Source organism: Nostoc sp. NMS2 (assembly GCF_017115105.1).
GTDB lineage: Bacteria > Cyanobacteriota > Cyanobacteriia > Cyanobacteriales > Nostocaceae > Nostoc.
This window is the reverse complement of the sequence record NZ_JABXKH010000181.1, coordinates 1-51250: the sequence shown is the minus strand read 5'-3', so window position 1 is coordinate 51250 and position 51250 is coordinate 1. Positions and strand designations below refer to the sequence as shown.

At 42.2% G+C, this 51250-nt stretch carries 38 protein-coding genes and 1 riboswitch; of the genes, 12 read left to right on the top strand and 26 right to left on the bottom strand.

Going from position 1 to position 51250, the window contains the following annotated elements; translation table 11 throughout:
* On the bottom strand, positions 1-182 hold a 182-nt coding region (locus HWQ36_RS34095; protein ID WP_292711562.1), incomplete at its 3' end, for a hypothetical protein.
* On the opposite strand from HWQ36_RS34095, the gene HWQ36_RS34090 reads away from it, so the two are divergent.
* Positions 181-2043, top strand: coding sequence for a serine/threonine-protein kinase (locus HWQ36_RS34090; RefSeq protein WP_292711560.1), 1863 nt, complete (start codon positions 181-183; stop codon positions 2041-2043). The two genes, HWQ36_RS34095 and HWQ36_RS34090, sit on opposite strands and share 2 nt — an antisense overlap.
* Before the next feature lie 346 nt (positions 2044-2389).
* On the opposite strand, the gene HWQ36_RS34085 is transcribed toward HWQ36_RS34090, so the two are convergent.
* From HWQ36_RS34085 to HWQ36_RS34065, 5 genes are all read right to left on the bottom strand, one after another.
* The gene (locus HWQ36_RS34085) at positions 2390-3178 is read right to left on the bottom strand and encodes an ABC-2 family transporter protein (RefSeq protein WP_292711557.1); all 789 of its coding nucleotides are present in this window, start codon (positions 3176-3178) and stop codon (positions 2390-2392) included.
* A gap of 46 nt (positions 3179-3224) precedes the next feature.
* Entirely contained in the window at positions 3225-4205 is a 981-nt protein-coding gene (locus HWQ36_RS34080; RefSeq protein ID WP_292711555.1) for an ATP-binding cassette domain-containing protein, read from the bottom strand.
* A gap of 680 nt (positions 4206-4885) precedes the next feature.
* The gene (locus HWQ36_RS34075) at positions 4886-6532 is read right to left on the bottom strand and encodes an AarF/ABC1/UbiB kinase family protein (RefSeq protein WP_292711552.1); all 1647 of its coding nucleotides are present in this window, start codon (positions 6530-6532) and stop codon (positions 4886-4888) included.
* Positions 6533-6562: 30 nt separating this feature from the next.
* Positions 6563-6850: a membrane protein insertion efficiency factor YidD gene (yidD, locus tag HWQ36_RS34070; RefSeq protein WP_292711548.1), complete on the bottom strand. Its 288-nt coding sequence runs from the start codon at positions 6848-6850 to the stop codon at positions 6563-6565.
* Positions 6851-6928: 78 nt separating this feature from the next.
* Positions 6929-7993, bottom strand: coding sequence for a mannose-1-phosphate guanylyltransferase (locus HWQ36_RS34065; protein WP_292711545.1), 1065 nt, complete (start codon positions 7991-7993; stop codon positions 6929-6931).
* A 115-nt stretch (positions 7994-8108) separates the two neighbouring features.
* Here HWQ36_RS34065 and HWQ36_RS34060 point away from each other — a divergent pair, with 115 nt between their 5' ends.
* Both HWQ36_RS34060 and HWQ36_RS34055 read left to right on the top strand, forming a co-directional pair.
* Positions 8109-9629 carry an LCP family protein gene (locus HWQ36_RS34060; RefSeq protein WP_292711542.1) on the top strand — a complete coding sequence of 507 codons (1521 nt, stop codon included), beginning with the start codon at positions 8109-8111 and terminating at the stop codon, positions 9627-9629.
* 126 nt (positions 9630-9755) lie between these two features.
* Positions 9756-10262, top strand: coding sequence for a pentapeptide repeat-containing protein (locus HWQ36_RS34055; RefSeq protein ID WP_292711539.1), 507 nt, complete (start codon positions 9756-9758; stop codon positions 10260-10262).
* A 262-nt stretch (positions 10263-10524) separates the two neighbouring features.
* Here HWQ36_RS34055 and HWQ36_RS34050 read toward each other — a convergent pair whose 3' ends face one another.
* Together HWQ36_RS34050 and HWQ36_RS34045 are read right to left on the bottom strand one after the other, a co-directional pair.
* Positions 10525-11739 carry a DUF790 family protein gene (locus tag HWQ36_RS34050; RefSeq protein WP_292711537.1) on the bottom strand — a complete coding sequence of 405 codons (1215 nt, stop codon included), beginning with the start codon at positions 11737-11739 and terminating at the stop codon, positions 10525-10527.
* Positions 11669-13267, bottom strand: a complete 1599-nt coding sequence (locus tag HWQ36_RS34045) for a DEAD/DEAH box helicase family protein (protein ID WP_292711534.1) — start codon at positions 13265-13267, stop codon at positions 11669-11671. The genes HWQ36_RS34050 and HWQ36_RS34045 overlap by 71 nt, the downstream gene beginning before the upstream one ends.
* 172 nt (positions 13268-13439) lie before the next feature.
* On the opposite strand from HWQ36_RS34045, the gene HWQ36_RS34040 reads away from it, so the two are divergent.
* The 3 genes from HWQ36_RS34040 to HWQ36_RS34030 all read left to right on the top strand — a co-directional run bounded on the left by HWQ36_RS34040 (position 13440) and on the right by HWQ36_RS34030 (position 19466).
* Positions 13440-14741, top strand: a complete 1302-nt coding sequence (locus HWQ36_RS34040; RefSeq protein ID WP_292711532.1) for an adenylate/guanylate cyclase domain-containing protein — start codon at positions 13440-13442, stop codon at positions 14739-14741.
* 234 nt (positions 14742-14975) lie between these two features.
* Positions 14976-17459 carry an ATP-binding protein gene (locus tag HWQ36_RS34035; protein ID WP_292711565.1) on the top strand — a complete coding sequence of 828 codons (2484 nt, stop codon included), beginning with the start codon at positions 14976-14978 and terminating at the stop codon, positions 17457-17459.
* A gap of 162 nt (positions 17460-17621) precedes the next feature.
* A complete protein-coding gene (locus HWQ36_RS34030; RefSeq protein WP_292711530.1) occupies positions 17622-19466 on the top strand; it encodes a tetratricopeptide repeat protein in 1845 nt (614 codons plus the stop codon).
* Between the two features lie 371 nt (positions 19467-19837).
* Here the strand turns inward: HWQ36_RS34030 and HWQ36_RS34025 are convergent, their stop codons facing one another.
* The 8 genes from HWQ36_RS34025 to HWQ36_RS33990 form a co-directional block, all read right to left on the bottom strand.
* Complete coding sequence (locus HWQ36_RS34025) at positions 19838-20701, bottom strand: CHAT domain-containing protein (protein WP_292711527.1); 864 nt, start codon at positions 20699-20701, stop codon at positions 19838-19840.
* 40 nt (positions 20702-20741) lie between these two features.
* Positions 20742-21449, bottom strand: coding sequence for a hypothetical protein (locus HWQ36_RS34020; RefSeq protein ID WP_292711525.1), 708 nt, complete (start codon positions 21447-21449; stop codon positions 20742-20744).
* Between the two features lie 252 nt (positions 21450-21701).
* Positions 21702-23345, bottom strand: coding sequence for a formylglycine-generating enzyme family protein (locus HWQ36_RS34015; RefSeq protein ID WP_292711522.1), 1644 nt, complete (start codon positions 23343-23345; stop codon positions 21702-21704).
* A 1-nt stretch (position 23346) separates the two neighbouring features.
* On the bottom strand, positions 23347-25032 hold the full coding sequence (locus tag HWQ36_RS34010; RefSeq protein WP_292711520.1) for a hypothetical protein: 1686 nt from the start codon (positions 25030-25032) through the stop codon (positions 23347-23349).
* Complete coding sequence (locus tag HWQ36_RS34005) at positions 25025-25978, bottom strand: MoxR family ATPase (RefSeq protein ID WP_292711517.1); 954 nt, start codon at positions 25976-25978, stop codon at positions 25025-25027. Before HWQ36_RS34005 ends, HWQ36_RS34010 begins: the two co-directional genes overlap by 8 nt.
* A complete protein-coding gene (locus HWQ36_RS34000; RefSeq protein ID WP_292711514.1) occupies positions 25963-26988 on the bottom strand; it encodes a hypothetical protein in 1026 nt (341 codons plus the stop codon). The genes HWQ36_RS34005 and HWQ36_RS34000 overlap by 16 nt, the downstream gene beginning before the upstream one ends.
* A 155-nt stretch (positions 26989-27143) precedes the next feature.
* Positions 27144-28232 (bottom strand): TIR domain-containing protein, encoded by a 1089-nt coding sequence (locus HWQ36_RS33995; protein ID WP_292711512.1) that lies wholly within the window; start codon positions 28230-28232, stop codon positions 27144-27146.
* 357 nt (positions 28233-28589) lie between these two features.
* Entirely contained in the window at positions 28590-29942 is a 1353-nt protein-coding gene (locus tag HWQ36_RS33990; protein ID WP_292711509.1) for an N-acetylmuramoyl-L-alanine amidase, read from the bottom strand.
* 284 nt (positions 29943-30226) lie between these two features.
* On the opposite strand from HWQ36_RS33990, the gene dnaG reads away from it, so the two are divergent.
* Positions 30227-32197: a DNA primase gene (gene dnaG / locus HWQ36_RS33985; protein WP_292711505.1), complete on the top strand. Its 1971-nt coding sequence runs from the start codon at positions 30227-30229 to the stop codon at positions 32195-32197.
* 187 nt (positions 32198-32384) lie between these two features.
* Here dnaG and HWQ36_RS33980 read toward each other — a convergent pair whose 3' ends face one another.
* On the bottom strand, positions 32385-33782 hold the full coding sequence (locus HWQ36_RS33980) for an AAA-like domain-containing protein (protein ID WP_292711502.1): 1398 nt from the start codon (positions 33780-33782) through the stop codon (positions 32385-32387).
* 488 nt (positions 33783-34270) lie between these two features.
* On the opposite strand from HWQ36_RS33980, the gene HWQ36_RS33975 reads away from it, so the two are divergent.
* Complete coding sequence (locus HWQ36_RS33975) at positions 34271-35797, top strand: PAS domain-containing protein (RefSeq protein WP_292711499.1); 1527 nt, start codon at positions 34271-34273, stop codon at positions 35795-35797.
* Positions 35798-36155: 358 nt separating this feature from the next.
* Here the strand turns inward: HWQ36_RS33975 and HWQ36_RS33970 are convergent, their stop codons facing one another.
* From HWQ36_RS33970 to HWQ36_RS33960, 3 genes are read right to left on the bottom strand one after another with little or no spacing between them, the layout of a single operon-like run.
* Positions 36156-36854, bottom strand: a complete 699-nt coding sequence (locus tag HWQ36_RS33970; protein WP_292711496.1) for a DUF6745 domain-containing protein — start codon at positions 36852-36854, stop codon at positions 36156-36158.
* Complete coding sequence (locus HWQ36_RS33965; protein WP_292711493.1) at positions 36854-37186, bottom strand: hypothetical protein; 333 nt, start codon at positions 37184-37186, stop codon at positions 36854-36856. Before HWQ36_RS33965 ends, HWQ36_RS33970 begins: the two co-directional genes overlap by 1 nt.
* A gap of 54 nt (positions 37187-37240) precedes the next feature.
* A complete protein-coding gene (locus HWQ36_RS33960; protein ID WP_292711491.1) occupies positions 37241-37804 on the bottom strand; it encodes a hypothetical protein in 564 nt (187 codons plus the stop codon).
* A 738-nt stretch (positions 37805-38542) separates the two neighbouring features.
* On the opposite strand from HWQ36_RS33960, the gene HWQ36_RS33955 reads away from it, so the two are divergent.
* Positions 38543-40531 (top strand): S8 family serine peptidase, encoded by a 1989-nt coding sequence (locus tag HWQ36_RS33955; protein WP_292711488.1) that lies wholly within the window; start codon positions 38543-38545, stop codon positions 40529-40531.
* A gap of 156 nt (positions 40532-40687) precedes the next feature.
* Here HWQ36_RS33955 and thiC read toward each other — a convergent pair whose 3' ends face one another.
* The 4 genes from thiC to HWQ36_RS33935 form a co-directional block, all read right to left on the bottom strand.
* Positions 40688-42061, bottom strand: coding sequence for a phosphomethylpyrimidine synthase (gene thiC / locus HWQ36_RS33950; RefSeq protein ID WP_292711485.1), 1374 nt, complete (start codon positions 42059-42061; stop codon positions 40688-40690).
* A gap of 7 nt (positions 42062-42068) precedes the next feature.
* Positions 42069-42165: riboswitch (TPP riboswitch) on the bottom strand.
* Between the two features lie 371 nt (positions 42166-42536).
* Positions 42537-44342: a calcium-binding protein gene (locus HWQ36_RS33945; protein ID WP_292711482.1), complete on the bottom strand. Its 1806-nt coding sequence runs from the start codon at positions 44340-44342 to the stop codon at positions 42537-42539.
* 425 nt (positions 44343-44767) lie between these two features.
* Positions 44768-46033: a calcium-binding protein gene (locus tag HWQ36_RS33940; RefSeq protein WP_292711479.1), complete on the bottom strand. Its 1266-nt coding sequence runs from the start codon at positions 46031-46033 to the stop codon at positions 44768-44770.
* 464 nt (positions 46034-46497) lie between these two features.
* Positions 46498-46938 carry a KTSC domain-containing protein gene (locus HWQ36_RS33935; RefSeq protein ID WP_292711476.1) on the bottom strand — a complete coding sequence of 147 codons (441 nt, stop codon included), beginning with the start codon at positions 46936-46938 and terminating at the stop codon, positions 46498-46500.
* Positions 46939-47135: 197 nt separating this feature from the next.
* On the opposite strand from HWQ36_RS33935, the gene HWQ36_RS33930 reads away from it, so the two are divergent.
* A complete protein-coding gene (locus HWQ36_RS33930) occupies positions 47136-47474 on the top strand; it encodes a cupin domain-containing protein (RefSeq protein ID WP_292711474.1) in 339 nt (112 codons plus the stop codon).
* Here HWQ36_RS33930 and HWQ36_RS33925 read toward each other — a convergent pair.
* Positions 47471-47752, bottom strand: a complete 282-nt coding sequence (locus HWQ36_RS33925; protein ID WP_292711470.1) for a hypothetical protein — start codon at positions 47750-47752, stop codon at positions 47471-47473. The two genes, HWQ36_RS33930 and HWQ36_RS33925, sit on opposite strands and share 4 nt — an antisense overlap.
* Before the next feature lie 179 nt (positions 47753-47931).
* On the bottom strand, positions 47932-49554 hold the full coding sequence (locus tag HWQ36_RS33920) for a 2-isopropylmalate synthase (RefSeq protein WP_292711467.1): 1623 nt from the start codon (positions 49552-49554) through the stop codon (positions 47932-47934).
* A gap of 88 nt (positions 49555-49642) precedes the next feature.
* Here HWQ36_RS33920 and HWQ36_RS33915 point away from each other — a divergent pair, with 88 nt between their 5' ends.
* A complete protein-coding gene (locus HWQ36_RS33915; protein ID WP_292711465.1) occupies positions 49643-50323 on the top strand; it encodes a GntR family transcriptional regulator in 681 nt (226 codons plus the stop codon).
* A 178-nt stretch (positions 50324-50501) separates the two neighbouring features.
* The gene (locus tag HWQ36_RS33910; RefSeq protein WP_292711462.1) at positions 50502-50927 is read left to right on the top strand and encodes a (2Fe-2S) ferredoxin domain-containing protein; all 426 of its coding nucleotides are present in this window, start codon (positions 50502-50504) and stop codon (positions 50925-50927) included.
* The last annotated feature ends 323 nt before the right edge of the window (positions 50928-51250 follow it).

Genomic DNA, 51250 nt, shown 5'->3' with positions numbered 1-51250 from the left:
ATGGGGCATGGAAAAGAGGCAGAGGGGCGGGGGGCAGGGGGAAAACTCTTCTCCCTTGCTCCCTGCTCCTCATCTCCCTCATCTCCCTCATCTCCCTCATCTCCCTCATCTCCCTCATCTCCCCCATCTCCCCCATCTCCCCCATCTCCCCCATCTCCCTCATCTCCCCATTCCCCACTCATGAGCCTTTGTATCAATCCCGTTTGCCCTACACCAAATCACCCAAATAATAATGAACAAAACCGCTTTTGTCAAAGTTGTGGTTCCCATTTGGAATTGCTAGGGCGTTATCGGGTGACGTGCCTGTTGAGTGACAAAACAGGGTTTAGTAAAGTTTATGAAGCATGCGAACAAGATACCCCTAAAATCCTCAAAATACTCAAAGAGGATTTATCAGGCAACACCAAAGCAGTAAAACTATTTCAGCACGAAGTAACTGTGTTGGAACAACTCAAGCATCCCGGCATTCCCAAAGAAGATAGTTACTTTCAGTATCAAACCCGAAATGGTTTAGTGTTACATTGCATTGCAATGGAAAAAATCGATGGGTACAACTTAGTACAGTGGCTACAGCAGAATCGCCCCATTTCCGAAGAACAAGCTGTAACTTGGTTAAAACAATTAGTGGAAATTTTGGATTTAGTGCATGGTAAACAATACCTACATCGGGATATTAAGCCATCTAATATCATGATTAGATCCCCCCTTGGGAAGGATTGGGGAGATTTGGTACTGATTGATTTTGGCACAGCCACTGAAATTGACAGAACCGAACCAGACCAACTTAGCAATGGTGACGGGATGACAGCACTTATGTCATCTGGCTACAGCGCTCCAGAACAAATGAATGGTCAAGCAGTACCGCAATCAGATTTTTTTGCCTTGGGACGCACCTTTATATTTTTGCTAACGGGACACCATCCCTTAGATATGTATGATGTTCAACAAAATGTATTGCACTGGCAAAATCATGCCATCGATATCTCACCCTTACTATTGAATTTAATTGATTGGCTGACAGCAGCAGATATAAAAAAGCGTCCTGCTAATGCCCAAGAAATTTTGCAGCGCCTAGAACAAATTGAAGAAGGCAAAAAGTTCTGCTCAGATGACGATTCAACCCCACCTAAACCTCTGCCACTTGCAGAAGTGGAGGATTCAGAGCCAAGCGTTTTGTGGTCGGAGCAGGAACCAGAAAATAGTATTCCTCCTGCCTCTGTTGTTGAAACCCAGCTAACAGAACCTAATCCTGAAAATATTAATTTAGTAATCGATTTGAACACAGAGCAGTTGTCCCCGCCAATTCCTAAAACTTTATCATCCCCACAGAAAGAGCCAGAAGAAGTACCACTACTGAAATTTTTTGCAGGGTTACTAGTGATATTAGGATTACTTAGTATAGTGGCTTTAGCAACGCGAAACTCAAAATTTACTGTGAAGTCAAATTATGGGCAATCTCCCGAAAAAAAAGGTAATATCGATTATTTTTCTTATCAAGAAGGTAGAGATAGCCAGGGGAGGAGAGCCGAATTTAATATAGCTGTTTTATCACTAGAATATAAATGGCTTTTAGGTAGCAATTTTCAACTTAAATATAATGATGAAATTATTAGTATAGACCTTTTAAAGTTGAACTTAGAACAAGAAGGGATACAAAAGATAATGGATGAACCCAGTGAAATTATCTCTGTAGGTACAGCTTCTTGTAAGGGTAATATAGCAGTTCAACAGCGAATTGCTTTAGAACGTTCTAAACAAATTCAATTTTTAGTAAAAAAAATATTTATTAATACACCAACCGTCAAAGGTTATAGAATATTAAATTTGGGACAATTTCAACGGAGTGATTGTCAGACAATTCAGGATTTAACTAAATATCAGACAAGTATTATAATTATTGGTGTTAAAAAGAAATCCGCAGGTGTAATTCTCGATGAAGCGCTACGGGATAGGTTAGAAAAGAAACCTTTTGCTGATTTTAAGTTAGAAGATTATTCTTTAGGTACGGCAGAAAAGTTTAAGACGATACCAAGTAATTTATAAAGTATATGAATGTATAGGTTTAGCCCATCATATATATCGCCACTTTAGCCATAAACTAAAACTATGGTCATCTACATCCCCTATGGCTAAAGCATATTAAAATTTTCTCAATATCTTGTGGGGTGGGCAACATGAGCGCCCTGGTTATGCAACTCGAATGCTCATTAGCTTATTCAAACTTCCTCAACTTAGTAGATGATTTTATAAATTCGTAGCGAAAAAATTGCCACACATAAAACCTTTGCGTACTCTCTGCGCTCCATCATCCTCAATTCTGCACGGTTTGACGCAAAGCTGTACTTAGCCAAATCATTGGATGGGATTTTTTTCTTGAATGTTAGCTTATTTAAGCTCCCATCCCAGAATACCTCTTCAAACCCGCACGCCAAAGAAAGCGATTCGCACCCAAAAACACTAATATCCAACCAGACATTGACCAAAATCCTCGCCCTATATCCACAGGTAGCCCTACCAAAAGACTTGCAGGAAAATCAATTAAATAGGGAAAAGGCGTAAACATCACTATTTTCCGCACAGGTTCTGGAAAAATCTCTAAAGGTGCTATCAAACCAGATAAAAATAGATAAAACAACAACCAAAAATTTTCTAAAGCACTAGCCCGTTCTGTCCAAAAGGCGAACATAGCAAAGGTGTACTGAATCGTAAACCGCAAAACAAAAGCTAGCGCCACTGCCAATGTAAACAGCAAAAATCTACTCAAACTTGGTACCCAAAAAGCTTGGGAATAAAGAAGAAAAAATAATGCTACTAATAAAAAAGCAAACGTTAGCCGAGCAAATCTTTCAGAAATATGCCCTGCAACATGATGCCATACTGGGTCAAGTGGTTGTAGTAACTTGGGCGAAAGCTTGCCTTCTACAACCTCTTTTTCAAAGTCCCAAATTACCCAAACAACCGTGAATTGTCTAACGATGAAAACCGTAATAAAGTAACGGGCAAAATCCACAGGTGATAGCCCAAACTGCCCGCCTTGTGCTGCCTGTATCCAGATACCCATGAGGATAATCGGCAAAGATCCAGCCAAAACCCATAAGATTAGTTCTGCTCGATACTCAACCATATAGGCGTAGTATACTGACAGCAAAGTTATGGCTTTTCTAATCATCTTTTTCATTTATAGTGCATTCTCCCCTTGGCAACTCTATTTCTGGCAGCGATCGCTACACAACACCTGCCTGAAAAACTCGGCCAATTACTTCTTCTACAGGCGGTTCAGTGACAGTTAAATCAATTACCTCTAAATCAGTCAAAATTTTCGATACTGTACGGGTGAGCGCCTCTCTAGATACCATAAAATGAACCGATCGCCCTTCTAAGAGTTGCACATCTCCATAAGTCATAAGTTTTTCTATCGGTAGGGGTTGGGCTAACTCTATGTGGACTTCCCGGTAAGGAGCAAAACGTTCTAGTAGTCCATCTAAACTACCGTCATACATCAGGCTTCCTTGGTGAATCACCAACACTCGTTGACACAAAGCTGTAATATCAGCCATGTAATGACTCGTTAACAGCACTGTAGCTTGATAACGCTGATTGTAGTCGCGCAAAAAATCGCGTACCGCCACTTGAGCATTTACATCTAGTCCCAGAGTCGGTTCATCTAAGAATAATACGTGGGGACGGTGCAAAAGTGCTGCTAGCAGTTCTGCTTTCATCCGTTCACCCAAAGATAGCTTTCGTACTGGCTGGTTAAGTTTGCCTTCTAGAGAAAGCATCTCTGTTAATTCTCCTACCCGTCGTTGGAACTCTTTATCAGAGATGTTGTATACAGCAGCATTAATTCTCAAAGAATCCAGCGCTGGTAAGTCCCAAATTAGCTGCTGCTTTTGCCCCATCACCAAGGTAATTTTTTGCAAAAATGCTTCTTGACGATGAAACGGAATTTGTCCAGCAACTTTGACTGTACCGCTAGAAGGATGAATCAACCCCGTGAGCATTTTTAGTGTGGTGGTTTTGCCTGCACCATTTGGGCCTAAAAACCCCACTACTTCACCAGGGGCAATTTCAAAGGAAACATCCTGAACTGCTTTTATTGAGCGGTAGGTGCGGCGGAAAAGGTGGGTGATTGTACCTTTAATACCCGGACTTTTAACCGCCACTGGATAAGATTTACTCAGATTTTCAGCAACGATGATTGACATATTTTCTATATTAGAAACACAGTTATAGAATTCCTATTTGATTACTGAACTTACTTGCGTAGGGAGGGAATAGGGAATAGGGAATAGGGAACAGGAAAGAAGGGAATAGATATGTACTGAGTTTTTTCAAAAATCAAATACGAGTCCTATATATAGCGTTTCCTAGTCTGCTGAGGTACAAATCTCTGCGTACCTTTGCGCTTTACTTTGCGTCCCTTTGCGTTTCAAAATATTATCTGTACCTCACTTAACTGGGAATTGCTATAACGCTCTTCTATCACTCTTGGAGAAAGAAATTGCTGCAAGGCTTACGAGACTTCACTTTCCAGGTTTCGGCTACATTTTTGAATTTATATTAGAAAATAAAGCCTCAAATCTTGATTTAGTCATAGTTTCAGTTTTCTGCTTCGATTATTGTTTTCTGAGAGTGATGAAAGAGCGATAAGTAAGTGGGCAAGAATAAATAAAACTATTTTACGTAATATTAAATCAACTAAATAGCTTCCTGTAAGGGCTGAAGCCTTTACTACAAACCTTTAATTATTTACACCCACTTACTTACACAGGTAAACACACACAAATCATTTGTGTTTGGCGCTGTTTATAGCAGAAGTCATTCAATTTTAGATTTGAGATTTTTCCTTCAATCCAAAATCCAAAATTCAAAATCTAAAATGGTTTTACCGCAAACGTCCCGATCGCAGTGTACTGATAATTAACCACAAACCCAATAAACTAGCAACGGCAAACAGGATGGTGCTTAAAAAAGATAGCTGACTTGTCTGCGCTCTCGTGGAAATAATTGCTGCACCCATAATCAGCGAACCCACCAGTATACTAAAAGAGAGTCGGTTAGCGGCATCGTCCATTGTGCGCCGCACGCCATCTAAACCTCGCAGCGATAGATTCCACTGTAAGGTTTCTGAGGTAACTCGGTCTAAGAGCAGTTCTATTTGGCGAGGAGATTGCAGAGAGAGACTTTTAATATCTAAGGCTGTTCGTAATAGCGATCGCACTGGATTATCGCCCAATAGTTGCCGCCGAAACAAGTCTGTAATTAATGGTTTAACTTCATCGAAAAAATTAAGCTCTGGGTTGAATGTCCGCGCCACACCCTCTAAATTCGCTAGGGTTTTGGCATACAATCCCATATTGCTAGGTAATCTAATTTTATTGTTACGCGCAACTTGTAAAACTTCATAAATTATCTGACTGAAGTTTATTTGCGTTAAGCTGACATTGTGATACTTTCGCAACATGCGATCGTAATCATTTTCTAACCGTGATAAAATAACTGGTTGAGCAGAATCTGATAACTGTAAAGTTAATTGGGCGCATCTTTGAGCATCTAAATCAACGATCGCTAACAACATTTCTGTTAATATCTGCTGTGTACGGGGATCGAGTCTTCCCACCATGCCACAGTCTAACAGAGCAACCCGCCCATCTTTGAGATAAAACAAGTTTCCTGGATGGGGATCGGCGTGAAAAAAGCCATCAATATATAGTTGCTGAAAAAATACCCGAAATAACAAAGTAGTTATTTCTTTACGCTCTACAGTAGGGTCTTTCCCATTATTATTGTTGTCCAAATCCGCCGCCAGGAATGGTACTCCATCTAACCATTCCATCACCAGTAATTTTTCTGTGGTCAATTCCCAGTTAATCTCCGCAACCACTATTTGCGTAGGATCAAACCAGCGACTTTTAGATAAGTTGCGCCGCAGTTGGTCTGTAAAACCCGCTTCCCGTGTAAAATCCAACTCGGCTTCTAAGGCTTTGGTAAATTCTTCAGCGATGGATTTGATTTCGTAGGTTTGCCCAAACTCAGTCCGCGCCACTAAATCGGCAATACCTTGAATTAAAGCAATATCTTGGGCAATAGTCAGATCAATTCCCGGACGTTGCACTTTTAGAGCAACTTCTCGACCGTCCGCTAATGTAGCACGATGTGTCTGGGCAATTGATCCCGCCGCTACTGGGATCGGGTTAACTGTGCTAAAGGTTTCTGCTAGTGGACGTTTTAATTCTTTGCGAAGGATTATTTCTATCTCTGACCAAGGGACTGGCGGTACTTCATCTTGTAAAGTTGATAGTTCCTCAATGTAGGAGGCGCTGAGTAAATCTGGACGGGTAGAAAGTAGCTGCCCGAGTTTAACATAAACTGGCCCCAAATCTACTAGGATATTTTTTAAAACCGCAGGTGTAGGTAGCTGGGGTTCATCAGCTTTGCCACCAGTAAGCAACCTTCGCATATAGTCCCAGCCATTGCGAAGGAATACTTCCAGAATTTCTCGTTGACGGGGAACAGTTTGAGTGAGGAACATTTTTGTAAATAACTGCAAAGACGCAGGGAGTTAAAGAGGTAAGCAGCAGGGAATGACAATACAACCGAGGTTGGCTCTAGCTTTTAAAGTTTTGCTAGCTGCGCCACAGTCTTGGAATCTTTTTATGGATGATTGTACGGCTTCGTGGAGTTTCTGTTCACTCAGCATTTGTTTGACGTAATTAGAGCAGGAATCCCCACCGTGTAATAAGCGATGGGAACAACTAAATCCTTTGGAAGGAGAAATATATTTTTGATAGGCTGTAATAGACTTGATGGCCATTGTCTTGGCGAGAGGATCAAAGCTAATAATGTCCATAGCTGTCAGATAAAAGAACAGACAGTCAAGTTATAATGGGAAAATAGACTTTTTAGCCTCTGCCAAGGGTTCTAACTTTTATAGCAGGTCAGTAAATCGGGAATCGCTTTGGAGAATTTTAAGGATCTGCTTAATTTCCTGGGTACGTTCTTTCTTGACAACGAGAGTGACATTGCGATCGCGCACAATCACCACATCCTCTAAACCAATTGTAACAACTACATCCTCTGGATTTGAGGCATAAATAATCGCCCCCTGCGTATCTAGCCCTACGTGGGTAGCGAGTTCTACATTGGGATTCTCTTCTGTTTTGAGTAACCGCTCGATCGCATTCCAATCTCCTAAATCATCCCAACCAAAATCAACTGGCAAAACGTATGCTAGAGTTGTCTTTTCCATTAAGGCATAGTCTATACTCTTCTTAGGCAACTGGGGATAGATATCAGGACCATGTTGTTCTAAAGGTTCGATAATTTCTGGAGCATGGGTATGTAGTTCCTTGAGAACAACCCCCGCCCGAAAAACGAACATTCCACTATTCCAGCTAAAACGTCCCGTAGATAAAAAAGTCTCTGCCGTTTCGCGGTCGGGCTTTTCAGTAAAGCGGTTGACGTGATAAGCTGGCAACTCATTGAAGCTACCTATCTTTTCACCTTGTTCAATGTAGCCGTAACCGGTTGATGGAAAAGTAGGCTTGATCCCCAGTGTAACGATCGCTGCTGTGCTTGCTGCCAGTTGCGTAGCCGCGCTTAATGTGTGGGCAAACGCTTCTTCGTCAGCAATCCAGTGGTCAGCAGGGAAAAAGCCAATAACAGCGTCTTCTCCATAGCGCTGTTTGATTTCTAAACTTGTCCAAGCAACGGCTGCGGCAGTGTCTCTGCCTTCCGATTCAATCAGCAAGTTTTCAACTGGTAAATCGGGTAGTTGTTGTCTTACGCCTTCAGCTATCTGACTAGAAGTGATAACCCACAAGGAATCCCACCCGCCACCGAGTTCAATCAATCGATCGGCGGTTGCTTGTAATAGACTTCTAGAGCTACCATCAAGACTTAAAAATTGCTTAGGTCGGTCTTTGCGGCTTAGGGGCCAAAAACGTTCACCTTTACCACCTGCCAGAATTACGGGGAACAATAAAGTATTCATGTTGTCATACACGCCTACCGAAGAACATTATAAGTTTACAGTGAGCCTTTCCACTGGCAATATCTGTAGCTTGGATTAACATACTTTTAGGGAGTGGTTGAGTGGGGAGATAATTGTGATAAAACAAGTCGAATGGTCGGAAAATCCGGTTACATCTCAGCAAGTAGTAGAATTTGAAACTGAGGTGCGATCGCAGCAAATTCAACGCACGGAAAATCAGGTAACGCCTGCACCAGTAGCCGACTCAGAGGAGGAGGATGTCGAACTAAACCAGCCAGCAAATCCGAACCGTAGCGTCGTCGAATCTGTGGGCGCGATTCCCAATCAGCTTTACGAGAGACTGGGCTTAACCATGCCTCGTTGGTTGCTGTGGATCATGACGGTTGTCATCGGCATCATCTTATCTGGGCTGCTAGTTTCGACGTTAGCACTGTGGACTCCTTTGTGGAGCAACCTCGATCGAACAGATGAAGATTTAGGAACTAATGCTAAAGACGAGTTAAAAATACCGCTACCAGGGGAGTTGTGGAGCAAACTTTCCCAGTATCAGCTTTCACGACCCATGAATATCTTAATTATGGGGATTGAACCAGTTAACGGTACTGTTGATGGTTCACCAGAAAGCTTTGCTGGCAAAAGCGACTCCATGCTGTTAGTAAGGCTTAACCCTAGTGAAAAATCTGTACGGGTGCTTTCCATTCCTAAAGATACGATGATTGCCATCCCAGAAAAGGGAGAAAAGGGATTAACTAAGGTATCTGATGCCAATGCCAAAGGCGGCCCAGTCTTGGCAGCACGGGTAGTTAGCCGTACCTTAAACAACGCCCCAATCGATCGCTATATTCGTATTTCTACTAGCGGCTTACGGCAGTTAGTCGATCAGTTAGGCGGGGTAGAGGTTTTTGTTCCCCAATCAATGACGTATAAAGACTCCAGCAGTCGGCTGTCAATTAATTTAGTCAGTGGCTGGCAAACCCTCAACGGCGAACAAGCAGAACAGTTTATCCGGTTCCGCGAACCAGGTTTGGGAGATTTGCCGAGAGTGCAGCGTCAGCAAGCACTAACAGCAGCATTGCTGCAACGCTTAAATAGTCCTACCATCTTACCTCGGTTGCCTCAATTAACTCGCTTAATGCGAAAATATTTTGATACCAACCTGAAGATGGAAGAAATGATGGCGTTGGTGAACTTTGGCCTCAACCTAGATCGAGATAATTTCCAAATGACGGTGCTGCCTGGTACGTTTAGCCGTTTTAGCAAAGACCCTGATAGCTATTGGCTAAATATGACTGGACAACAGAGCCTCTTGAATGATTATGTTGGGGTAAATGTACCTGGTCTGAAACCAGATATGCGTCAGGTTCCTAACCTCAAAATTGCTATTCAAAATGCCTCAAATCAACCTCAGCTAACTGAAAAAGTTATTGCTTATCTGAAACAGAAAGGCTTTACTAATATTTACAAAGTGCCTGATTGGCCAGATACCCAACGTCAAACTCAGATTATTGTCCAAAAAGGCAATCGGCGAGTTGGTGTTGATTTGCAAAAAGTCTTAGGCTTGGGTCAAATTGAGGTGTCAGCGATTGGTGATTTAGAATCTGACCTCACAATTCGGATTGGTAAAGATTGGAAATAGTCATTGGTCATTAGTCATTAGTCATTAGTCATTAGTCATTAGTCATTAGTCATTAGTCATTGTTAACTAACAGAGGACAAAGGACAAAGGACTAATGACAAAGGACGAAGGATAAATAATAAAGTTATGAAAAAGATTTTACTGCGATTTTTAGGTTTGATTGTAATTCTGATACTAGCATTCTGCTGGATAATACTTAATCCCAAACCGGCTTTTGCTCAACTAAACACAATTAACTACAACAATATAAATTTAGAAAATCGTGATTTCTCTAATGCTGATTTAGCAGGTGTGACTTTTGTCGCAGCAGAAATGCGGGGGACAAATTTCCAAGGAGCGAATTTAACCAACGCAATTCTTACTAAAGGAGTTTTGTTAAAAGCAAATTTGGAAGACGCGAACTTAAGCGGCGCTTTAGTCGATCGCGCCACTATGGATGGTGCTAACCTGAAAAATGCCATCTTTACTGAAGCAACTTTAACCCGCAGCCGCTTTTTTGATGCTGATGTCACTGGTGCTGATTTTACCGATGCTTTGATTGACCGTTATCAAGTGTCGCTGCTGTGTGAAAGGGCAGATGGGGTAAATCCGGTTACGGGTATGTCAACACGAGATAGTTTGGGGTGTAAGTAAATAATCTCACAACCCATCAAAATTAATGCGATAGACCACTAGCTTTTCTATGCTTAATTTTCAATATCCGATCCCTAAGGGAGCATCCACTTTTGGAAGAAACACCGGGCGATTGGAAATCGCGGCTACACAAACGAAGTCCGCCTTCGCGGACTCTCTGAAACCCGCGAAGGCGGGTTTGGTTTGTATAGCCCCAGACTTCTAGTCTGAGGGCAATCCGCCAAAAGTGGATGCTCCCATCCCTAATCCCCACTCCCCTTAATTAATCCATCACAGATAACACAGCTTTCGGCAATAACTTATCTTTAAACCAAACAATTCTGGCGGGGACATCATTTAATTTTACTCCCGCCTTTTCTAAATTAAGTCGCTCAGAAATTGCCAAAATCAAATCATCACGTTCAGCTCGTCGCACCTGAGAAAACTTTTTTTGTAAATATTCTGGTCGCCAATAACCAACAATTTCTAATAAGAAAGTGCGTCCATCAGAATGCACCAAGCGAAAATCGGGAATCATCACACTACCAGGAATTGGTATTAAATCAACTTCTCGTTCTAACGCCCAACCACTTTTCAACGCATCCCATTTATCAGCAAAAGATGCTTCTAACATACTATCGTAGGGCTTCCCTGGTGGATAGTGGGATACCAAACCACATTCAGAATTGAGGGTGAAACGTCCAGTTTTCCAAGTATTTGTATAAGCATCGCGGGTTTGGAGAATGGACGAAAGACTCCATTTAGTAACGTGAAGTAAAGCGGGAATAAGTTTAGCGATCGCTAACCCATATCGCGTACTAGGATTAAACAAACTCGTCGGCCCGTCAATGGTAATGGTAAACCCGTGGTCAGCATCACCTTCAATATAAGCCATCAATTGAAACAACTTCAGATAGCGAAATAACAGCTTATATTCACCCGGAACATTGCGGTGAGCATTTAACACCAGTTGACTGGCCTTATAAAACACGCCCTGCACCTGAGATAAGTTATATCTATTTAACAAATCTGGCGCTGTTGGTGCATCAAAAACAGTCAAAATTTTATTTTCAGATAAATCAGCATATAGTCCATTCCGAACCTGTTCTAATAAAACTTCCCGCTCAAGTTCTTGAGTTAACTCATCAGCAACTTTACTCAGAGTAACTTGTGTTGATTCCCGACTAGAAACAGACTTTGCAGCCAACGAAAACACCCGTTCTCTTAACATTTGTGGTTCCAAAGGACTAACCACCTCAAAAGTGCAAAAACTGCTTTTGAGAATATAAGCCAATCCCCGCTTCACCCGATAATCTGTAGAATCTCCTTCAAAATCAGTCAGTTGTCGCTCAAGCACACCTTGAGTCTTCCCCACTGCTGATTGAAAATAATTAATTAACTCAATCGCCAACTCCGAAGTTTTTTGATCAATCTTCAATCTCTTCGGAATGATCTCCTCCCCGTTTTGGCGATGCATCAGTAAATCTGTCGGTAACATCTGCTGAATTTTGGATTTTAGATTTTGGATTTTGGGTTGAATAATTAATTTCTAACTGTTCCGCAGCCTTCAAACTCCGTTCCTTCCCACTCCCATAAACAACCTGCAACTTCCCCTTCTTCTCCTCTCTGCGTCCTTGGCGGCTTGGCGGTTCGTTATTCCTCTCCCCTCTTCGCCTAGCCGAAGTCCCCTCTTCACTCGTATCCTCCGCCACCACCTCATACAAAATCGCCTGCTTATTCTCAATATTTCCCTTCCGTAAAATCCTTCCCAATCGCTGAGTATACTCCCTAGCCGAACCCGTCCCCGATAAAATAATTGCAACAGTTGCCGCCGGCACATCAACCCCTTCATTCAACACATGAGAAGCAACCAAAGTATTATATTTCCCCTCTCGAAACTTGGTTAATATCTCATGCCGTTCCTTCACAGGAGTTTGATGAGTAATTGCCGGAATTAGCAACTCTTGAGAAATGCGGTAAACTGTCGCATTATCAGCAGTAAAAATTAAAATTCGTGCCGGATAATGTTCTGCCAATAAATTAATCAAAATTCGCAACTTCCCATCAGTACCCAAAGCGATATCTTTCGCTTCTCGATGTGCTAACATAGCTCTCCGTCCCGATTGCGATCTAGCACTCATTTGCACGAACATTTGCCAACCTTGCAGACTCCCCAAAGAAATCTTCGATTGCTTCAAAAAGTCGTTGCGGGTTTGAATTAACTGGTTGTATCTTTCTCGCTCCAGTTGCGATAACTTTACCTTAATTTGGACAATTTCATGTTCTGCTAAAGCCTTCCCCGCTAAATCTTCGGCGCGTTTGCGATATACTTCTTCACCAATAAGGATATTTAAATCAGCGTGTTTACCATCAGTGCGTTCTGGTGTAGCAGAGAGTCCTAAGCGATAAGGTGCGATCGCATATTCAGCAATCACCCGATTAAAATCTGTCGGTAAATGATGACATTCATCAAAAACAATCAACGCATATTTATTTCCCAAGGTTTCGGCGTGAATTGCGGCACTATCATAAGTTGCAACTAAGATAGCTGTTCGATCTCGCGAACCACCCCCCAATAATCCCACCTCAGCATCAGGGAAAGCCGCTACCAAATGTGCGTACCACTGATGCATTAAATCTAAAGTTGGCACTACAATCAGCGTCGTCCGTGGCGTTGACTGCATCGCCATTTGCGCCAAATAAGTCTTTCCCGCCGCCGTGGGAAGCACAACGACTCCCTGCCTACCCGCCAGTTTCCAAGCTGCTAGCGCCTCAGTCTGGTGGGGATAGGGTTCCATTTCCAGAGTGGGAACCAAATCTATAGGATAAAATTGCTTGGCCTCATCGACAAAATTCACATCTTCCGCTTGTAGTGCTTCCACTAGCGATCGGTATCTAATTGCTGGAATACGGAATTTTTCAACTCTATCATCCCACGTAGCATAATCCATCCAACCTTTGCCGCGTGGTGGTGGATGTAAAACTAATGTGCCACGATCAAAATTTAGTGTAGGGGTACGAGCCATAATTATTGAGCAAACAGGGCATTGGGCAATTCAATTTTAGATTTTGGATTAAATTCCAATCTAAAATCCAAAACTTGTACTGAGCGACTTATGCCGAGCGGAGCCGAGGTAAGTCGAAGTATTTAAAATCTAAAATTCTTAGTCCATTGATTACTAATAACGTAAAAAGTGCATGATTCATCCAATTAACTCGGACAAAACCCAACTAGATGCGCTCATTAGTCACGGAATGTCCCATCGGCAAACGAACAATAACCTTGCCGAATCGTATAAAGAACAGCGACAGAGCTTTATGCTAAAACGGCTGGAATTGCAGGCGCAGATTATACTGTTAGCTGGCTTGACTTTAATCGCTTTTTTCCTTTGGGCAAATTCACACCTGGAAGACAAGATATTCGCTTTTAAAATTGGGATTATAGTAGAATTATTCACACTTATTTGTTGGGGTTTATGTAAAACTCCTATCGGTCGTCGCCATCCTGATTTAATTTTTTTGAGTTTATGCTGGGTTGTAACTTGTGTTGTCCAAATTGATATAGCTTTGCTGTTTAATAATCTGGAACCTAGAAGCAATATTTGGACTCTGATGTTTCTCACTCAGGCTACAATTATACCAGTCCAATGGTGGATGCATTTAATATCTCAACTCGGAACAATAATTTGCTATTTCACCTTATATCTCTTGTATAATCCCATATTAAAAAATCCATCAGCTTTTTATGCTGAACAAGGATTATACTTCTTTTGGACTTGCATAATTTGTGTATTCTCTGTATTCTTATACGAACGCTTGCGAAAAAAAGAATTTTACGCCCGGAAAGCAATGGAACTGGCGCAGCAAAAATCGGAACGGCTGTTACTAAATATTCTGCCAGGGATGATTGCAGAACAATTAAAACAACAGCCTACAACTATTGCTGATAGTTTTCTAGAAGTTACAGTACTATTTGCCGATATTGTCGGTTTTACAGAGCTTTCAACTCGGACATCTCCTGCGGAATTAGTCGAGTTATTAAATACAATATTCTGTTTGTTCGACCAATTAGCAGAACTTCACGGCATAGAGAAAATCAAGACTATTGGCGACGCATATATGGCTGTTGCCGGATTGCCAAATCAGTCTAATGACCATGCTTCAGCAATAGCTAATATGGCGTTGGATATGCAAAAGGCGATAGCTATTTTCAATACAGAAAACAACCAATTATTTCGCATCCGTATTGGCATTAGTACAGGGCCAGTTGTGGCGGGGGTGATTGGGCTGAAAAAGTTTGCCTACGACCTCTGGGGAGATACAGTAAATACTGCGAGTAGAATGGAATCACATGGGATAGCAGGTAGTATCCAGGTTTGTGAAGTAACTTATCAGCTTTTAAAAGATAAATACTTATTGGAGAAACGAGGTTTGATTCAGGTTAAGGGCAAAGGAGAAATGATGACTTATATCCTCAAAGAAATTAATTTAAAAACTTAAACTGCCTATGCTTTTTGACGGATATTCAAAAATCAAAACTATATAATTAGAGCGACAGCTATCAGCTATTTAACCTTTGCTAAAACTAAGTTTTACTACTTTAGATAGATTCACAGCAAATAACTGCTTTGATGTGTATTATTCCAATGCATAATAAATGTTGAGCGATGTCTAGCGGATTTTGGGAATAATCCTTTGGCTAGCTGCATAAAAGGAGAATCCACATTGAAAGGAATGCGTTCCCTTCTTAAACTTTATGCTGTGGCACTATTGGCTGTTGGTAGCGCATTGTTACTAACACTACTGCTACAGCCACTACTGAAATCAACAATTTTTCTGTTGTTTTTTGCTGCCGTGGCGGTTAGTGCCTGGTATGGTGGCATGGAAGCAGGGTTACTGGCTACTGCTTTGTCTACTTTAGCCGTCAGCTATTTTTTCTTAGAGCCAGTGTTTTCGCTCTTGGTTGCGAGTCTAGACAGCATAATCCGGTTAGGCTTGTTTGTCGTGGTAACAACATTCATCAGCATAGTGAACTCAGAGTTACGCACTGCAAAACAACATCTTCAAATGAGTTTGCAGAAGTTACAAGTGAGTGAGGCAAAGTTTAGAAAGTTGGTAGAATCCAACATTATTGGGGTAATTGTAGCCAATATGGACGGGGCGATCGCAGAAGCTAATGATGCTTTTTTACGAATGGTAGGTTATTCGCAAGAAGATTTACTTGCAGGGCGGGTTCGATGGCGCGATATGATCTCACCACAGTATATTGAAGCAAACAACAGTGCGATGCCTACGGCGGGCTACGCCTACGCAGAACTCAAAACCAAAGGTATGTGTCAGCCTTTTGAGAACGAATACATCCGCAAAGATAAGACTCATGTTCCCATTCTATTAGGTTCTGCTTTGTTAGAAAATAATCCTAACGATATTATCTCTTTTGTACTTGATTTAAGCGAACGCAAACAGGTAGAGCTTGCCCTAATCACAGATATTAGACTTCACAAGTTAGCAGAAGCAGCTCTGAAACAGAGCGAAAAACGGTTAAAGACACTCACCGAAAAAGTCCGCATGATTCCTTGGGAGGTAAATGCTACTACCGGAAATTTTACTTATGTAGGGCCACAAACCGTTGAGATTCTTGGCTATCCATTATCAGATTGGTACATCGATAATTTCTGGGAAAAACATATACATCCAGAAGATCGAGAGTGGGTTATTCAGTATTGCCAAGAATCTTGTATATCACTAAATAATTACGAATTTGAATACAGAATGTTGGCTGCTGATAGCAGAGTTGTGTGGCTGTATGACATTGTTAATGTTGTGCGGGATGAGAATGGGCCGCAGCTACTACATGGATTTATGCTCGATATTACAGATCGCAAGCAAGCAGAGCAAGAACGCGAACAATTGCTTGAGCGCGAACAAGCAGCACGCGCCGATGCAGAAGCAGCAAACCGGATGAAAGATGAGTTTCTCGCCACACTCTCCCACGAACTTCGCACACCCTTAAACGCCATATTAGGTTGGACGCAGCTATTAAGAAATCGCAAGTTTGATGAGGCTACTACGGCGCGGGCGCTAGAGACAATTGAGCGTAACACTAAATCCCTGACGCAACTAATCGAAGATGTCCTAGATGTGTCACGGATTATTAAGGGCACACTGCATCTAAATATTTATCGGGTAAAACTTATACCACTTGTAGAGGCGGCAATCGATATTGTACGCCCAGCAGCCGAGGCTAAAGAGATTAACATCAAATGTAGATTCGATCCTGAAGTCGGGGTAGTTGTGGGTGATAGCAACCGCTTGCAACAGGTTGTGTGGAATTTACTCTCCAACGCCGTCAAATTTACACCCAAAGGCGGAAGAGTTGATGTGCAATTAGAGCAGATTGAATCTGCCGTGCAAATTCGGGTGAGTGATACGGGAGCGGGAATTGCTGCCGAATTCCTCCCCCATGTATTTGAACGCTTTTGTCAAGCTGACAGTTCCAGCACGCGATCGCATGGTGGACTAGGATTAGGATTAGCGATCGTCCGTCACTTGGTAGAATTACACGGTGGCACAGTCTCTGTCGAAAGTCCAGGAATTGGACACGGTACGACATTCATTGTCAATCTGCCAATGAAAGCTGTTTATGTAGAGGCTAATACAGCAGAGCGGCTTTCATCTCTCGTAGATATCCCAGAGGCTAATAATTACCTGCCGAGATTAGATGACTTGCGAGTGCTAATTGTTGATGATGAGGCAGATGCGCGTCATTTACTCACCACAGTTTTGGGACAGTATGGGGCACAAGTCATAGCAGCTGCATCTGCAAATGATGCCCTGCTTGCTTTGCAACAATTTCACCCCCATATATTGGTGAGCGATATCGGTATGCCACAAGAAGATGGCTATGCACTAATTCGGCAAGTGAGGGCGTTACCAACAGATCGAGGAGGGCGGATTCCCGCAGTGGCGCTGACAGCTTATGCTAGGGCAGAAGATCGCACGCAAGCCTTGTTAGCAGGCTTCCAACTCCACGTCCCTAAGCCAGTCAATCCAGCCGAGTTAGCAGCTGTAGTTGCCAGAGGCAGGGGAGCAGGGGGCAGGGGAGCAGGGGAGCAGGGGGCAGGGGAGCAGGGGGGCAGGGGAGCAGAGGGGAAAGAAGTAATTTTTAACAAAGTTTGGGGGTTTAAGTCCCCTGCCTCTACAAGCAGAACGAATTGAACACGTAAGCTAAATCCCCATCACAAAACGTAATTACGAATTACGAATTACGAATTACGAATTATTTAATTCTCCCCCTTGCCCCCTGCCCCCCTGCCTCTCCCCCACTCCCTCATCCAAGGACTAGAATTAGAATTGACGTGACGTTTCTTAGTAGCTAAAGTGTCAGATTCTCTGCCATTGCGCGATCGCTATCTTGCCTTAATCGATGAAATTGTTGAAACCACCCTCAAGGGCAAAATTAGCTCTGTTGAGATGGTGTACCAAATGCTGCTTAAAGGAATTACCTCCGGTACAGGGGAAGTATTTGAGTTAGCTTTGAGCGATCGCCTGAATGCCCTCCAAAGCCAAGTAGATGGTGAAAAAGACGAACTCAAGAAAGCCAAAGCTACTCGCAGTTTGAGAGCCATTAAGACTATTCAAAGTCAATGGCAACGTTGGCAAGAGCAAAACAAAGCAACAGAAGCGATCGCTTCCGCAGTTACAGAAATTACCACAGCTCCGGCTGACGAGCGACTGGCGACATTTATCCGGGTTACTGACCCCAATCAGAAGTATCCGCTAAATTTGCAACAGCTACAGCAATTATCAAAAGCATTACAGCAATTTGCCCAGGCAGATGCTGATTTAGAACAGTTTTCCGAAGGTATTACCCGTGGTTTAGCTTCTTGGCAAAGATTGCAAGACAACTTGCTCAGTTGGATGTACGAGCAAAAAGAAGCTTTAGGATTTGGCGGCGTACCGGGAGAACGTGGCCCTTGGGCAAGTTGGGCGAAACAACTCAATAGTGAGTTACCCCAAGCACTACTTCGCACCTTGGCAATGGAAGAATCGGCAATTGAATTTGCCCAGCGACAACGGGGAATCACCCTCAGAGATTGGGTGGAAATGGCATTGATATTACAGTTCTTGCAACGGGGACTAATTAACTGGTTTGACCAACAAGCTTACGATGTTAAAGCCGGGCCGAAGTTGTCCATTTCCACTTTTTTGACCTTTGCAGTGATTTGGAGTCAGTTAGCCAGTGGTTTTGGGAGCATTGGGACAGTGTACGGCGATGCCTGTTCTCAAATCATGCTCCAGATTTTGCGAACCTTTGCCCAGCGCCCATATTTTCCCTTTTACGGCGGGATATTTGCCTCTTTTACTGGCACTTATTTGCGAGATGCCCTCGATTATCTGGATGAACCATTGCGACGAGGTGAGGGAACCCAAGAAAAGGCGCGAATTTTGACCCTTTTAGGTTATTCTCAGCGTGCTATGGGGCAATACCAGCGCTCAATTGATTTTCATCAGCAGGCGTTAGAGATAGCCAGGAATGCAAGCGATCGCCCCTGTGAAATTGCCAATCTCAATCACCTCAGCCGTACCTACGTGCAACAGCAAAATTATGCTGAGGCAATTAACTATAGTCAACGAGCATTAATTCTAAGTCGGCAAGCAGGCGATCGCACAGGAGAGGCAAACGCGCTAGTAAATTTAGGTTACAGCGAAGTTATGCAGGCTCAAGAACTGGAAAATCTAGAACCTGAAACTTATGAAGCCGCAATTAACTATTTAGAACAAGGTTTAAAATTATCAGAAAAATTAGGCGATATTCAAAGTAAAGCCTTATGTGTCAGCAGCTTAGGAATCGCTTATCTAGTAATTGGAGAACACCAAACTGCAATTAAATATCTTGAAGATGGCTTTAAAACAGCACAAATTTCCGGCGATTTGTATCTCCAAGGGCGGAACTTAGCTTATTTAGCAGAAGCTTATTATCATCTCCAAAATTCAGAAAAAACCGTTTACACAGGCTGCTTGGGAATGTATCTTTTAGAGCAAATTGCTTCTAATGAGTGGCGGCAAGCAGCAGGGTTACTAACAATTTTGCAGGGGCAAATCGGGGCAGAAGCTTTCCAAGAGTTCTTACAGCAACATCGCCCTAAAATTATTGCGGTTATCGGTGTAGATGGGTACGATCACATTCCGCAATTGTTAGAAGAATATCAGCGAGATGTGTGAAGCTGCGCTTTAAGTAGGGGCAATTCATGAATTGCCCCTACCTAAAAATCAAGGTTTCGGCTATTGTTTAGGTAAGTTTTGGTTATGCTGCCGTTGCCTTCGCAATTTTTGCAAGCAATCGCAACGCCTCATTAACAGAAGCCGAATCTCGAAAGATTGGTCTACTGACAACAATTTTGGGTTTTCGAGAAGCGATAAATCGCCGTCTCTACAAGTGTTTTCGGCTTATCTGAACTGTATTGATTCATATTCTTCAAAAGACACACTATGCTTTTTGGTATTACTAACTGCTTTGTTTGAATCCCACTGAAATTTCATGAGTCTATTGTCCTCTCAAGCAGAGCCATAGCAGACTGCGATCGCGCAACTTTTTACTCATCAAGCAATTCCTCAATATTTTGCAACTGAACTTCATACTGTTCAATTCGTTGTGCAAGCTCATATTTAGCTTCTGAATCAGTTTTAATATTCCATTCTTGCTTCAAAAATTTCAACTTTTTACGAATATTCTGATATTCTTCTTCTAAGTCTTCGCGCTTTTCTTGAATATGCCGTTTTGAAGATATGTTTCGAGTTGTACCGTTTTCTAAAACAGCATTTAGCAAAGAAGAATCATCTGGCGCAGAAATAGAATTAGATTCTGTTTTTTTATAGAGAATAGGAGTCAAATGTTCAGACAGTCCTGCCATTTGAATTGCTGAACAGCCCAGATGATAAGCAAACTCCATTGACCTACCAGATCCTAGTGCATCATAAAATCCCAGAGCAAAATCTAGAGCCGCTTTATCGGTAATTGATTGTTTCATCCCAATTACGTAGGGAATATGTTGGGCAATTACCTTTGCTTGCTCCTCGGTGTAACAACCGTTCAAGAGAACACAGTTTACCTGATCTGAAAATAACTTAAATAAATCTGCTAAGGCATTGGCAGGAATAAGATGAGTATGTCCGGTATCATCTTCAAATACTAATCCTTCTTCTGGCTCAATTTCTGTTTCCGTAGTAGTGTTGCGATGTCCAGCAAAATGAACAATCTGAGGATTGCATTCTAGCAGAGCTAGTTGAATATCTCTAGGACGTACCGCCCATCGTTGCTCAAATTTGAAGCGATCGCGATGTCTTGCTCTTAGTAACCCATCACTAATATCTCGTGCTTCCTGCTCTAAACGCGACTGAGAGCTTCCTCCTGGATTTGCTGCTAAAAATAAAATAGTTAGGGCAGATGACTCAGCCATATTTAAATTATGACGTACAAATTAAATTTTTTTTCTTCTGTTATTGTTTTTGAAACTCTAAGTTAAGAAAGAACAAAACTTTACAAATTCCAAATCCAAGAAAAATTAATTGTATTAATGCACTGGATATAACAGTAATTAATATTGAAGAGTTTGCAACAGTAATATTGAAAATTTTGTAAAAAATTGTCTGCAAGCCCCCACTGATTAGATAAGTTAATAATGCAAAGAAAAACGCCTTCCACCAATTTCCTTTAACTAATGTTCTACTGTATAGAAATGCTGCCTTACCTCTTTGACCTCGGAGAATAAAAGCGTGAAAGGAGAAGTCATTGTTTATAAAGTAAATAATGCCTGGAACGAATAGCAAGAAAGAAAGTAAATAGGAAGTGATAAAAAATCTTATCTCTAAACCAATCAGGGGTAAGATGTGCGACAATATCCATTTTATTACAGTTTTAGGTTGAATATTTTCCTGAAGAACACAACTTTCTGTAAGAATACAAAGAGTAGCACTATAAATTGAATATACAAAGATATAAAAAATTGAAATTAAACTCAATAAGTATAAAATATAGCCATGAAATAATAAGTAGTTTGATAATACGGTTAAAATAATAGAAAAAGGCAGGTATATTAAAAACAAACCAAGAAAGAGCCGATTTTTTTTAATATATAAGTTGAAGCCTAATGATATTAATTCAAGCAATCCAAGTTTTTTGCTTTGAAGTTCAGAAAGGATACTCATAGGTTATATTTGATTACCTCATTTTTAGATATAAATCTATTATTTACCACATTCTGTTCAGCGTTAATAGTACCCGTCAGGGTACTGCTTGAGAAATTCTTGTGAAGCTTTTTGTAACGAAAAGCAATAAATATAGCAATCCTATTTGATGTGTGAAAATCGTCAGGCTCAGATACCCGACTTCTCTAAAAAGTCGGGTATCTTTGTGTTCACGAATTATTTAGGATTGCTATATGCCTCATCATTACAAGCTCATTTGAGATTCGCTTTTTGCAAAGATACCGCTACTCGGAAGCCAATTGTCAGCACTTTATTGTCAGGAGGAATCCCGTTACGATAGGCAGAACGACATATAGTAGGTTCATGGCTCCAAGAACCACCTCGGATAACTCTAGGTGAAGCCCGGTTGTTAGTAATTCGGACACTTCTATCTGCTGGTGCATTTGTGTAGTCGTCATACCAGTGATCGGCACACCATTCCCAGACGTTGCCATGCATCTCATCTAGCCCGAAAGCATTGGCTGCATTATGAGAACCTACTTCACTAGTTTGTTTGCTCGATCGCTCTTTTGGGCCGGAACGATATCGTTTGCTTCCGTCATAACTGGCAAGTTGAGGAGAAATCGTTTCACCAAAGTAGAATGGGGTTTCTGTCCCTGCTCGACAAGCATATTCCCATTCGGCTTCGCTAGGTAAACGATAGGGTTTTCCAGTCTGTAATTGCAAACGCTCACAAAATTCGATCGCTTCAAACCAGGTAATGTGTTCCACGGGTAAATTATCACCCTGAAAGTCGGAGGGGTCAGAATTCAGTTCAATCCTGACTTTGGTAGTCTTGGCAATTGCCCGCCACTGGGCTTGTGTCACAGGAAAACGGCTTAAAAAGAAGGAGGTAATGGTGACTCGATGTTGAGGACGTTCGTGGTAGTCTCCTTCTTTTTGTGCGGTTCCCATCCAGTAGTTGCCTTCTGGTATCCGCACCATTTCTAGATTAACTTGTCGCTCTAATTGTTCGTAAAATAGGGTTGCTTGTTGTTCTTGTCGCTCGATTATCCAGCGTGAACCCAAGCGCATAAATCGGGGTTGACGAATCAGTTTAGCTGTTTCAAATTTAAATGATCTTAATGAGGTAGCTTTGAATGCAATCGGGTTGATATGCCAATTAGAGTCTTGGAATTCAGGAATGGGTAAAGTGACTCCGGCGACGACAATTTGATTATTATGGGCTGGCAAAGATTTGAGGGTTGATTCTGCTTGAATATGATTGCCACGAGCCAGTTGGCGCATCCCCTGAAGATATCCTAGCAGAGATTGAAAATGAGCTTGATGCAAAGGAGTGGCGATCGCTTCTGTTAATGATGTCAGCCGCAGCCATTCTGTTTTTTCGCTGAGGGTTAATTCGGCAAGTGTTATGGCCAAATCATGGGCGACAGCTTCAGGATAAACATAAGCAAGTGCCGTCCAACGTTGAGCTTGAGCCAGAGTTTGTGTAGACGATTTAGAATCATTCAATTCTCGCTGTACGTAGGACAGTAGAAAATGGGCTAATTCCTCAACACGCTTCTGACCGAAGCTAGGATGTTGAATCATTTGGTCTAATAAATAATTGCGTAAATCTGCATCCATCTCATATAGTTCATGTCCGACTTCTTTGCAGAGTGGAGAGAGGAGTAAGTCGGCTACTGCAATCCAGGGTATCTTCAAGTCTTGCTTTGCGATATCCATCGGAAAATTTGCCCAGAGGCAGTAGGTCAAATGGGGCGTGAGAGCGATGGGCAAGGCAGCATGATAGGCTAAATATACATGAGCTTCGGTAAATCGTTTTTGAAATGATGCGATCGCCTGCTCAATTTCGTGAAAGCGCGTTTCAGGCAGCAAAGCACTAGAATTCGTCATCTTAGCGTACCTCCCCCAAAGGTTGATGCCGTCCTCGTAAGACATTGATCGCTCTGTAAAATTCCTGACGATTTACCTCAAACATGGGAACTAAAGCCGCAATGTCATGGGCGGTTGTAGTTTCCCAGCGATCGCGAGGAACCGGATTGAGCCAGGTAGTATAACGTACATACTGCCGTAACTCTTTTAAAAAGAATTTTGTCAACCGCCGTCGCCTAGAACTAAATCCACCACGAGCAGCGCCAGCATCGCTGAAAATCAAGCAAACTGTTCTGGTTTTAGGCAAGTTTGACAAACAATCATCAATTGATTCTGCCTCTAAATGATAGCGATCGCGGTATAAATATTCATCTGGACAGTTGTGAAAATAGTAAACCCGAACCCGGCTGAAACGCCCTCCACGCAATGCTGTATCTGCCAACTCTTGGGAAAGGTGGTGAAACGGAACCATCGAACCATCCTGATCGATTAACAGCAGAAGTTCTATGCGGTTGGTACGTCGTGGAACCAACACAGGATTTAATAAAACTCCGTACTGGGCAACCTGTTGAATAGTGGCTTCCATATCTAGCTCTATGGGTGGCCCCTCACGACTAAACTGACGCAGATAACGCCACCCTTGCTTCATTTGTCGATGGGTGACAGGCAAATCGTTAACGATGAGGGGGAATTCGCTAAGTCGGTTGTCCGATTGCCTAATTGTTTTAGCAACTTGAATCTCGTCAGCCATTGTCCGAATGACTTCAGGAGACAGCATCGTTTTGGGTAAATTGGTGTATGTTTCAGGAATGATCGCCTCATCTGCAAAAGAGGCTGTCTTTTGAATTTTCCACATCTTCCAAGCAACAAGCAGCAGAATAATACAGGTAAAAATAATTAATAGTAAGTTAAGATATTCAGAATAATATAATAGATTATTCAAATAATCATTATTTTGAATAAGTAAAATCGCTTTATTGGGATCGCCAAGCTGAACTTTACCTTGAGGGTCAATCAAGCATAAGGGAATTTCCTTCTGCAAAAAATCAGTCTTCCCTGCATTGAAAATGGGAATTAGGAGAGTTTTTTCTCCTAATTCACCATCTTTAAATTGAACAATTTGGGGAATATCACTGACTAGGGAAGTATTGTTAGGTTCGTTTGGGCGACAGTTCTTTCCAACATTCAATTCTGCACTGACTGCTCCATGTCTACTACCAGTGCGGGTAATTTTGATATGTGCTACCTTTTCACCTATATTTACGAAGTAAGGAACAAAAAAATTAGTGCCGCTGAACTTTAAAGTATTAACTTGTGATTCCTTTTTGAGGAGAAACACGCTGCCGATCGCCACAACACTGGCCGCAAGCCCTAAAATTATAAAACGCCGGATTCGAGCCGTTTTACGTCTCTTGAAAGTCGGTTGTTCCTGTTGATTGGTTGTTGAGCTAATATCCTCTGTTTTACTTTCAAAAAAGTCTGGTTCCAGGCGCTCTGGAATGATTTGGTTGAAATAATCGTGAAAAATTTCCTCTTCTCGCTGGGATTTTACCCAAAGGGCAGAGCATAGTTGGGCTAGTGCAGTGCGATCGCGAGTCCCAAAACCTGCATTAATAGATTCCAGCAGCAGATGATATTCTGCCAACCCCAAGGGAAAACCTGCCTTCCTTAAACAGGTGAATAGTTCTAATAATGCTGGCTCATTCACGATCGCTAATTAACCTCAAATAATTAATGTGGGCATCCCAACTTTTGAGTAATACCTCTAAGTAAGGCAGTTGGGCTTCCCCCGACAACTTATTTAATACTTCTTGTAATGAATCTCGCTTTAGCGCCTTAATCCAATCTAGTAATTCACTCGTACTCACATTCTTACTGAATTTACCTGTTTCACCCTCCATAGATTCCCGTAATTTCATAAAACGGGAAACAGCTGTATCTGTCAGTTCATCTGCAATATCAGGAAATCGACATTTGACAATTTGCACAATTTGTTCATAGCTGGGAAAATGGACGTAATAGAATAAACACCGCCGCAAAAAAGCGTCAGGTAAATCTTTCTCGTCGTTACTAGTAATAAAAACGATTGGTGAATTGACTGCCTTAATCTCTTTTTCTTTCCCCTTTTCTCGCACCTCTTCAATCTGAATCAGTTGCTCGTCGAGTTCTAACAATAAATCATTGGGAAAATCGATATCGGCTTTATCAATCTCATCGATTAAAACTACCGTTCGCTTAGGATTAATAAAAGCTCTACCTAATGGGCCTAAACGAATATAAGATGTTGGATCATCAAAGCGTTGTTTTTCTTGTATAGTTAAAGAATCAGATGCCGCTAATTGAGCATCTCGTAGCCGACCAACGGTATCATAAACATACAAACCATCTTTAGCTCGACTAGTCGATTTTACATACAAAGCCTCAAAATCTAGTCCTAACTCATAAGCAACTGCAAGAGCTAGTTGAGTCTTACCACATCCAGGTTCTCCTTTGAGTAATAATGGACGACCTAAGTAAATCGCTAGATTTACAACATCCACTAATTTTTGGCTGGGTAGGTAAGGATAGATGAGTTTACCTTTGTATGTATCCCCTGGCTTTGGTTGCTTAGTGCCAGTATATTCAAGGCGATTAGAATTTAGAGACGTAACCATTTGCCCTCCTGCTCAAACCAATTACAACCACAAAGATCGCAAATTTTTCGTAAAGTTGGCATTGGAATTCCCTGCTTTTCTAAAAGCACTCTAACGGTTTCTGTCTTATTAGCAGAGATAGCTGAAGGTAAGAAATCACTCTGATAATTTAACCAATCTCTTAAATCTTTATCTGAGAATGGATGGATTGCAGGTAATCCCAGAGGGTCATTCGGTTGCCAATCTGAATTATAGTTATCGACAAAACCAACATTCCACTGAGATATTACACCTTGATAGTCTATGAGAAAGATGAGTAGTTTGAATGTGTTTTGTTGATAATTCTCTTCTAATATTTTCTGAGCAAGTGATGCCCAAAAGTCGTTAAGTAAATCACACAAGTTTTCTTTAATTGTTTCATCGGCATTGTTAAAAGCAATTAAAACATTCTGTGATTTCCATAATTCACAAATTTTTTCTGTAATTTGAGAAGTTGAACTCTTTTCAGGTAATCCAACTCGACCTGCAAATTCATCCCAAATTGCTAAGATATCCGTCCTTGATGAAGTTCTATTTAAGTCAATAACAATATTTTTTCCTTTCAAAATATTGGGGATAATTGAAGCCAATCTATTTAGTAACCATCTTTGACCATAGTCTTTAGAATAGCCTTGGATCAAAAACACACCATGAGAGTATTTTCCAGCAATCTCTTCAAAGAGGTTGTGCTGTTCCCAGTACCCTAACTTCAATAGTGATTTGTATAATAAATCAAAAGTTTGACTTTTTTCTAAATCAGAGTTTTCCACTCGTTGAGGTTGATTAATCTGCTCTTCTAACTCTTCGAGTTCTTCATCTATTTTTTGTAATCTTGATTCGTACTCCTCAATTCGTTGTTCTAGTTCATATTTTGCTTCCGAATCAGTTTTGGTGATTCTTTCTTTCTTGAACCATTTCAACTTTTTGCGAACTTCTTCATATTCCTCTTCTAGGTCTTCACGTTTTGCCTCTAAACGCTTAAGCGAAGGCATATATTCTCCTTAGTTAATGTCTGAAATATCTGCTGATATTGCTTTGTTTTTAGCACCCATACTTGCCTTAAAAAATTGCAAGAGTTGTATAACTAGATGGTATTGAGATTTAGAAGAGAAACAAATCAGGGTAGGAAAATTCGTAATTCGTAATTTTACAGAGAATTAACCGCTTTGCGAATCCCTTCTACTACATTTAGAAAAGCGGCATCGCGATCGCTCCACTGAGTTACGGGTTTAGCATCTTTTGGCAAAACCTGGAGTTTACTAAATGGCGAATCTTTCCAATCACAAGGCCTGAGAATAATCGGAATTACCCTTGCTGTGCCTTGATTGTGGCGGGCGATCGCTCTTTGCATTTCTATGTCATAGCAATAATCTGATCCCATAAAGGGGGGACTGATCAGCAGTAAAATGATCCGAGCAGATTCCAGTTGCCCTTTGATTTGAGCTTCCCATTCTTCTCCCGCTTCGATGGCGCGATCGTACCAGGCAGTAATCTTACCCTGGCGTTTGAGGTTAGCCAGATGAGTCACAAATTCTTCTAACAGCTCGTCATCTCTATGGGAATAGGAGATAAAGACATCAATGGGTGTATTCTGTAATTGCTCAACTGGAGGTTGAACAACAGTATTCAAGGTGGGTTGAACGGTGACATCAGAAGATGGGGATTTTTTGAGCAGCACTGGGGTCAAGTGTTCTGCAATACCTGCCATCTGGATTGCGGCACACCCTAGCTTGTAGGCAAACTCAATGGAACGACCTGCCCCGATCGCGTCATAAAATCCTACTGCAAACTCGATGGCTGCTCTATCGCCAATTGCTTGGTTCATGCCAATTACATAATCAACATGATTAGCGATCGCTTTCCCTTGCACTTCTGAATAACAGCCGTTGAGTACAACACAGTGAATTTGGTCAGCAAACAGTGCAAACAGTCCTGCCAACGCTTCCCCGTTCACAAGCTTTGCGTTACCGATTTCATCTTCAAAGACTAGCCCTTGTTCCCCCGCCCCATGTCCTGAAAAATGGACAATCTGCGGACTAATATCGAGCATCGCCCGTTGAATATCACGAGGACGAACTGCCAACCGTTGCTCTAGCTGAAATTGGTCACGCTTTTGAGCGCGTTGCAGTCCTTCCCCGATATCCCGCAACTCTTGATCGAGCCGTAGACGGGTAGTGTCTTGAGGATTTGCAGCCAGAAATAAGATGCTTTGCCGATTAGTACTGGAAAAACTCATAAATAACTTGTTTCAATAATTGCTCGCACAATTGAGCTTTACTGTCAGGATAATTTTTCTAGATAATACCTATATTTCAATACGGTTCAGTTAAGGGCTAATTGTACAAAATTATGGGTTTTCGAGACGCGATAAATCGCCGTCTCTACAAGTGTTTTGGTCTTATCTGAACTGTATTGACCTATATTTAGGAATTATACAGGAATTTTTTCCTATATTTACCCTAAATATAATTATTACGTATATACTTTGCTGCCATCCAAAAAATTTCCGCTTTACATAATTAAACGGAAATTTTTTGAACATCATTACTTGTGGCAACGCCTCAAAAAATTGCTATGACAAGTTACTCAAAACTCAAAGAAGTCCTGCCGATTCATATAATCGTTTGAGCATTGCTGAAATCCTTGCACCATAATCTAAATCTGCTGACCAGCGTCCTGATAGCTGATCGATTAATGTTGCAATCCCGCGTGTAACAAAGCGAAATCTTGGATCTACTACTTCTTGTACCAAAGGTTCTAAACTGGCGTAAGCTTTTAAATGTTGGATGTGTGCCCTCACTCCAATTCTGGCACTTGGAAAAGATGCTGCCTCTGAGCCGCCACCGATCGCACCTAAACCTGCAAAGTTATTTTGCTCAGGTTTAATATCACCGCCAAAGCGTAAAAATCCAGTTTCTACACACATTTGGCAAAAGGCAATATCATAGTTAACTCCTTCTATCCCTGCTTCTTCCCGATAAAGTTTGGGAATATCAGGAAACTTTGCCAAAGCATTTTCGTTATTGTTTCTGAGGAATAATTGCAACTGTACTTCTGAAGTATTACCGTTTGACATCACTCGTTCAAATTGACCAGGGCAAACCATCAAATTGGATCGCAAACTGACAGTCCGAGTTGCAGCATCCCAATTGACTGCAACATTAAAATCTCTTAGTTCTATTGCTTTAATATAAACTATTTTGCGATAGGTAATTCGATTAACATTAGCCGCTTTGGAAAGGTCAATTCGCAGACGATCTACTAAATCAATGGGGATGTAAGCATTGCCATTAACTAATACTCCTTGCTCTGAGTAATTTTGGCCATTAATATTAATATTAATTGGCGGATAATTTGCTTCGGCTGGAGTGCCAGGAGTGGGATCGATCGCACGACTCCAAGTTACCAATCCATCGGCAATTCCTAAAGCAAAATCGCGGCGACGAGTTTGCAGCAAAGCCCGATCCTCTGGATTGCTGAGAAAGCCCACTTGCATTGCCAAAGCTGGAAGCGTTGTCTGGCGACAGAATGCTAAACTACCTAATCCACTATCTGTATCTGGCTTGACTCCCCGATTCGGTAATTGGGGGACGCGGCGCAATAACCCCACTAACAACTGTTCACCATTGCTTTTGCGATCGCTATTATTCGCAATATAAAAGACGCTAGCCCCACGCACAGAAGGGCTGTTAGCTGCATCAGATTGAATCTCTAAGGCAACATCACCCCGGCGGCCGCGAGAATTGATCCAGGTGATGGTTTGGGCGGCACTCAAGTCATCGGGAACTGCCAAAATTTCCAAATTCCGCGCCCTCAGTTCCGTCACAATCAAATCCCGCAGCAAAATCATCTCTTTAGCTTCAGTTGTACCACCTGCGATCGCCCCTAGATCCATCCCTCCAGCTTCTCTGCCTCCATGAGCGGCTGATATAAAAATACGTCCCATTTTCAGTATTTCCTCTGATAAAATTAAGTGTAAGCAATTATATAGATCGTTCTTGGTCTAGCAACAAGAATATAATAGCCATCAGAAGTCTAAAGTCATTTGTCCTTTGTTATTTCTCCAAAGTTAATGGCGAGGAACTGGAGATGGGGGAGATGAGGAAGATGGGGAGCAGGGAGCAAGGGAGAAGAGTTTTCCCCCTGCCCCCCGCCCCCCGCCCCTCTGCCTCTTTTCAATGCCCAATGCCCAATACTTCGACTTCGCTCAGTACAAGTGCCCAATAAATTATGCAAATCCCCCGCTTGCACCCAGACACAATTGAGGAAGTTAAACTACGGGCCGATATTGTAGATGTCGTCTCAGAATACGTAGTTTTACGCAAACGTGGAAAGGATTTTGTCGGTTTATGCCCCTTCCATGACGAGAAATCTCCCAGTTTCACTGTCAGCCAAACTAAGCAAATGTACTATTGCTTTGGCTGTCAAGCTGGGGGAAATGCCATTAAGTTTGTCATGGAGTTGGGAAAGCGTTCTTTTGCTGATGTGGTGCTGGATTTAGCACGGCGTTACCAAGTACCTGTACAAACCCTCGAACCCGAACAACGCCAAGAATTGCAGCGTCAACTATCTTTGCGTGAGCAGTTGTATGAAGTTCTGGCAACGTCTGCCCAGTTTTATCAACACGCCCTGAGACAATCCCAAGGGCAACAGGCACTTCAATATTTGCGATCTAACCGCCAGCTTCAAGAAGAAACTATCCAGCAATTTGGTTTAGGTTATGCCCCCGCAGGTTGGGAAACTCTCTATCGTTATTTAGTGGAAGATAAACATTTGCCCGCGCAGATCCTAGAAAAAGCGGGATTGATTAAGCCACGCCGGGAAGGAGGCGGTTATTATGATGTATTCCGCGATCGCTTGATGATTCCCATCCGCGATGTCCAAGGGCGCGTCATTGCTTTTGGTGGCAGAACCCTCACGGATGAACAACCGAAATATCTAAATTCACCAGAAACGGAACTTTTTAGTAAAGGTAAAACATTATTTGCCCTCGATCGAGCCAAGGGTGGGATTTCCCAACTCGATCAAGCAGTGGTGGTAGAAGGATATTTTGATGCGATCGCTCTCCACGCTGCTGGGATTAATAACGCCATAGCCTCACTTGGTACAGCCTTAAGCTTAGAACAAGTCCGGTTAATATTACGCTATACCGAATCGAAACAATTAGTACTCAACTTTGATGCTGATAAAGCCGGAACCAATGCCGCCGAACGTGCGATCGGTGAAATTGCCGAACTAGCATACAAAGGCGAAGTTCAGCTAAAAATTCTGAATTTACCCGATGGTAAAGATGCTGATGAATATTTGCATAGCCACACTCCAGAAGATTATGGAGAACTGCTAAAAAATGCGCCACTTTGGTTAGATTGGCAGATTCAGCAAATTATTCAAGATCGGGACTTGAAACAGGCTACTGATTTTCAGCAAGTAACTCAGCAATTAGTCAAATTACTTAAAAATATAGCGAACAGCGATACACGAAATTATTACGTTTCCTACTGTGCAGAAATACTCAGTTTGGGAGATACCAGACTTATACCCCTGCGAGTCGAAAATCTGCTAACTCAAATTGCTCCGGCTGCGGCTGCATACACTAAGCCTGTATCAGCGAAGAAAGCATGGGGAAGTAGCAAATCCTCACTCCCTAGTACAGACGCGATTAATCGCGTCTCCCCACTTGCTACAGAACGCAGTCTTTTAGAACACGCAGAAGCCTTGTTATTGCGAATCTACTTACATTGTCCTGAACAACGTCAAGCGATTATTGCCGAACTAGAGGAGCGAGATTTGCAATTTAGCCTTTCTCACCACCGATTTTTATGGCAACAGATTTTAGAAATTTCACCCGGTGATGTAGAGACGCGAAATGTTGCATCTCAACCAGATTTAATTTCCCGCTTGCAAGATCATTTTTTAGAATTTAGCAGCGAGATGGGGTTAATTGCCCATTTATTTCATGTGGATGAAAAAAACCAAAAAGAAATACTTCGGACTCCGCAAGTAGTTCAAGCTGCGATCGCTTGCATGGACTTGGTGATGCTTGAAAAACGCTATCGCCACTTTTTGGAACTATGGCAACAAACCGATCCAGAAGCTGAACCAGAGCGTTATCAATCTTATTATCAAGCTTTCTACGCCGAAAAAATCAAGCTTCAGAAAATAGATCGACAACGGCTATTTTCCATCACAGAGTTGCTGTAAGTAGGTCGGCGCAATTAAAGCTATAGCGGTTCCCAATTGCATGAAATACAGACCTAACCCCCAGCCCCTTCCCTACTAGCGTTGGGGAGTAAGATTCAAAGCCTCTCTCCTTTTAGGAGAGACGAATGGAAGTGAGGTCAAAACTGTACTGCACCCAAGCGAGAACCGCTATAACTGGTAAAGGCTATCATTGGTCACTTGTACTGAGCGTAGTCGAAGTATTGGTCATTAGTAAGGGCTTTACGCTATTAAAATTCTCACTTGTCTTCAAATATTGTCGGAAATATAAACGATATAATTCACAAGCAGGACTACTGCGATCGCCTTCTAAATTAATTAGCCCCATACTTTGTAATTTATATGCCAATGCTGGCTCTAATTTCACATAACTTGTAGCATTAATTACTTCATAAAAAGCATCTTGCAATTCTGACTCATCTCGTAGTGCTAACACATATTGCTTTAAATACTCGTGATAAATTCCTGCTTCTGTGGGTGCTTCTTGCAATAGCTTTTCTAAATCTCGTTCTAGTCCCCCTTTACCCACAAGGTGATAAAAAGCCAATCGCACCAAATAAGGATATCCTCCCACCATTGCCATCAAACTCTCCACGTTACCATTTGTCCAATCCAAGCCGTGACGGAGTGCTAAATCCTGAACTTGCTCTTTTGTAAAGGGAGGTAACTTAATCGGCAAACCAATATTAAATGGTGATTGAGTCAGTTTTATGGGAACAAGAATTTCCGTTGAATAAACCAGAACTAAACGCAGTTTTTGCCAAATTTCTACCCCTTTGGCTCGTTCATGCCACGATCGCACTAATGGTAACAATTCTCCAGCAATTTCCTGATATTCAAATACCCAATCCACCTCATTTAATACCAACACAAGGGGAGTTTCTAGCGCAGACAGTAAATACTGTTGGAAATAGATAGAGCAACTTACTTTGCTACCCATATCTTCATCCCAATAATCATTGAGTTTTGGTTCTAGCTCTAACTCTCGGCTGACATTAGCACAAAACCAGCGCAAAAATTTATTCAAACTGGTAAATACTTCTTTATCTGCTTGCTGAAAATCTAACGTCACCGTGCGAAAGCCTTGATTGTTAGCGCGTGCAAGCAACTGCAAAATCAGAGAGCTTTTCCCCATCTTCTTAGGTGCTTGGATGCAGATGAGACTTCCAGGTTCAGCCATTTCTGCGTAAGCAATTTCCTCAATTGGCGGACGAGGAATGTAAAATCTGGAATTAAGGGATACTGGGCCACTAGGAAATTCTAAAGATATAGCCGTCGCTGCTTTGTTGAATTCCTTAATTAATTGCTGATGTGCTTTGCTAAGACGGTGATTTTCTACAGTCTGGCGGAAGTTAGATTTATTTATCGGTTCTTGACAAAAATCACTCATTACTTGCCATAGATGAGCAGCAATTTTTCTGACACGTTCCTCGCCATAGTGAGCTTCACAGGCAATATTCGTGTAAGTTTGTCCTTCCCACGCAGAACGCAATATAATCTCTTGGAGCGTTGTTAAACCGGTTGCTTGACTGGCTTTTAGTAGCAATACTACTTCATCTATAGTCATTACTCATCGGCTCTAATTCAGCATGAAATTTTCTCACACCATTATGTTTTGGAACTCAATGTAGTCTACCTTGTATGAATAGCAGCCAGCCCTTTCCTAAAAAAGCTACAAACAAGGCTTGACAATCTTTTTGTATCCTGAAACATTTGACGTGATTCAATCATAGAATTTTTTTTACAAAATTTTTCGAGTTTTTAAGTGATTATATTTGATTTGAACTACTTTTTTTAGACATATCTTAGAATGTAGATGCACACAATGTAGCTATTTTTTCTAAAAAATGGCCGCGGCGATCGCAACAGAGGTTACATTCGTCTGTTTACCTTTTCCTAAATTCCATCCAAATTGATGATATGGGCTGATATATCTCTAACCGAAGTTACAGCCTAATCAACCAAGTAGACGATTTATCCATAAATGGATCGTCAGGGTGCTAAGACAGCGTAGAGAGAGAGCTACAGGACATCTTCCTCACCGTACCAGCAGCTATGCATATCGAAGAACCCGCTACCCATAAACTGGAAGCTCAACTTTCAGTGCAAGATTCCCAGAGTTTCCCAGAATCAAAAGACTTATCTCCAGAAAATTTAGATCCTTGTCAATCACAAGCCGCCTTACAAATGGCATTAATAGCAAGTGGCTTAGGGTTGTGGGATTGGAATCTCATAACCAATAAAACCTATTACGATCCCCAGTGGAAGGGCATTCTGGGGTATGGATTAGACGAAATCGCTCATGAGCATCAATCCTTTGAGCGACTTGTACATCCACAAGATTTACCGAGAATTCACCAGGCGTTGCACGATTATCTCCAAGGATGCACGCCTGTGTTTGAAGTTGAATTGCGAATGTTGACTAAATCCGGCGAATGGAAATGGATTTTGGCTTGTGGCAAAGTATTTCAGTGGGATAAATCCGGTAAACCAGTGCGAATGGCGGGGACACACAAGGACATTAGTCAGGATAAAGCGATCGCTACTCAACAATACCAACTACTTGAACAACTCCAAAGAGAAATAGTCCAACACCAGTCTACCGAAGACCAAGTTAGAGAAAAATCACAGCAGCTAGAAACTACCCTCGAAGAACTCAAATATACCCAAAGGCAGTTATTGCAGAACCAGAAAATGGCTAACCTCGGTCAACTGGTGGCGGATATGGCTAACGAAATTAACAACCCCGTTAGCTTCATCTACGGCAATCTCCATCCTGCGAGTCAATACGCTGAAGATTTAATCACAATCATTGAACTTTACCAACATTACTATCCCACCCCCACCCCAGTCATCGCCCTACATCTGCAACGCCTCGACCTTGGTTTCGTGAAGACAGACTTTTTAAAATTGCTGTGGTCAATGCGAGCCGGCTCTGAGCGCGTTAAAGAAATTGTTTTCGCCTTGCGGAATTTTTCAACCTCTGACGAAGGTCAAATGAAAAAGGTTAACCTGCACGAAGGACTTGATAGTGTTCTGAGAATTTTGCAGCATCGGCTGAAAGAAAAGCCTGACAGAGCCGGGATTGAACTAATTAAAGACTTTGGAGAATTGCCCTTAGTTGAGTGTTACCCTGGTGATTTAAATCAGGTATTCATGAACATCTTAACTAATGCCATTGATGCCTTAGAAGAAAGGATGAAATATGATTATTCCTTCACTCCCAAAATTTTTATTCATACAGAAATTGTTAGAAGTCATTTATCATTAGTCAATAGTAATGATGTTTGGCCAAATAACAAACGAATAGGAAAAAAACACAAAGTTATAATTCGCATTTCTGACAATGGTAAAGGCATACTTCCTCATATCCAAAGACAGATATTTGAACCATTTTTTACCACCAAGCCAGTAGGTAAAGGTAAGGGACTAGGACTATCAATTAGTCGGGAAATTATCGTTGAAAAACATCAAGGTAAAATTAAGTGTAATTCTCAATTAGGTCAAGGTACAGAGTTGGTTATTGAGATGAGTACAACAGCAAGGCACTATCCCGCGATTAGACAACATGCCAGCTTTTAATTGAAGAAGAATTCAGGAGCGGAGACTCCGAAACTCCAGTCAGAATCAATCAGTCGGGATTTAAATCCCCTTGACACTCCCAGCCCTAAAGGAACAGGGATTCTTGAAGAGTAATAAGTAATGAGTAATGGGTATTTACTCATTACTTATTACTCATTACTTAAAGAACGCGAAAAATAACTTTTCCCCCTGCAAATTTTACTCAGCAAGGATTGGATTGTGCATGAATTTTTAACCCCTGAAAGGGTACAAAGTCAACACCCTAGTCTAAATCCCCATCACAAAACTTAATTACGAACTTGTACTGAGCGTAGCCGAAGTATTACGAATTACGAATTACGAATTACGAATTATTTAACTACGCCTCGATCGCAGGATTATAATCATCTGGGTTATTAAAGCCCGCAATCCAAGCGGCTGCTTGATGGCAAGTTTGCATGTGAGGGGGGACGCGCAAGATATGAATATGTCCTGTAGATGGACAGGTGACTTTCAAGACCATAAGCGGCTCGTCATCCTCAAAAGGAATGTAGACTAGTTGACGTTCTCCACCAGTATCACGATCGCGATCGCGGATCAATCCTCCCACTTGCTGTAAAAATGTCTCATATCCCAGACGTTCAATCAGCACGCGACGCAACTCAACATTCTCAACATTGAGGATATCTTGTCCCGTTAGAGACTGGGATTCAAAGGCAATTTTATCTGTCACCTGCACTCCTCGCCAGCGCCAGACAAAACCATGTCCCGCAGATACACTAATAATGCCACTTCCGGCTAACTCGATCCAAAAGGTAACGTGGAGTCCTTTGGGAAGGGTTGTCAGATTTACACAGTCGCTGATATCAAGACTTTCACAGGTGAGATTTTCAGGTAGATTGTAAAGATCCAACGCACCGCTTAAATTCAGATGCCCTAAAACGCGCATTCCATCCCAGGAGTGATGCTCAAGGATGACTTTTCGAGCGTGTTCAGCCGATACAGGCTCGTGGCTTTGATTTGGGCGCTGCAAAACTGGTTTATTCGGCACACGTCCATTAGACATGATCTTGAGCATTAGTCAATCACCTCGACGTAAGCATCAGGTCGATATTCACGTTGTTTCCAGACGCGGTAAAGCCCTTGGGGTAATTCAATTGCCCGATGTTCTTCATGAACTAAAGTGGCACTTGGTTCTTTAACCTCAAGAAAAAGGTCACTACCATGTACCCACAACTGAACAGCATCAGATTGCTGAATGCGATGGCTATGTCCTGTAACTTCACCATGAGCGAGAGTAGCACCTCCACGCTTCTGAGCGCCGACAGGTAAGCTAGCAATATGTCTAATTAAAACATCGCCATGTCTGTAGATAACACTAGCTTGGTAATTATTGCTGTTGTTAAACATTTTTCTATAGACTCATCAAATAATTACGAATTACGAATTACGAATTACGAATTACTAACGTCCTAGTCTTAAACTTCTTTCCATAAGCATCTGAGGTTCGATATTCTCAACTTTAGGTATCGCTTCTAATTGAGGAATCTTTGCGATCGCATCAACAATATTACCTGATTGGGCACGCAACCAAGCGGCGTGAGGCGCATAGTCAAGGATTTGTACTACTTCGTAACCCGCTCGATTAATTACCTCGCGCTGAGACTCCACATCAACGCCTTCAGCAAAGCGGATGAAAACCAGTCCAGTTGGTACTGCTAAAGAACCATTGGGTTCTATTGTATAAATTGGACTAAGTTTACCCTTCTCTGATTGATTAGGTTCGCCTGAAAAAACTCCAATTGCACCATCGTTCAGTTGTAAAATTGCTCCTAGTGCGATCGTTTTGGGCTGATTATAATGTATTGCATAGTACCCAGACTTCCGAGTGTAAGATACAGCAGTGCGATCGCTGCCAATCCGAATTTGTTCAGGATACTCAGAAAAATAGTCGTTTTGAAATTTCACTTCAGCAACCAGGGGTAAAGAGTACGCCTGTAGAAAATACTCAGCTGGAAAATAAAACATCTTTCTCAAGTTGTAATAATGTTATAGCGTTTTCAGTGGTATAGAATACAAATCTTTTATCGGGATGGAAGCTAAACCTCATCTAAGTTGAGAACCGTAGTTTTCGCCCTCACCCTAAATCCCTCTCCCATACCTGGGAGAGGGACTTTGAAATTCTAGCTCCCCGAATCCCATATTTGGGAGAAGGGGTTGGGGGATGAGGGCAAATCCTTATTCATTAGAGTTGAACTACAGGTTTCAAGATAGACGTGGTTTATATGTCCCTAGTGATAGTGAAGATTCGTAAAACAGTCTGACTTTGAATTCCTCTTTTCTGGAAAGACGAATCGAAGGCTCGTATGAACTTTAGAGAGATTAAAATAATTCGTAATAGAGCCTCCGGCACGCTCCGCGTTAAGCGAAGCTATGCCGCAGGCTTTACGTAATACTTCGGCTACGCTCAGTACAAGTTCGTAATTCGTAATTAAGTTTTGGAATGGGGATTTTAACCCCAACGCAAAACTTGTCGCTTGCTAGAAGCGAGGGACTTAGACCCCTCAAAAATGTTAAATCCTGTTTGATCTGTATATTTTTGATATCGTAATACACATATAACACATGAAATAAAAACCATCCATAAACTAAACGTAAGTGCAAACTGCATGTAGTGTGCGGCAAGCTTTAAAAATCAGGCAGAATGCAGTTTCCGCATTCCCCATGCCCAATTCCCAATTCCCAAAATATTTAGGAGATTAAAATATGGTTCAGGTTCGCTATGGTGGACAAAACGGTAAACAGTATGAACTTGCGATCAGTGACGAACACGTTGTAGTGCGTACCGAAAGCCGCAGTACTCTCATCGGTGCAAGACCTTTTGAAGTCGCACCTGTGTCACCCACAGCTCGTAGCATCCTCAATCAGTTTGAGTTAAAAACGCGGTTTCGGCAAGCGGGTGTAGAAATTTTGCAAGCGAAAGTTCCGAATCAGGGTGTCGCTCTGCGCGATCGCGCCCGTGAAATTCTCAACCAAGAGTCTGAAGTCCAATTTGCCGGCCGTGTCCTCATTGACCCAGCCTCCAGTCAACCAATAATTTACACCGAAAACCTCTTCGTTAAATTCGATAATGAAGAAGAATCAAGCGTTTGCCACATTATTCTAGCACGTTACGGCTTAACAATTAAACGCCAACTTGAATATGCACGAAATGCTTACTTTGTCAATGCACCTGCAAATACTGGTATAGCTATCTTTGACATCGCCGAGAGACTTCTGAATGAGGAATCAGTTGAACTGTGCCATCCCGAACTAGTGCGTGAATCACGCCAACGTCAGGTTTTCCCGCAGCAGTGGCACTTAAAGCAAACAACAATTAACGGTAAGGTAATTAACGCCCATGCCAACGTTGAGGCAGCTTGGAAATTAAGCGATGGCACTGGAGCAATTATTGCAATTATCGATGATGGTGTGGATCTCGATCATGAAGAATTCCGTTCCTCTGGAAAGATTGTTGCCCCGCGTGATGTCACACGAAAAAATGACAATCCCAGACCAGGAAACGACAATAACCACGGTACAGCTTGTGCCGGAGTTGCTTGTGGAAACGGTAAATTTGGTGCATCAGGCGTAGCACCAGGTGCAAAGCTGATGCCGATTCGTCTAGCTTCGGCGTTGGGGTCACAAGATGAAGCAGATGCTTTTATTTGGGCGGCTCAAAATGGTGCTGATGTGATTTCTTGTAGTTGGGGGCCAGCAGATGGTACTTGGTTTGAGCCAAACGATCCTGCACACAACCAGAAAGTACCTTTGCCTGACTCCACAAGACTAGCTATGGACTTTGCAACCAATAAAGGACGCAACGGTAAGGGATGTGTAATTTTATTCGCGGCTGGCAATGGTAACGAAAGCGTGGATAACGATGGCTACGCCAGTTACCAAAAGGTAATTGCGGTGGCAGCTTGTAACGACTTTGGTACGAGAAGCGCTTACAGTGACTTTGGTCAGGCGGTGTGGTGTGCTTTTCCCAGTAACAATGGTGATAGTTCTCAAACCACTGGAATTTGGACAACCGATCGCACTGGTGTACTTGGCTATAATTCGGGTAATGTAAATCTGGGTGATGCCGGAGGTAACTACACGAACGAATTCGGCGGAACTTCTAGTGCTTGTCCAGGTGCGGCTGGTGTAGCAGCATTGATTATTGCCAGAAACCAAAATCTGCGTTGGGACGAAGTACGAGATATTATTAAACGCTCTTGCGATCGCATCGATCAAGCTGGAGGTAAATATGATGCCAATGGTCGTAGCCCTTTTTACGGTTATGGTCGAATCAATGCTCTCAAAGCTGTAGAATTGGCCAAGCCGGCGCAAACATCGCCTATTAGCATATTCAAGGCAGTGCAAGATATCCCAATTAGCGACTTGCAAACATCAACATTATCGTTGGCGATCGCTAATACCAGCCTAATGAAATCCATCAAAGTTAATGTAGACATCGAGCATACTTATATCGGGGATCTTGTAGTTACTCTCCTTCCCCCAGTGCAAATAGGTATACTTCCCATCATCCTGCACGATCGCCAAGGCGGGGCTACAGATAATATCAAAACAACTTTTGATGAGGTAAACACCCCAAAACTTGCTGCCTTTAAAGGTAAAAGTCCCCAAGGAACCTGGACTCTGGAAGTTGCAGATAAAGCTAGCGCAGATACAGGAAAGATTCGCAGCCTAACCATTGAAATTGGGTTTTAAACCAATACGTTTGAGTTAGGGAGTGTGTGGGGATGAGGGAGCAGGGAGACAAGGGGGACAAGGGGGACAAGGGGGAATTATTGAACAAGTCTCTCCCTTGTCTCCCTCCTCTTCTTTGTCTCTTCTTCATGCCCCATGCCCCATGCCCCTTATCAATTAGCTTTTAGTTACAGGCTCTTTCGCCAAGAACTTCTCTAATTCTGTCAGCGCATCAGCATCAACCTTAGTTTGCATTGGGCAGAACTTAGGCCCACACATCGAACAAAACTCAGCAGTTTTATAGATATCTGCTGGTAAAGTTTCATCGTGATATTCCTTGGCTCTTTCTGGATCGAGTGATAATTCAAACTGACGGTTCCAATCGAAGTTGTAACGCGCCTTGGAAAGTTCATCATCTCTATCCCTTGCACCAGGGCGATGTCTAGCAATATCAGCCGCATGAGCCGCTATTTTATAGGCAATCAACCCATTCCGCACATCTTCGGCATTTGGTAGACCCAAATGTTCTTTGGGTGTTACATAGCACAGCATTGCAGTACCGTACCATCCAGCCATCGCTGCGCCAATGGCTGAAGTAATATGGTCATAACCGGGAGCAATGTCTGTTACCAATGGGCCCAACACATAGAAAGGTGCTTCCGAACACTCTTCCATCTGCTTACGGACGTTGAACTCAATTTGATCCATTGGCACGTGTCCCGGCCCTTCCACCATCACCTGGATATCATCTTCCCAGGCTTTGCGAGTTAGCTGTCCCAGGGTTTTCAATTCAGCTAATTGTGCTTCATCTGAGGCATCATGGGTGCAGCCGGGACGTAGAGAATCTCCCAAACTGAAGGAGACATCGTACTTTTTGAAAATCTCAATAATGTCTTGAAAGTGGGTATAAAGTGGGTTTTGTTTGTGGTGATGCAGCATCCACCGCGCCAAAATACCGCCGCCGCGAGAGACAATACCGGTAATGCGGTTTCTCACCAAAGGCAAATGCTCAATCAAAATCCCCGCATGGATAGTTTGATAATCTACCCCCTGCTGGGCGTGCTTTTCGATGATATGGAGAAAATCATCAGCAGTCAGGTTCTCGATTGTGCCGTGGACACTTTCTAAAGCTTGGTAAACTGGTACCGTACCAATGGGAACAGGTGAAGCCTTGATAATTGCGGTACGAATTTCATCTAAATTACCGCCGCCTGTGGATAAATCCATCACGGTATCAGCACCGTACTTCACCGACAAATTCAGCTTATCAACTTCTTCTTGAAGATTAGAAGAGTTGGGGGAAGCGCCGATATTAGCATTTACCTTACATCTAGAGGCGATGCCAATAGCCATCGGCTCTAGATTAGTGTGATTTATATTAGCGGGGATAATCATTCGCCCCCGCGCTACTTCGTCACGAATGAGATCGGCAGGGAGATTTTCTCGTTGGGCGACGTAGTGCATTTCTTCGGTGATGACACCTTGGCGGGCGTAATGCATTTGCGATACATTAACCTGCCCACGTCGTTTAGCAACCCATTCTGTCCGCATATTGTGATTCCTCAATAAACAGCTTCCCTCCGCTGGTATTACCCAGACTCAGGTGTTAAGGGTGTGATCTCAGCCTCGTTATGTAGGCACCCCTAGCATGGATGTAGTGTAGCACCTTGGTTATATCTGGGGGTAAGGGTGTTAACAATTTATGCTGTTTTTTTGGAGTCTGGCGATGTCTACGACGGTCACTGAGCGAAGTCGAAGTGCGGGCTGCGCTTACGCTGTTTCTGTTGAATAATGTCTAATACTGCCTTATGGATTTTCTTAGAAGTGCTTATTTTTTCTATATCTGGATGATTATATAGCAATCATGAATGAGTTGTGAAAATGCGCGATGTCCAGATCCCCAACTTCTTCGAGAAGTCGGGGATCTAATTTTTCACGAATGATTTAGGATCGCTATACTCACACCTTTCAACTAAAAGCTTTTAACTACCAGGTACTATGGAGCGATCGCTTTGACTTTGTACAATTAAATAACAACAAAATTAGTTGCGCTGAGTGACAATCCACTGCTGAGTTGCGCGAACTTTACCTGAGTAAACGCACTAGCACTACCATCTTTGTCAAAGAACAGTCCACCTGTATTGTCGTTATAAATAAATCGCTGGGCTGTCGTTGTCGCAGATGTACCGATTACAAACTGGTCAGATGATAAACTACCTGCTACTAAAGAGCCGCCGAAACCCTTAGCCGATACTTGAATAAAGTCACTCAATTCACCAGTCGGATTGAAGTCATAAAGAGTATCAACGCCTTCATTGAAATTATTGAAAGTAAATAAATCAGAGCCATTTCCACCGTCCAAAGCATCATCGCCTTTCCCTCCAGTCAGGAGATCGTTGCCATCATATCCATACAAAGAATCATTGCCATTGCTTCCCACAATAGTGTCAGCGTAGGCTGTACCACGGATTTCTAATTCTTCAATATTTTTGTAGCTAACTCGATAGGTGCCATCCGTAATCGATCCTTGCTTAGTAGTTGCATTAAAAGTTGAGGCAATTCCTGCAATAGCATAGACGTAATTGATAGACAAATAATCACTATCCGTACCTCCATCTACCGTTTGAGTTGCTAAGGAAGTAGGAGCAACAGATGGGGCGCTTAAATAGAAGGAGTCGTTGTCACTCCCTCCATTTAGGGTATTATTGCCGCTACTAGTTTCGTAGGCATATAATCTATCATTCTCAGAGCCGCCGTCTAAGAGGTTGTTCCCAGAAGAATACATAATATCGAAATAATCATTCCCACTTCCTCCCTTGAGAATGTTGTTGCCAGTACTACTGGAAGCATATAGCTGATCATTCCCAAAGCCACCATCTAAGAGGTTTTTCCCAGAAGAATCAGAAATATCGAAATAATCATCTCCAGTTCCCCCCTTAAGGGTGTTGTTGCCAGTGGTATCGAGACCATAGAGTTTATCATTATCTTCGCCACCGTCTAAGAGGTTTTTCCCAGAATAATCACTAACTTCAAGGACATCGTTACCTACCTCACCGTATAGGCTATTATCTCCCTGTCCACCGTAGAGGTTATCATTATCCTCGCCACCATATAGTTTGTCGTTTCCAGCGTCGCCATAGAGTTGATCGTTACCACTCCCACCACTAATAAAATCATTGCCATTAGCGCCATAAGCAGTGTCATTCCCTGCACCACCGTAGAGATAATTAGCACTAAAATCAAGCCCTAGAATCTGAAGCGAACCCACATCTTGGCTATCAACGTGGCCATGTAAAACATCGTCTCCGTCTCCTCCATCAAGAGTGTCAGCACCGCTATCTCCATAGAGACTGTCATTGCCAGCTTCGCCATAGAGTTTATCGTTACCAATCCAACCGCCAACCAAGTCATTACCATCGCCACCATAAACAGTGTCATTTCCAGCTTTTGCAAGGATTAAATTATTGGCACTATTGCCTGTAATGACGTTATTTAGATCATTTCCACCACCAAAAATATCTGTCGCCCCGGTTAAGATGAGGTTTTCGACATAATTACCTAATGTCCAATCGACAGAAGACGCAACTGTATCAATACCGCCCGCATCACCACCAGAGCCATTATCTTCACTGACAATATCGCCACTGATATCAACGATGTAAGTATCGTTACCTGCTCCACCTTTCAATGTATCGTTACCAATGCCACCATCTAGTGTGTCGTTACCTGCTCCACCACTGAGGAAGTCATCACCCTCGTAGCCATAAATGACATCATTGCTGGTGCCGCCATTGATGAGGTCGTTAGCCTTAGTACCTTTGAAAATTGCCATAATTTCTACCTACTTAAATCAATTGTTTTAGAAACTTAAGATTATTAACCTGCTGGTATTGCTGTTTTTAGACACAAAAAATTAGCCGAATCTGGGATTTTCGGTATAATTTATATTGCATTAGTAAAACGAGCTTTTCACTGTGATTCAGCTTTTAAAAGCTTTACAAGCGGTGAATAGCTAGTATAGTTACACAACAAACTTGGTTAATTTAATCACTATAATGTTTGTTTTGTTGAGTGTCACTACTTGAACTATTACTTTTTTTTGACCTTGGGTTAATTGTGTTTCTATGTAATTTTACGTATTAATAGTGAGTGGTATTGAGTAATATATAATTTATTGAGTATAGCGATCGCACCCTTACGCCCTCCAACCAAAAGCTTTTAACCACCAGTAGGAGCGATCGCTTTGACTTTGTACAATTAAACAACAACAAAATTAGTTGCACTTAGTGACAATCCATCGCTGAGTTGCGCGAATTGCACCTGAGTAAACGCGCCACCGCTACCATCTTGGTCAAAGAATAGCGCCCCTGTACCATTGTCGTAGATAAATCGTTGAGCGATCGCACTCGCGGTTGAACCGATTGTAAACTGACTAGCTAAGAGTGTACCTACTGCTAAAGAGCCGCCGAAACCATCAGCCGATACCTGAATAACTTCAGCAATCGGGTTGAAGTCAAAAAGACTATCAACACCTTCGTTGTAATTACTGAAGGTGAATGTATCATTCCCCTCTCCCCCGTACAGAGCATCATTGCCTCTTTCTCCAGTCAGGCGATCGTTGCCATCATTTCCAAAAAGGTAATCGTTACCATTACTGCCTACAATAGTGTCAGTGTTAGCTGTACCAGAAATATCTAATTGTTCAATATTCTTGTAGCTAACTCGATATGTCCCAGCCGTAATTGAACCTTGGTTAGTGGTTGTATTGAAAGCCGAGGTGATTCCCTCAGTAGTAACACTGCTATAATCGACAGACAAATAATCGTCATCCATACCTCCATCTACCGTTTGAGTCACTAAAACAGAAGGGGTAACAGATGGAGCGCTTAAATAGAAGGAGTCGTTGTCACTTCCTCCTTTAAGGGTGTTGTTGCCACTAGCGCTGTAAGCATAAAGTTGATCGTTCCCCAAGCAACCGTCTAAAAGGTTATTTCCAGAAGAAGAAGAAATATCAAACGCATCATCCCCAGTTCCTCCCTTAAGGGTGTTGTTGCCAGTGGTGTTAGAAGCATAAAGTCGATCATTCTCAGAGCCACCGTTTAAAAGGTTATTTCCAGAAGAATGATAAATGTTTAGATAATCATTTCCTCCTCCTCCTTTAAGGGTGTTGTGTCCAGTGGTATTGGAAGCAGAAAATGAATCATTCTCAGAGCCACCGTCTAAAAGATTTTTCCCAGAAGAATTGTTAATGTTAAAATAATCACCTCCAGATCCTCCCTTAAGGGTGTTGTTGCCAGTGGTGTTAGAAGCATAAAGTTGATCATTCCCTAAGCCACCGTCTAAAAGGTTTTTCCCAGAATAAAAGGAAATATCAAGAATATCGTTACCGAAATCACCGTATAGGCTATTATCTCCTTCGCCACCATATAGTGTGTCATCACCATCTCCACCAGAGAGGTTATTATTGGCAATATTACCTATAATGAGAACATCATTAGCATTAGTACCCTTGATATTTGCCATAACTTCTATTTACCTAAATTGATTTTTCAGAGGTTTGCTGTTTTAAGGCACAAAAAATCAGCCGAGAGTTGACACTTTCGGTATAGTTTATGTCACGATAGAGCAACACAACTTTTCACTTTTACCAGCCTTTTTACAGGCTGAAAATGACTTTTTGGCTAACTTGCTGACACAATACAGTTGATTAATTTAATCACTATAGTGTTTGTTTAGTTGAGTGTCACTATTTGGAATGGCATTTTTTTACTGCTTATATTAGGTATAAAAAATTCTTAATAATTACGTATTTATATCTTGAAAATCGAAATAAGTTACTGGTGATAAAGGATAAGAAAAGAGATTTTTATCGTTTGTGTACCCAGATGGAGCATAAATCTTGCCACAGTCAAAATTATGCCCTCAAATTGGAAGGTTGAGGGCTACTTACAAAAGTTACGGGTTTTGAGGCAGGAGGTAGAAACTCTTTATATCTGATGTGTGAGCCTTGCGTTTTGTACCTCACTTACTTGCAAACTGCTGTATCTGCCTTTAATCTCTTGATTGAAAAAGCTGCCAACTGAGTCAGAGGCATGTAAATCTTCCCAAGTATCCTCGTCTACGCCTAAGTACTGATAAACAGATCCACTTTGAAACTCAACTTGCAAAATTTGCTCGTTGCGATCGTAACCGACAGCGATCGCCATTGATGATCTAACTGGTAACATAGCGATTGGTTCTTCTTCAAAGGGTAGTACAGTTGTTTCAGCGATTGCCTCGCTCAGTTCTTGCAATCCTTCATAAGCTTGTATCGGTGCTGGAATTTCCAAAAACTCTAGTTCGTCGCCTCGATTGAGCAACAACTGCAAATATCCATCAGAGTGAGCGATCGCTACTAAACTGCTCAAGTCTACCTTAGATAGCCTCATTAATTTTGCTCTCCTGTTGGCGTAATCGGAAGTGTTAAAGTTTTATGCAACACTTAAGTGCTTTAATAGTACAAATATACTATTAAAGCTTTTTGATGTCAAGTTTTTCTACCAAGGGAGAATTAGTTTTACTTGTTTTTTGCCTTACATTTACATAATGCTAGAACACTGATTCAGTATTCAAAGAGGTAAAGAAGATGTCAGAACAAACCTTTATTCAAATTGATCCTGAGCGATGGCTGGACATTGAGCAGTTTCCTGGTGCTAAGTTTTTCCCCTTAGCCGAGCCTGTATCGCAGGGTTCAATACACCTACTGACAATGAAGGCGGGTACAACGATTCCTATTCATACTCATCCTTGCGATGAATATGTTTATGTGATGAACGGAGTGGTGGAAACTGGGGGAAAGACTTGTTCTAGTGGAATTTTTTGGTTCACCCCAGCCGACACCCAACAAGGGCCCCATATAGCCATCACCGATGTGGAAATACTCACGATTAGGCTAGGGCAAATGGGCGTGTTTAAGTCACTTTAGTACAGCATTATCATTAAGTTTGGTAATGCCAATGCGTCGCTCTGCAATGTTAATGCATCCCTTTGAAATGCCAATGCGTTGCTCTGCAATGTTAATGCATCCCTTTGCAATGCCAATGCGTTGCTCTGCAATGTTAATGCATCCCTTTGCAATGCCAATGCGTTGCTCTGCAATGTTAATGCATCCCTTTGCAATGCCAATGCGTTGCTCTGCAATGTTAATGCATCCCTTTGCAATGCCAATGCGTTGCTCTGCAATGTCAATGCATCCCTTTGCAATTAGGGACTTCCAAATAAAAAATACCCCACAAGATTGGATAATTTATTTGTTGGAAGCCCCTTAATAAACGCTAAGATTTTGTACAAAATACTTAGTTGTGCAACCAAAACCCTTGTAGAGACGTAAAATTTTACGTCTCTACATCAACGATTCATGCCTGTATTCAGCAAATCTGAATCTACCCAGACACAACAGCAGAGTTTATTTCATGCAAATGGGATCTCTCTGTTTGCAAATAACGATAAAGACGATTCAGGGCGTTGATATGAGCATAAGCCGCAGCTACCACAATATCAGTATCAGACGCTTGTCCAGAGAATATCCGCTCTTGATGCTTCAAACGAACTGTGACGGTTCCTAGTGCATCAATTCCTCCTGTCACAGATTGAACAGAAAACTCAATCAGTTGATTGGGAATCTGCACTAATCGATTGATTACTTGATACACCGCATCCACTGGCCCAGTGCCTACACTCGCATCCGTGAGGATTTTGCCTTCAGGGGTAACAATTGTAATGGTTGCAGTTGGACAAGTGCAATCACCACAAATTACCTGAACGTGTTCGATTTGGAAGCCACTTTCTACTTGAATCTGCGTTTCATCTCGAACGATCGCTTCTAAATCCCAATCTGAGATTTCTTTTTTTTTATCAGCGACTTCTTTGAATCGATTAAAGGCTTTATTCAAGTCTGCCTCGTTCAATTCAAATCCCAATTCCTTAAGCCTGCTACGGAAAGCATTCCTTCCAGAATGTTTGCCCAAAACAATGCGATTTTCTGGCAACCCGATCGCAGCAGCTTCCATAATTTCATAAGTCTCGCGGTGCTTGATGATTCCATCTTGGTGAATACCAGACTCATGGGCGAAAGCGTTTGCTCCCACGATCGCTTTATTGGGTTGAATCAGCATTCCGGTTAATTGAGAAACTAAGGATGAGGTTTTGTAAATCTCCTGAGTCTTAATATTAGTCAAGGGTGTATCGGCATCAACCGGACGACCAAAATAAGGGTTGAAAAATGGTTTGCGAACCTGCAACGCCATCACAATCTCTTCTAATGCTGCATTACCTGCTCGTTCCCCAATGCCATTAATAGTACACTCCACCTGACGCACACCATATTCAATTGCAGCCAAAGCGTTAGCTGTCGCCAAACCCAAATCATTTTGAGTGTGAATGGAAAGAATCACCCCATTGATATTAGGAACATGTTCTCGAATTCCCTGAATCAGAGTTCCGATTTCTTTGGGTGTGCAGTAACCAACGGTATCAGGAATATTAATTGTAGTTGCACCTGCTGCGATCGCTCTTGACAAAACTTCATAAAGAAACTCTGGTTCAGTGCGGCTAGCATCCATTGGCGAAAATTCTACATCGTCTACAAAGGATTTGGCATAAGCAATCATTTCTGCTGCGATCGTTAATACTTCGCTGCGAGACTTTTTCAACTGATATTTCAGGTGAATATCAGAGGTAGAAATCATCGTGTGGATTCTGGGATGAGCCGCACCTTTCAAAGCTTCGGCGGCAGCATGAATATCTTGGCGAATGGCTCTAGCTAAACTGCAAATGATTGGCCCGCCGGGGATTCCGACTTGTTCAGCAATGGTTTTGACAGCTTGAAAATCTCCCGGACTAGCAACGGCAAAACCTGCTTCAATCACATCGACACCAAGGAGAGCTAGTTGATGAGCGATCGCTAATTTCTCTTCTACATTGAGGGTTGCGCCCGGTGACTGTTCGCCATCCCGTAGCGTGGTGTCGAAGATAATAACTTGGTTTGGTTGAGATGCGATGCTCATAACTGTCTCCCGTAGTATTGAGGGATGTTTCAAAGACTTGCTTTGGATATTGTATACAATCTTTTGGATTTTGTATACAATATTCAATATGAACTTAAATGACTTAGCGGCCAACGTGCTGCAACAACAACGCAGTACCCCAGATTTAATTGCCGATGCTTTGCGGGAAGCGATTCTGCGCGGTATATTTCAAGAAGGACAATCGCTGAGACAGGATGAAATCGCCACTCAGTTTGGCGTTAGTCGGATTCCCGTGCGCGAAGCGCTCAAGCAGCTAGAAGCAGAAGGATTGGTGACACTGCATCTAAATCGTGGGGCGATTGTATCGGTGTTGACAGCACAAGAGGCGCAAGAAATCTGTGAAATTCGCAGCGCCTTAGAAGTGAAAGCGATGCAATTGGCAATACCCAAATTCAGAGAAACAGATATAGAAAAAGCTGCTGTGATTTTGTCAGCGACAGATAAAGCAACCGATGCAGGTGTGTTGGCAAAACTCAACTGGGAGTTTCATGCGACGCTGTACGCCACTGCTGAACGTCCCCGGTTGTTAGGGATGATTAAAACTTTACATGTTAATTGCGATCGCTATGTTCGCGTACAATTAGCACAGATGGATTACCAAGAGCGATCGCAAAAAGAACACTATCAACTCTTAGATGCTTGTCAAAAGCAGGATGCAAAAGCTGCTGTCAGGTTGCTAAAACGACACATTGACACCGCCGGAGAACAGTTAATTGCATACTTGCAGCAAATTGCTCAGAAACGCTGATTATTAGATGATCTGCCAGAACAGATTAAACGAAAAATTTCCACTATCCTGTTCAACAAACCTCTCCCTGCCTTTAACTAAAATTCAACTCTATCCCTCTCCGCCTCGGAGAGGGACGGTTTTACGTAGTAAAACCAGGGAGAGGTCATTTGATTCAGAGAAATAGGTAGGGTCGTCCATGAAAAAATTGATCCAGCGTATTAAGAGATTGTTCCAACGTATCTTTAAAAGCTTTGCATCCAATTCTCAGCAGACATCGCCTTTACCCTTAATAAATTCTCGCCGTTTAGATACTTCTATTCCCAGCGTTTCTCCCCGATGGGAGTCTGGCTTGGTGCTTGTGTGTTCACAATGTACAAACGAGCAATCAAGCTCAACGGCTTCTGAAGACTTAGAAAATTGGTTAAAATCTCGTTTAAAATTTGAGGGATTATGGGGTGAATTTCGAGTGGTTAGCACCAGTTGTTTAGGAGTTTGCCCAAAAGCTGGTATTACTGTCGTTATTGTAAGTAATGGAAGTGGCGGTAATAGTCCCTGCCTAATTGTAAATCCTCGGAGCGATCGCGAACTTGTTTACTCATACATCAAACAGAATCAAGGATAATTTTACAGCTTTACTAATGCCCAGAATTGGAATATTTGTATTGTTGGTGATTTTATATCCTGGTTTCATCTTTGATACTCTTTCCTAGCTTTACCAGTGGGTGTTTTAGCGCTATTAGTGATGATGCTCAAAAAATGCTCAAAGTGTAAATTAACTCTACTGTAACTGGGAGCATCCCAATATTGCTTAAATCTTTTCCCTCACCCCCAGCCCCTCTCCCATCTTTGGGAGAGGGGAGACATAACTCTAGTTCCCCTTCTCCCATCTTTGGGAGAAGGGGTTAGGGGATGAGGGCTATCAAGGTTTTTGCACATTTGGGATGC

Bases quoted from the DNA above. Each gene is read 5' to 3' on its own strand.
- HWQ36_RS34090 (WP_292711560.1), top strand. From the start codon at position 181: ATGAGCCTTTGTATCAATCCCGTTTGCCCTACACCAAATCACCCAAAT.
- HWQ36_RS34085 (WP_292711557.1), bottom strand. From the start codon at position 3,178: ATGAAAAAGATGATTAGAAAAGCCATAACTTTGCTGTCAGTATACTAC.
- HWQ36_RS34080 (WP_292711555.1), bottom strand. From the start codon at position 4,205: ATGTCAATCATCGTTGCTGAAAATCTGAGTAAATCTTATCCAGTGGCG.
- HWQ36_RS34075 (WP_292711552.1), bottom strand. From the start codon at position 6,532: ATGTTCCTCACTCAAACTGTTCCCCGTCAACGAGAAATTCTGGAAGTA.
- yidD (WP_292711548.1), bottom strand. From the start codon at position 6,850: ATGGACATTATTAGCTTTGATCCTCTCGCCAAGACAATGGCCATCAAG.
- HWQ36_RS34065 (WP_292711545.1), bottom strand. From the start codon at position 7,993: ATGAATACTTTATTGTTCCCCGTAATTCTGGCAGGTGGTAAAGGTGAA.
- HWQ36_RS34055 (WP_292711539.1), top strand. From the start codon at position 9,756: ATGAAAAAGATTTTACTGCGATTTTTAGGTTTGATTGTAATTCTGATA.
- HWQ36_RS34050 (WP_292711537.1), bottom strand. From the start codon at position 11,739: ATGTTACCGACAGATTTACTGATGCATCGCCAAAACGGGGAGGAGATC.
- HWQ36_RS34045 (WP_292711534.1), bottom strand. From the start codon at position 13,267: ATGGCTCGTACCCCTACACTAAATTTTGATCGTGGCACATTAGTTTTA.
- HWQ36_RS34040 (WP_292711532.1), top strand. From the start codon at position 13,440: ATGATTCATCCAATTAACTCGGACAAAACCCAACTAGATGCGCTCATT.
- HWQ36_RS34035 (WP_292711565.1), top strand. From the start codon at position 14,976: ATGCGTTCCCTTCTTAAACTTTATGCTGTGGCACTATTGGCTGTTGGT.
- HWQ36_RS34025 (WP_292711527.1), bottom strand. From the start codon at position 20,701: ATGGCTGAGTCATCTGCCCTAACTATTTTATTTTTAGCAGCAAATCCA.
- HWQ36_RS34020 (WP_292711525.1), bottom strand. From the start codon at position 21,449: ATGAGTATCCTTTCTGAACTTCAAAGCAAAAAACTTGGATTGCTTGAA.
- HWQ36_RS34015 (WP_292711522.1), bottom strand. From the start codon at position 23,345: ATGACGAATTCTAGTGCTTTGCTGCCTGAAACGCGCTTTCACGAAATT.
- HWQ36_RS34005 (WP_292711517.1), bottom strand. From the start codon at position 25,978: ATGGTTACGTCTCTAAATTCTAATCGCCTTGAATATACTGGCACTAAG.
- HWQ36_RS34000 (WP_292711514.1), bottom strand. From the start codon at position 26,988: ATGCCTTCGCTTAAGCGTTTAGAGGCAAAACGTGAAGACCTAGAAGAG.
- HWQ36_RS33995 (WP_292711512.1), bottom strand. From the start codon at position 28,232: ATGAGTTTTTCCAGTACTAATCGGCAAAGCATCTTATTTCTGGCTGCA.
- HWQ36_RS33990 (WP_292711509.1), bottom strand. From the start codon at position 29,942: ATGGGACGTATTTTTATATCAGCCGCTCATGGAGGCAGAGAAGCTGGA.
- dnaG (WP_292711505.1), top strand. From the start codon at position 30,227: ATGCAAATCCCCCGCTTGCACCCAGACACAATTGAGGAAGTTAAACTA.
- HWQ36_RS33980 (WP_292711502.1), bottom strand. From the start codon at position 33,782: ATGACTATAGATGAAGTAGTATTGCTACTAAAAGCCAGTCAAGCAACC.
- HWQ36_RS33975 (WP_292711499.1), top strand. From the start codon at position 34,271: ATGCATATCGAAGAACCCGCTACCCATAAACTGGAAGCTCAACTTTCA.
- HWQ36_RS33970 (WP_292711496.1), bottom strand. From the start codon at position 36,854: ATGCTCAAGATCATGTCTAATGGACGTGTGCCGAATAAACCAGTTTTG.
- HWQ36_RS33965 (WP_292711493.1), bottom strand. From the start codon at position 37,186: ATGTTTAACAACAGCAATAATTACCAAGCTAGTGTTATCTACAGACAT.
- HWQ36_RS33960 (WP_292711491.1), bottom strand. From the start codon at position 37,804: ATGTTTTATTTTCCAGCTGAGTATTTTCTACAGGCGTACTCTTTACCC.
- HWQ36_RS33955 (WP_292711488.1), top strand. From the start codon at position 38,543: ATGGTTCAGGTTCGCTATGGTGGACAAAACGGTAAACAGTATGAACTT.
- thiC (WP_292711485.1), bottom strand. From the start codon at position 42,061: ATGCGGACAGAATGGGTTGCTAAACGACGTGGGCAGGTTAATGTATCG.
- HWQ36_RS33945 (WP_292711482.1), bottom strand. From the start codon at position 44,342: ATGGCAATTTTCAAAGGTACTAAGGCTAACGACCTCATCAATGGCGGC.
- HWQ36_RS33940 (WP_292711479.1), bottom strand. From the start codon at position 46,033: ATGGCAAATATCAAGGGTACTAATGCTAATGATGTTCTCATTATAGGT.
- HWQ36_RS33935 (WP_292711476.1), bottom strand. From the start codon at position 46,938: ATGAGGCTATCTAAGGTAGACTTGAGCAGTTTAGTAGCGATCGCTCAC.
- HWQ36_RS33930 (WP_292711474.1), top strand. From the start codon at position 47,136: ATGTCAGAACAAACCTTTATTCAAATTGATCCTGAGCGATGGCTGGAC.
- HWQ36_RS33920 (WP_292711467.1), bottom strand. From the start codon at position 49,554: ATGAGCATCGCATCTCAACCAAACCAAGTTATTATCTTCGACACCACG.
- HWQ36_RS33915 (WP_292711465.1), top strand. From the start codon at position 49,643: ATGAACTTAAATGACTTAGCGGCCAACGTGCTGCAACAACAACGCAGT.
- HWQ36_RS33910 (WP_292711462.1), top strand. From the start codon at position 50,502: ATGAAAAAATTGATCCAGCGTATTAAGAGATTGTTCCAACGTATCTTT.